Origin of the sequence: Cupriavidus sp. L7L (assembly GCF_004353535.1) — a bacterium.
Taxonomy (GTDB): Bacteria; Pseudomonadota; Gammaproteobacteria; order Burkholderiales; family Burkholderiaceae; genus Cupriavidus; species Cupriavidus oxalaticus_A.
Genome location: NZ_SMNY01000020.1, coordinates 1 through 56,403, shown reverse-complemented (window position 1 = coordinate 56,403; position 56,403 = coordinate 1). Strand labels below are relative to the sequence as shown.

Below are 56,403 nucleotides of genomic sequence, written 5' to 3'. Positions count from 1 at the left end.
GTACAGCCTGTTCTGTTACGCGCACGGCAAACCGCTGCGCGTGGCATCGTGCTGCCGGTGCCTTACTTGTCGTCCACCTGCAGGATGGCCAGGAAGGCCTCCTGCGGGATCTCGACCGTACCCACCTGCTTCATGCGCTTCTTGCCGGCCTTCTGCTTTTCCAGCAGCTTCTTCTTGCGGCTGATATCGCCGCCGTAGCACTTGGCCAGCACGTTCTTGCGCAGCGCCTTTACGTTCTCGCGCGCGATGATATTCGAGCCGATCGCCGCCTGGATCGCCACGTCGTACATCTGGCGCGGAATGATCTCGCGCATCTTGGCTGCTACTTCGCGGCCGCGGTATTGCGAGTTGGAGCGGTGCACGATCACCGACAGCGCATCGACCTTGTCGCTGTTGATCAGGATATCGACCTTGACCACATCCGACGGGCGATATTCCTTGAACTCGTAGTCCATCGACGCATAGCCGCGCGAAACCGACTTCAGGCGGTCGAAAAAGTCCATCACGATTTCCGCCATCGGGATTTCGTAGGTCAGCTGCACCTGCTTGCCGTGGTAGCTCATGTTGATCTGCGTGCCGCGCTTCTGCGTGCACAGCGTGATCACCGAGCCGACATATTCCTGCGGCATGTACAGGTTGACCGTGACGATCGGTTCCAGGATCGCCTCGATCTTGCTCGGGTCCGGCATCTTCGCCGGATTTTCAACCGTGATCATGGTGCCGTCGCGCATCTCGACCTGGTACACCACCGTCGGCGCGGTCGTGATCAGGTCCATGTCGAACTCGCGCTCCAGGCGTTCCTGCACGATTTCCATGTGCAGCAGGCCCAGGAAGCCGCAGCGGAAGCCGAAGCCCAGCGCCTGCGACACTTCCGGCTCGAACATCAGCGAGGCGTCATTCAGCCGGAGCTTTTCCAGGGATTCGCGCAGCGCTTCATACTGGTTGGCTTCAACCGGATACAGGCCGGCAAACACCTGCGGCTTGACTTCCTTGAAACCCGGCAGCGGCGCCTCGGCCTTGCGCTGCACGGTGGTGATGGTGTCGCCCACCTTGGCGGCCTTCAGTTCCTTGATGCCGGCGATGACAAAGCCCACCTGGCCTGCGGTCAGCGAATCGCGCTGGATCGACTTGGGCGTGAACACGCCCACCTGCTCGACCAGGTGCTGCGCGCCGGTGGCCATCAGCAGGACCTTGTCCTTGGTGCGCAGCGTGCCGTTGACCACGCGCACCAGCATTACCACGCCGACATAGTTGTCGAACCAGGAATCGATGATCAGCGCCTGCAGCGGTGCGTCAGCATCGCCCTTGGGCGGCGGCACCTTGGCGATCAGGGCTTCGATCACGTCCTGCACGCCCTGGCCTGTCTTGGCCGAGCACGGCGTGGCATCCTGCGCGTCGATGCCGATGACGTCCTCGATCTCCTGGATCGCGTTCTCGGGGTCGGCCTGCGGCAGGTCGATCTTGTTCAGCACGGGCACCACTTCCACGCCCAGCTCGATCGCGGTGTAGCAGTTGGCCACGGTCTGCGCCTCGACGCCCTGCGAGGCGTCGACCACCAGCAGCGCGCCTTCGCAGGCGGACAGCGAGCGGCTGACTTCATAGCTGAAGTCGACGTGCCCCGGGGTATCAATCAGGTTCAGGTTGTAGACCTTGCCGTCGCGCGCCTTGTAAGACAGCGCGGCGGTCTGCGCCTTGATGGTGATGCCGCGCTCTTTCTCGATATCCATCGAGTCGAGGACCTGCGCTTCCATCTCCCGATCCGACAGCCCTCCACAGAGCTGAATGATCCGGTCGGCCAGGGTGGACTTCCCATGGTCGATGTGGGCAATGATCGAGAAATTACGGATATGGTCCATCTAGTGTTCAGGGGAGCGCCGGCAATAGGGCCCGGGCGGCAACAACGGTTCGTCGCAGTTCGAAAATGGCCCGGCGCCGCGCGCCGGCAGGCGTGCGCGGGCGTGCCGCAAAGGTCAGGGGCGCAATTTTTGCGCCAATCCGCAATTTTACCGGATTTTCAAAGGCTTCCGGGTCGCGAAATGGCCACGCTGTAAGCGTGCCAGGCGCAGTCAGCGGCTGGCGCGGGCGCCGCCGTGTGCCGCAAGCCACACCCGCACCGCGCCATCATCGAGGAAATAGTGACAAAGCTGCGCGGCACCGCTGTCGAGCGCCTCCGGTGGCCCTGGCATCAAGACCGGGACCAGTTCGCCGAAGCGGTCTTCCAGGCCGGCGTCGCTGTCGACATCCACCTCATGCAGCACGAAAGAAAAATCGCGCCGGAGCGACTCCAGCGCGACCTTCATGTCGTCGCACAGATGGCAGTATGCCCGGCCGTAGATCGTCAGAACGGGCATGCCATCGATGGGTAGCCGATCAGCGGTTGGCGGTGGCACCCGGGCGCAGCGTCAGCACCTGGGTGGCGTCGCCGCGCCGCACGAACACCGCAGCGATCCGGCTCTTGTCCAGCCCGCGCACCAGCTCGTTGAACTGACGCGCGTTGGTCACGTCGGTGTCGCCCAGGCGCAGGATGATGTCGCCCGGACGAATGCCGGCGCGCAGCGCAGGACCGTCGGCCAGCTCTACCTCGACGCCCGACTTGAGCTTGAGCTCCTTCAGGCGCGTGTCGGGCAGGTCGGTGACCACCAGCCCCAGCGCGTTCGGCTTGCTGGTCTGTGCGCTGTCTTCCTTGGGCGCCGCGCTGCGGCTGGCGCGCGCCTTGCCGTCCGGCTCCAGCTCGGCGACAGTGATGGTGACCTCCCGGGTCGCGCCCTTGCGCCACAACTGCAGCGGCACGCGCGCGCCCGGCTTGGTATCGCCGACCATGCGCGGCAGGTCCGAAGCGCGCTCGATATCGCGGCCGTTGAACTTCAGGATGATGTCGCCGGCCTCGATGCCGGCCTTCTCGGCGGGGCCGCCCGGCTCGACGCTGCCGACCAGTGCGCCGCGCGCACGGCCCAGTCCCAGCGAATCGGCCACTTCCTTGGTGACGTCGCCGATCGCCACCGCGATCCGGCCGCGGGTCACGCGGCCGGCGGTCTTGAGCTGCTCCGACACGCGCATCGCCTCGTCGATCGGGATCGCGAAGGAAATGCCCATGTAGCCGCCGCTGCGGCTGTAGATTTGCGAGTTGATGCCGATCACTTCGCCGCGCAGGTTAATCAGCGGGCCGCCCGAGTTGCCGGGGTTGACCGCCACGTCGGTCTGGATAAACGGCACATAGTCGCCGGTATCGCGCCCCTTGGCCGAAACAATGCCGGCAGTCACGCTGTTATCCAGCCCGAACGGCGAGCCGATGGCCAGCACCCACTCGCCGGCGCGGACTTTCTCCGAGTCGCCCAGCGGCAGGCGCGGCAGGTTGTTGGCATCGACCTTCAGCAGCGCCACGTCGGTACGCTTGTCCGAGCCGATCAGCTTCGCCTTGAACTCGCGTTTGTCCGGCAGCGTCACGTAAATGGTCTCGGCGTCCGCCACCACATGCGCGTTGGTCATCACATAACCATCGGCGCTGATGATGAAGCCCGAGCCCACGCCGCGGCTCTGCTCTTCCTGCTGCGGCGGCTGCGGCTGCCCGCGGCGAGGCGGCGTGCCCGGGGCCGGCGCGCCCGGCATGGGCACGCCAAAGAAGCGCCGGAAGAACTCGGCCATTTCATCGTCACCGGGGGCGCCGCCGCGTTGGCGCACGCGCTCGGTGGTGCGGATATTGACCACCGCGGGGCTGGCCTTTTCCACCAGGTCGGTGAAATCAGGCAGGTTGTAGCTGTTGGCGGCAGCCTGGGCGTGGCTGACTTCGGCCACGGTCGGGCCGAGCACCAACATGGCAGCCATGACCACGGCACGCGCCAGGGCTGGAGATCTGAAAGTCATCGACAACTCCCGGGATTCAGCGAAAGAAGAAAAACCGATACGATCCCGTGGCTGGGACCCCATGCGCAGGATTCATGGGCCGGCACCCGGAATGGGCATTCCGAGGCGCCGGCTGCACCCGCGTCAGGCTCAGTGTACCGCCTTGGGCTGCCGGTACTCTACGGCCGTCGCAAACTGGCGTACGGTGCTCGCCGGCACTTCGCCGACGACGGTAATCCAGTAATCGGCAATGCGGCGCACCACGACCTGGGTTGCGCCGAGCGCGGCCACGCCTTCGCGGCGCACGCGCTGCTCGGAAACCGGCTCGATGAACACCGACAGGCCGGTCAGCCCGTCACTGTAGACCACCTGCAGGACTTCGAAGACCTGGCCGCGGCTGTTGCCGGGCGCCGAGGCCCGCAGCTCGCCCAGCGGCCGCCGCACCTCGCGGATTTTCTGGAAACCCTTCAGCGGCACGGCGATCGTCCAGCCTTCGTCTGCAATGTTGGTCGGCTGGTAATTCACCTCGTAGTGGTTCCAGTTGCTGGCACTCTTGATGGCAGCAAGGATGCGCTGCTTTTCAGACGGCACCCCGATCTGGACTTGCGAGAACGCCACCTGCTCCAGCACCTTGCCGCCATCGCCAACGGTCTGCGCACGCATCAGCAAGCCGGAATTCTTTTCGGCCCACAGGCGCACCGCATAGCGAGCGGCATCGTGCGGCTCCAGCGCGAACACCTCGCAATCCATGCCGGCCACCCGCTCCGCGGGCATCCTGCGCATGTCGTAGAGCTCGAGCACATCGTTCTTGTTGGTGGCAAGCAGCGCCGGGAAGCGGTCCTTGGCTTCCTGCTTCTCCACCACCACGAGCTTGGCTTCCGGAATCAGGCTGTGCACGACGTCATTCTGGCGCAGCACCTCGCGCGGCTTGCCGTCCAGCGTTTCCAGGCGCTCGTACTCGTTGTTGACCAGGTCGCTGTAATGCTGGATGCGCGAAGCATGCATGACGCTGCCGCGCTGGTAGATCAGCGTGCCGACATAGTTCTCGCGTTGCGCGGCTTTGTGGATCTTGTTGAGCCAGGCGGTGGCGTCGCGTCGGTTCAGCGTACTGTCCGACGGCTGCGCGGTTGCCGCTGCAGCAGTCAGACACAAGGCCAGAAAAAGGGACCTACGCAGGGCCCCAATTCTCTGTGCGCCCGCTACATAGGCGGACGACCGTCCTTTATGCATGTCCGGCATTATTCCTGCGTATTTTCCTGAGAGAAGCTGGCGCCGTTGGCAACCGTGCGCATGGTCGGCACGAATGCATCCGTTGCCACCGACGTGCGATGGGCACGCAGGTATTCGTCGAGTCGCGGGTCGCGAATCATCTGGGTTTCGGCCACGGTGACGATGCCGGCGGCCGGCGCGGCTGCGGACGGTTCCGCGCGCGCCACCACGGCTTGGGGCGTGGCCAGGCCGGTGGGCCCGCGCATCTGCGGCACCACCACCCAACTGACCGCCGCGACGGCGGCCGCGATCGCGGTACCCGGCAAGGCGCGGCGCACCCACGACGGCCTGAACAGCAGGCGGTGGCGGGCGCTGGCTTGCGCCACGGCCGGCACCAGCACATGCGGCTCGGCCTCCAGGCGCGCGGAGAAGCGAGAGAGGAAATCGGCGGTGGAGCCAGCATGCGTCAGGTCTTCCGAGCGTAGCGCATCGCCGATCAACTGGTATGTGCTCCAGTCCACCATGCCGGCATCGCCTTTCGCGAGATCAAGCACGGCATCGACTTCGTGCGGCGCGAGTTCGCCATCCATCAGAACGGAGATCTGCTCCGCTGCTTCCACTACATGAACCGACTGCTTATGAGCCTGACCCATTTCCCACCCCAAGACATTCCATTGAACACCGATAATCCCGTCTACTGCTGTCGCTTATCGATGCAGGAATAGGCTGCAACGCTGGCCGCACGACATCGTTCTTTGCTACCGAACTACTACCACCACCGGAACCACTACCACCGCTTGCCCTCTGCCGTTCCCAGCAGCGGACGCAATCTTTCGGCAATCGCCTCGCGCGCACGGAAGATCCGCGAGCGCACCGTGCCGATCGGACATCCCATCGCCTCCGCGATTTCCTCATAGCTGAGGCCCTCGATCTCGCGCAGCGTGATGGCGGTCCGCAATTCCTCCGGCAGTGCTTCCATCGCGCGGTTCACCGTCTCGGCAACCTGGCGCGTATGGAGCATCGACTCCGGCGTATTGATATCCCTTAGTTGCTCACCGTCCGCAAAAGTTTCAGCCTCTTCCGCATCGATGTCGCTCGACGCTTCCGGGCGGCGGCCCTGGGTAGCCAGGTAGTTCTTGGCCGTATTGACGGCGATCCGGTACAGCCACGTGTAGAAGGCGGACTCCCCGCGAAACTGGGGCAAGGCGCGATATGCCTTGATAAAGGCATCCTGCGCCACATCCTCGACTTCGGCGGGGTCCCTCACCAGGCGCGAGATCAGGCGAATGATCTTCCGATGGTATTTGGTCACCAGAAGTTCAAAGGCCCGCTTGTCGCCCTGCTGGACGCGTTCAACTAGGAGCTGATCGGCTTCGCGTTCGCTCACGTATGGCTCACCTGCAGTGTATCTCTTGGTTTGGTCGTCACGACAAACGTTGTATTTTACCTACGATTCTCCGCCCGCCCCGTCGAGCAACGCGCATCCTGTGACCGTGAATTAACAATTTCGTTCCCTGGTGGCCGCATCGGGTTGCACCTGGAGTGCAACTCTGGCAGCGCGCTGCAACCGCCGCGAGAGTTCCGGCGACGCGGCTTGCCAGGGGAGGAAGACGGCACCCGGCAAGCCAGGCGCGCGGGAGGCCAGGCGCAAGACAGCGACGCCGCCCGCCTGCCAGAATCCGCTCACCACTACTTCGTGGCGGCTGGCGGATGCTTCAATACGGACTCGCAGCGGCCCTCTGCCGTCGGGTGCCGGCAGCAGCGCCGTGCAGCGCCAGCGCAAGGCACACGTCCATCGGCGCCAGCTGCGCACAATCACCACGCCGGTGGCGAAGGGCAGCGGAGCCAGCGCGCCATGCCACCACAGCATGCCGCCCGGGCTGGCGGCAACGGTGTCGGCCAGCGCGGACACGAGCAGCCCCACCGCAGCCGCTTCACCGGCGCAGAACACGAACAGGGCCCACCGCAACGGGTGGACCCTGTCCTGGCGCAGCCCGCGAAGGGCCCGCCTCAACCACGGATCAGACGCGGCGGAAGACAAGCGTGCCGTTGGTACCGCCGAAACCGAAGTTGTTCTTCACCGCAACGTCGATCTTCATCTCGCGCGCCGTGTTGGCCACGTAGTCCAGGTCGCATTCCGGATCCTGGTTGTCGATGTTGATCGTCGGCGGCGACACCTGGTTGTGCACGGCCAGCACGGTGAAGACCGATTCCAGGCCGCCGGCGCCGCCCAGCAGGTGGCCGGTCATCGACTTGGTCGAGTTCACCACCATCTTGTAGGCCTGGTCGCCGAACGCTGCCTTGATGGCATCGGATTCGTTCTTGTCGCCGAGCGGCGTCGAGGTGCCATGCGCGTTCAGGTAATGCACCTGGTCCGCGTTGATGCCTGCGTCCTTCAGCGCGTTGACCATGCAGCGGCGCGGGCCGTCCATGTTCGGCGCGGTCATGTGGAACGCATCGCCGCTCATGCCGAAGCCGATCAGCTCGGCATAGATGCGCGCGCCGCGCGCCTTGGCCGACTCGTACTCTTCCAGCATCATCACACCGGCGCCCTCGCCCAGCACGAAGCCGTCGCGGTCCTTGTCCCACGGGCGCGAGGCTGCGGCCGGATCGTCGTTGCGGGTCGACAGCGCGCGGGCCGCGGCGAAGCCGCCGATACCCAGCGGCGACACCGTCGACTCGGCGCCGCCTGCCAGCATGGCGTCGGCGTCGCCCGCCTGGATCAGGCGCGCGGCCAGGCCGATGCTGTGCAGGCCGGTCGTGCACGCGGTCACGGCAGCCAGGTTCGGGCCCTTGATGCCGTGGATGATCGACAGGTGGCCAGCGATCATGTTGATGATCGAGCCCGGCACGAAGAACGGCGAAATGCGGCGCGGACCGCGCTCGGTCAGCACCGCCTTGGTCTCTTCGATCATCGGCAGGCCGCCGATGCCCGAGCCGACCAGTACGCCGATACGCTCGGCGTTGGCTTCGGTCACTTCCAGGCCGCTGTCCTTCAGGGCCTGCGTACCCGCGGCGATGCCGTAATGGATAAAGGTATCCATATTGCGGGCTTCCTTGGCCGGGATGTAATCCTCGGCATTGAAGCCCTTCACTTCACCGGCGAAATGCACGGAAAGCGCGGAGTGATCGAATTTGGTGATGGTGGCGATGCCGGACTTGCCGGCTACCAGGTTGGCCCAGCCTTCGGCAACCGTGTTTCCGACCGGAGACACAAGGCCAAGCCCAGTGACGACGACGCGACGACGGCTCACTATGTTTTCCTACGGGTGCGTGAAGAGGCAACGGAACGACGGATCAGCCTGCCGCCGGGCCACGGGCGCGGCGTACAGGCGCATTCCATTCTGCGTCTTCGAACAGACGAAAGCCACAGAAAACAGCAAGGCATGGCCGCGACGGCCCGCCCACCTGCCTTCTGTGGCTCGGAATTCAGATACGACGGGCTCAGGCCTTGACGTGCGCGGTGGCGTAGTCGATAGCCTGTTGCACGGTCGTGATCTTTTCGGCTTCCTCATCGGGAATTTCCATGCCGAATTCATCTTCCAACGCCATCACGAGTTCAACCGTGTCCAGCGAGTCCGCACCGAGGTCGTTCACGAACGAGGATTCGTTCTTGATGTCTGCCTCGGCCACGCCAAGCTGTTCTGCCACGATTTTCTTGACGCGTTGTTCGATATTGTCCATGTAACCCTCCAGGGAAGTTCGACAAAAAGTGGGCGCATTTTAGCAGGTTTGGGACGACAGAAATGCCGCCTGCCAAGCTTTGCAAGAATCGCGCCCGTTTGGTTCGGAAAACTACGACTTCACTACGGCTTCAGGCGGCTTCTTCCGGCTTCTCGCCGGAAAAGCGCCACCCAAAAAGCCGATTAATTCATGTACATCCCGCCATTCACATGCAGCGTGGTGCCGGTGATGTAGGCGGCTTGCGGACCGGCCAGGAAGGCCACCGCGTTGGCGATATCCTCGGGCTGCCCCAGGCGGCCCAGCGGAATCTGCTGCTTGAGCGAAGCATGCTGCTCTTCGGACAGCGCCTTGGTCATGTCGGTATCAATGAAACCCGGCGCAACGCAGTTGACGGTCACGTTGCGGCTGCCGATCTCGGCGGCCAGCGAGCGGGTCATGCCGGCCACGCCGGCCTTGGCGGCCGAGTAGTTCATCTGGCCGGGGTTGCCGACCGAGCCGACCACCGAAGTGATATTGATGATACGGCCCTGGCGCGCCTTCATCATCGGGCGCAGCACCGCGCGCGACAGGCGGAATACCGAGGTCAGGTTGGTCTGGATGACCGCGACCCAGTCCTCGTCCTTCATCCGCATCGCCAGCTGGTCCTGCGTGATACCGGCATTGTTGACCAGCACGCCGATGCCGCCGTGGGTCTTCACGATCTCATCGATCAGGGCATCGCAAGCGGCCGCGTCATTGACGTTCAGCACCGCGCCCTTGCCCTTCAGGCCTTCGGCGCCGAGGTATTCGGTGATGCCGGCGGCGCCGGACTCGCTGGTGGCGGTGCCGATCACGGTGGCGCCCTGGCGGGCAAGTTCCAGCGCGATGGCGCGGCCGATGCCGCGCGAGGCGCCGGTGACCAGCGCAACCTGGTTATCGAGAAGTTTGGTCATGCAGAATGTCCTTTCGTGCTCTTTTGTCCTGGACTGACTACCTGGGCTGACTTCGCTGCGCTTACTTCAGCAGGGCCAGCGTGTCCTGCAGCGAGGCCGGATCGAAGATCGCGCCGCCGGTCAGGTTGCCGTCGATGCGCTTGGTCATGCCGGCCAGCACCTTGCCCGGGCCGCATTCGATCACATGGGTGACACCCTCGGCAGCCATCTTCTGCACGCACTCGACCCAGCGCACCGGCGCCGCGGCCTGGCGCACCAGCGCGTCCTTGATCGCTTCCGGATCATTGACGATCGCAACGTCAACGTTGTTCACCAGCGGGATCGACGGCGACGCGAACGCCAGCCCGGCCATCCGCTCGCGCAGGCGGTCCGAAGCGGGCTTGAGCAGCGACGAATGGAACGGCGCCGACACCGGCAGCGGCAGCGCGCGCTTGGCGCCCTTGGCCTTGGCGATCTCGCATGCCTTCTCGACCGCGCCCTTGTGGCCGGCGATCACGACCTGCGACGGGGCGTTGAAGTTGACGGCTTCGACCACGCCGGCGGCAGCCGCTTCGGCGCACGCGGCGCGGACGTCGTCATCGGACAGGCCCAGGATTGCGGCCATGCCGCCCTCGCCCACCGGCACGGCTTCCTGCATGGCCTGCGCGCGGAAACGCACCAGCGGCACCGCGTCGGCAAACGGGATCACGCCCGCGGCCACCAGCGCCGAGTACTCGCCCAGGCTGTGGCCGGCCACCAGGGCCGGAGCCGGGCCGCCTGCGTCCAGCCACGCGCGGTAGACCGCCACGGCTGCGGTCAGCATCACCGGCTGGGTATTGGTGGTCAGGTTCAGTTCTTCAGCGGGGCCATCGGCGATCAAGCGGCCGAGATCCTGGCCCAGCGCGGCCGAGGCTTCTTCCACGGTGGCGCGCACGACGGCGTTATCCGCAAAGGCATTGAGCATGCCGACCGACTGCGAACCCTGGCCGGGAAATACGAAAGCGAATTTCATCGGATTGGAACCCTTTATGGAACGGGAAGCTGGCGCGGCGGCGCGCGGCATTGGCGCGCACCGGGCACCGGCTGCGAATTACATGCGCAGCAGCACCGCGCCCCAGGTGAAGCCGCCGCCGACGCCTTCCATCAGCACGGTCTGGCCCGGGCGGATGCGGCCGTCGCGCACGGCGACGTCGAGCGCCAGCGGGATCGACGCGGCCGAAGTATTGCCGTGCTCGTGCACGGTGGCGACCATGCGCTCGGCGGGCAGGCCCAGCTTCTTGGCCGTGCCCTGCATGATGCGGATATTGGCCTGGTGCGGAATCAGCCAGTCGATTTGCTCAGGCTGCATGGCCGCCAGTTCCATGGCTTCGCGCGCGACCTTGTCGAGCACGTTCACGGCAAGCTTGAACACAGCCTGGCCATCCATCTGCAGGAAGGCGTTGCCGGTGATATTGCCGCCCGAGACATTGCCGGGCACGCACAGGATGTCGACGTGGCTGCCGTCCGCGTGCATGGCGCTCGACAGGATGCCAGGCTCTTCAGAAGCGGTCAGCACCACTGCGCCGGCGCCGTCGCCGAACAGCACGCAGGTGGTACGGTCGTTGAAATCCAGAATGCGCGAGAACACTTCAGTACCGATCACCAGCACGTTGCGGTGCGAGCCGCTGCGGATGAACTTGTCGGCCGTGGCCAGCGCATAGACAAAGCCCGAGCACACCGCCTGCAGGTCGAATGCCGCGCAGTGGTTAGTGATGCCCAGCTTTTCCTGCACCATGCAGGCGGCGCTGGGGAAGACGAAGTCCGGCGTAGACGTGGCGACGATGATCAGGTCGATGCTCTGCCGGTCGATGCCGGCGGCCTCGATGGCCCGCTCGGCGGCCTTGACCGCCAGGTCGCTGCTGGTCACGTCGGGCTCGGCCCAGTGGCGCGCCGAGATGCCGCTGCGCGAGACGATCCACTCGTCGCTGGTCTCGATGCCCTTTTCGGCAAGCTGCGCCGCCAGATCATGGTTGGTCACGCGCCGCGGGGGCAAGTAGCTCCCGGTACCGATGATTTTTGCGTACTTGGTCATGTAGTGTCGGATCGTATGGACCGCAGTTCCCGCCGGCTGGTGCGCAAGGCGCTCAAGCGGGGTGGGTACTGGGATGCGCGCTGGGCGCGTCTGTCTCCGGGGCGGCCAGCGCCACGCCAGCGGCGCTGGACTTATCGGCGAAAGCCCGTGCGATACGGGGAATCACGCCATTCTTGGCGGCATCATACCCGCGTTTGATTGCCCACTCAAAAGAATGGGCATCGGCCGAACCGTGGCTCTTGATCACCAGGCCGCGCAGGCCCAGCAGCGACGCACCATTGTAGCGCGCCGGGTCAAGCCGCTTGGCGAGCCGCGACAGCACCGGCATGGCCACCGCCGCGAGCAGCTTGGTGAACCACGAGCGGGTGAATTCTTCCTTGATCATGCCGCCGATCATCTTGGCGAGGCCCTCGGTGCTCTTGAGCGCCACATTGCCGACAAAGCCGTCGCAGACGACGATATCGGTCGTTCCCTTGAAGATGTCGTTGCCTTCCACGTTGCCGTAGAAATTGAGCTCGGAAGCACGCAGCAGTTCGCCGGCGCGCTTGACCACCTCGTTGCCCTTGATGACTTCCTCGCCGATGTTCAGCAGGCCGACGGTCGGGCGGTCCTTGTGGTCCACCACGGCGACCATGGCCTCGGCCATGCGGGCGAACTGCAGCAGGTGTTCGGGCTCGCAGTCCGCGTTGGCGCCGAGGTCCAGCACGGTGGTGCCCCAGCCTTCCTGGTTCGGGATGGTGGTGGCAATGGCCGGCCGCTCGATGCCCTCGAGCGTTTTCAGCACATAGCGCGACACCGCCATCAGCGCGCCGGTATTGCCGGCGGAGATGCAGGCACCGGCGTGGCCTTCCTTGACCTGGGTGACGGCCACGCGCATCGAAGAATCCTTCTTCTTGCGCAGCGCCACCTCGACCGGGTCATCCATGGTGATGACTTCGGTGGCCTCGACGATGCTCACACGCGGATGATCGAGCGCATGCAGCTTTTTCAGCTGCGCCCGGATGGCGTCCGGCAGGCCCACCAGCACCATTTCGGCATCGTCGTAGCGGGATAGAAAACTGATCGCCGCGGGCACGGTCACGGACACGCCGTGGTCGCCGCCCATGCAGTCGATAGCGATTTTGATCGTCATTGTTCCTGGTACGGATAGCGCGGCAGCGCACACCACGCCCGGCGGTTGTCCCGAGCGCCCAACAAAAAAGCGGCAACGATCTTGCCGCTTTTTTGTGTCTGACCGTCTTGTGTCCGACTTACAGGCATGCGCGAGCGAGACGCAATGTCACGCCACGAAGCTATCAGTCGTTCTTGGTCTTGATGACCTTGCGGCCACGGTAGTAGCCGTTCGGGCTGACGTGGTGACGCAGGTGGGTTTCGCCGGTGGTCGGCTCGACGGCCAGCGGGGCGACCGTCAGGTGGTCGTGCGAACGATGCATGCCGCGCTTGGACGGCGACTTCTTGTTCTGTTGAACAGCCATGATGACTCCTTCGAGAATTTTTCAATATTAACACACGCATCCCGCCCAAGGCGTAGCCGGGGCCCGGCCGGATGCTTCAACTACCACCTGCGGAACACGCCCTCGGCCCGGTTGGCCTCAGTGCTTGTTCTTCAGGCCGGCCAGCGCCGCAAAGGGCGACGGCCGCTTTTCTTCCTCTGGCTCAGCTTCGGGCTGGGCCTCGCCGTCCGTGCCGGTCACGAGGCTTTCGTGCACCGACGGGCAGGCGTCATGCTTGGGGGCCACCGGCAGCGCCAGCAGCACTTCATCTTCAATCAGTTCCAGCAGCGAAAAACGCTTGGAGCCGGCGATCACGTCGACATCGTCGTCGTCCATCGGCGCGGCATCGGCCGCCTCTTCGCTCTCCACCACCTCGAAGCGCGTAGCCGTATCGACCGGCTCGGCATAAGGCGTCAGGCAGCGCTGGCAATCCAGCCACATCCGGCCTTTGACGGTCACATCGAGAAACAGCCGCCGCACCACCGGGGCGCCCGGCTCGGCCGCCTCTTCGCGAACGAAGCCGGTGGCCGTATAGGCAAACGTCTCTTCGGGGGCCGAGGCTGGCGCTTGCGCGGCGGTCTCGGCTAAGATGCGCGGCAAATCCCGCACCGCCACGTCGCCGCTCAGGCTTTCGCTCTTGCGGCAGAACGCGAAGAGATCGAGCGCGCGCAGGTCAATTGGCTGGGTCATGTGCGTGGCTCCCGTCGTATTGCAATGACTGGCTCGCCACATCCCACGCCTGCGCTGACAGCGGCCGCGCACATTGGCGGCACAGCGCCCAAGTGCGGATGCGGCAAAACGCGCGATTATACGACGTAAACCTTGTGGAGGTCAAAGGTCTTGCCACGCAAACCTTGCCTCATTCCTGTTACGCTTCAATCACTTATGCATCAAGACCCCCGCCCCAGGCTGATCCTTGGCTCCGGCTCGCCCTACCGCCGCGAGCTGCTCGAGCGGCTGCGCATCCCCTTTGAAGTGGCCATCCCGGACATCGACGAAACCCCGCTCGGCGGCGAAGCGCCGGAGGCTACCGCCCTGCGCCTGTCGCAGCGCAAGGCCGAGGCCATCGCGGCGCGCCATCCGGGTGCGCTGGTGATCGGCTCGGACCAGGTGCTGACGCTGGACGGGGCGCAGATGGGCAAGCCCGGCGTGCACGATAAGGCCGTCGCGCAGCTGCGCCGCATGCGCGGACGCACCGCCATCTTCCATTCGGCGCTGTGCCTGCTGGACGGGCGCACCGGCACCGCCCAACTGGCCGACGTACAGACGCGCGTGACCATGCGCGACCTGAGCGACGCGGAGATCGAAGCCTACCTGCAACTGGAACGTCCCTACGACGTGGCGGGCAGCGCCAAGTCCGAGGGGCTGGGCATCACGCTGCTCGCGCGCGTCGAGTCCGACGATCCCACGGCGCTGGTCGGCCTGCCGCTGATCGCGCTGACCGGCATGCTGCGCCAGGCGGGCTACCCGCTGCTCGCGGCATGACGCACCGGAGCCAACCATGAGCGGCAATCTTTTCCTGATCCCCAATACCCTCGGCAAGCGCGACGAAGCCGATCCGCTGGTCGAAGTCATTCCCGCCGGCGTGCAGCAGATCGCAGCCGGGCTCGACTACCTGGTCGCCGAAAACGCCAAGACCGCCCGCGCCTTCCTGAAGAAGCTGGGCGAAAGCACCCCGCTGGCACGCCCGATCCAGCAGATCGAGATCCGCGAGCTGAACGTCAACACCCGCGCCGACGCGTTGGCCGAGCTGCTCGCGCCGATCCAGGCCGGCCGCGACGGTGGCCTGCTGTCCGAAGCCGGCGTGCCGGCGGTGGCCGATCCTGGCGCCGAGCTGGTGCGGCTGGCGCATGCGCGCGGCATCCGGGTGCGGCCGCTGGTCGGGCCCAGCTCGATCCTGCTGGCGGTGATGGGCTCGGGCCTGAACGGCCAGAGCTTTGCCTTCAACGGCTACCTGCCGGTCGATGCCGGCGAACGCGCGCAGCGGCTGCGCGAGCTGGAACAGCGTTCGCGCAAGGCCAGCCAGACGCAGGTGTTCATCGAAACGCCGTACCGCAACGCGGCGCTGCTCGAAGCCATGCGCGAGCATTGCGCCGGCACCACGCTGCTGTCGGTGGCGGTTGACCTGACGCTGCCGACCGAAACCATCGTCACGCTGCCGCTGTCGGCGTGGAAGGCAGACCGGCTTGCGTTGCACAAGCGGCCTGCGATCTTCTCGCTGCTGGCGGCCTGAAGACGCCGGAAAATGCAGAAAGGGGCGCAACGGCGCCCCTTTCTTTCATCTGGCGACTCGCGCCGCCTCAGTGCATGCCCTGCGGGCGCGTGCTCCACAGCATGGTCTTCATCGCCGCGGTGCCGACCGCGGCGCCAAAGCGCTTGGCCACGCGCTCGGCGATGTTTTCCTTGACCGTATAGTCGACGATATCCTCGGCCTTGAGCACGTCGCGCGCGACCGAATCGGCGGTCCCCAGCGCGTCGGCCAGGCCTAGTTCGATGCTGCGCTCGCCCGACCAGAACAGGCCGGAGAACAGCTCCGGGTCATCCTTGAGCCGGTCGCCCCGGCCCTCCTTCACCACGTCGATGAACTGCTCGTGGATTTCCTTGAGCATGGTCTCGGCGTAGGCCTTCTGCCTGGGCATCTGCGGCGAGAACGGGTCGAGCATGCCCTTGTTGGCGCCCGCGGTGTACAGCCGGCGCTCTACGCCCAGCTTGTCCATCAGGCCGGTAAAGCCGAAACCATCCATCAGCACGCCGATCGAGCCCACGATGCTGGCCTTGTCGACATAGATCTTGTCGGCCGCCGCAGCCACGTAATAGCCACCCGAGGCACAGATTTCCTCGACCACGACATAGAACGGCTTGGATGGATAGAGTCCGCGCAGCCGGTGGATCTCATCGTTGATGATGCCGGCCTGCACCGGCGAGCCGCCTGGGGAGTTGATCTTGAGGATCACGCCGGCGGCATTGGTGTCGGCGAATGCCGCCTGCAGCGAGGCATTGATCGACTCGGCGCCGGCCGGCGTACCGGCCGCGATCTCGCCCTCCAGCGTGACCATCGCGGTATGGCGGCCGGACGTGTTGATGCCGTCGCCCTTGAAATCGAACAGCGCGATGAAGATCAGCGCCAACAGGCCCAGTCCGACGAAGCGGAAGAAGATGCGCCAGCGGCGTGCGGCGCGCTGCTCGCGCAGCGATGCCGTCAGCACCTTTTCCAGGACATCGCGCTCCCAGCCGGCCGCGCCCACCGGACCGCTCCCGGCCGCTCCGGCATCCCCAGCCATGCGGGCCTTGCGTTGGCGCTGCTCTCGCCGCGCCGCATCGTCGCCGGCGCGCAGTTCGCTTTCCAGCGGATAGTCGGCCTGCTTCGCGGTGACCAGGCGTTCGGACTCGGGCCGGTTCGCATCGTCCTGCCCGGGCTCAGGCGATTCGCCCGATGCTCCCGGTTGACCAATAGGCGGCTTCTGCTCTTCTGTCATGCAACTCGCTCGTGGAAGGCTTGGAAACAGAACGGGCGGCCAGGCCGCCCGTCATTAGGCGCCGTGCGCTTGCGCGGCGGCCCGGTACGGACCCTCGGGAAACCAGTAAACCTGGCCATCGCGCTCTTCGATGCGCAGCTTGGCCAGCGCCGCGCCGCGGCAGGGACCGCCGACGCACTCGCCGCTGTCCGGCGCATAAACCGCGCCATGTGTGGCGCACATCAAGTATAGGCCCGAGCTATCGAAGAACCGCCCCTCCTGCCAGTCGAGCTCCATCGGCACGTGCGCGCACTGGTTCAGGTAGCCATGCGCGGCACCGTCGAAGCGCACCACGAAGGCGCCGATTTCGCGGCTGTCCAGCACCACCGGGAAGCGCACCCCCAGGCCGCCCTCTTCCAGGTCTGCCGCGGCGCACAGCCGCACCGCCCCCTGGCCGGCCGCGCTCTCAGGCATGGGTCAGCAGCCAGTCGGTCAGGTCGGCGATCGACGTGGCGCAATGCACCGGCGCCATCGCCCGCAGCGAGTCGCCCGGATGTGCGCCATAACACACCCCAATGCCCGCAGCGCCGGCATTGACCGCCATCTGCAGGTCATGGGTGGTGTCGCCCACCATGACGGTGCGCTCCATGTCCTGTCCCAGCTCACGCGTCAGCTCTTGCAGCATGGCCGGATGCGGCTTGGAAAAGGTTTCGTCGGCACAGCGGGTGGCGTCGAAAAGCTGCGTCAGGCCGCTGACGGCGAGCGCGCGCTGCAGGCCGACGCGGGTCTTGCCAGTGGCGACGCCGAGGAAATAGTGCTCGGCGCGCAGCGCTTCCAGCATCTCGCGCACGCCGTCGAACAGCACCAGGTCGGCGTCGCGGGTCAGGAAGTGGTAGCGGTAGCGTTCCGCCAGGCGCGGGTAGTCGACCGGGTCCAGCGTCGGCACGGCATACGACAATGCATCCTTCAGCCCCAGCCCGATCACATGGCTGGCCGCGCTGTCGTCCGGCACGGGCAGGCCCAGGTCACGGCTGGCGAGCTGGATGCACTTGGCGATGGTCGGGGTCGAGTCCATCAGCGTCCCGTCCCAGTCGAAAACGATCAGGTCAAATTGTTGCCTGGCCATGGTTGTCCTTGTGGCATTGATTGCGCGGCCCTACTCCGGGGCGCGCAGCTGTCGCAATTGTTGCAGGAATCCGACGCATTCGTCCGGCAGCGGCGCCTCGACGGCCAGCGTCTGCCCCGTTGCCGGGTGGACGAACACCAGCCGGTGGGCGTGCAGGAACATGCGCCTGATGCCGGGATTCGCAGCGGAACGCGCCAGTGACTTGTTCAGGGGGAAATCGCCGTACTTCTCGTCGCCGACGATCGGGAATCCCGAATGGGCCAGGTGGACGCGGATCTGGTGCGTCCGGCCGGTCTTCAGCTCGGCTTCCAGCAAGGTAAAGCCGGGAAACGCCTCGATCCGGTTGAATACCGTGTGCGACGCCAGCCCGTCGGCCTGTACCCGCACGCGTCGCTCGCCGTCGGGCGTGGTGTACTTATATAGAGGCAGCTTCACGTGCTGGCGGTTGTTCGGGAATTCCCCGGCCACGCAGGCGAAATACCGCTTGTCCATGCTGTTGCCGCGGATCTGCTCATGCAGGTGGACCAGCGCCGAGCGCTTCTTGGCCAGCACCAGGATGCCGGAGGTCTCCCGGTCGAGCCGGTGCACCAGCTCGAGGAACTTGGCCTGCGGCCGGGCCTGGCGCAGCTGCTCGATCACGCCGAAGGCAACGCCCGAGCCGCCATGGACCGCCACGCCGGCGGGCTTGTTCACCACGAGCAGCTGCGCGTCCTCGAACAGCACGGGAAACTCGCTGGCCGGCACCGGCTGCGCCCCGGATTGCGACGGAGTCGCCACACGCATCGGCGGGATCCGCACCACGTCCCCCGACTGCAGACGATAAGTGGCATCGATACGGCCCTTGTTGACGCGCACTTCGCCCGACCGCAATACCCGGTAGATATGGCTCTTGGGTACGCCCTTGGCCACCTTCAACAGGAAGTTGTCGATGCGCTGGCCTTCGGAGCCTTCGTCAATCGTGACATACGCCACCTGCGGGCTTGCCGGCGCTACATCGGCAGGCTTTTCAATTTGATGGCGTAACTCATTCATTTTCAATATAATTTCCTCGCTGTTCCGGCCGGGGGCCGGCAGCGCAAGACCTGTGTAAGCGATCAATCCCGTGATTAATCTTGGATTGACCGCATTCTACACTTGGGGTCGCCGCCAGCCCGGCACGTCTTCCGCCCTGCGCCGCTTCATTGCGTGATCCGCGCGGGCGCCAGACGGCCAAATGGCGGTAATAGCAGCACGCACGATATCGCCGGCACGCAGGAAGTCGCCCATAGGAGGCTTCGGCGCAGCAAACGATGACGTGGGAACAGAGTGTTCAGGTAAAACAGAATTTAAGAGTGGATGCCCCTGCCGGCATCCGCTTCGGTGAGAGAAGTCCCGCCTGCACCGGGAAACGGTGCCGGCCGGCAGGCCAGCCTGCCGCCTGACTGGAAATACCGGCGCCCGGTCGCAGAACTCCAAGAAGTAGTAGGTGCGCCCGCCAGGAGATGTCAGGCAGCATCGGCAGCCTTGCCGTGTCCGAAAAATTTGCTCTTTGACGCGTCTAGGCCTTCCGCGGCCCGGCCGCGATGCCGCCGGCGCCGCGCCGGAGCCGGTCATGCCGGCGAAATGCATCGCCTCCGGAACGGGAACGCGCCAGTGTCTGCCAGAGCAGCCGCCGGCGCCCTCTCCCGCCCCACGGACGTTACCCCGACGTCATCGCCTCTCTTTCACCCGCGCCCAGCCGCTCGCCTTTGCGCGAAACGGCGCTTTCCGGCAATTCTCGCGCCTTCGCTCGCTCCCTCGCGTGCTCCATGAATCGCCGCGGACACCGCCCAGACGGTGCAACCGCGGCACCGGAGTGAGGTATTGCGATGAAACGCATGCTGTTCAACGCGACGCAACAGGAGGAACTGCGCGTCGCCATCGTCGACGGTCAGAAACTGATCGACATCGACATCGAGACTGCCGGGCGCGAACAGCGCAAGGGCAATATCTACAAGGGTGTCATCACCCGCATCGAACCCTCGCTGGAAGCCTGCTTCGTCAACTACGGCGAAGAGCGCCACGGCTTCCTGCCGTTCAAGGAAGTTGCCCGCGCCTTCTTCAAGGAAGGCATCGACGTGCGCAACGCGCGCATCCAGGATGCCCTGCATGAAGGCCAGGAACTGATCGTCCAGGTCGAGAAGGAAGAGCGCGGCAACAAGGGCGCGGCCCTGACCACCTTTATCTCGCTGGCCGGCCGCTACCTGGTGCTGATGCCGAACAACCCGCGCGGCGGCGGTGTGTCGCGCCGCATCGAGGGCGAAGACCGCCAGGAGCTGCGCGAGACCATGGCGCAGCTGACCGTGCCGGAAGGCATGAGCATCATCGCCCGGACCGCGGGCATCGGCCGCTCGGCCGAGGAACTGCAGTGGGACCTGAACTACCTTCTGCAGCTGTGGAAGGCCATCGATGGCGCCGCCGGCGACAACAAGGCCCCGCTGCTGATTTACCTGGAATCGAGCCTGGTCATCCGCGCCATCCGCGATTACTTCCAGCCGGATATCGGCGAGATCCTGATCGATACCGACGAGATCTACGAACAGGCCCGCGCCTTCATGAGCGTGGTGATGCCTGACAACATGAACCGCGTGAAGAAGTACCGGGACGACGTGCCCCTCTTCTCCCGTTTCCAGATCGAGCACCAGATCGAGTCGGCCTACTCGCGCATGGTCATGCTGCCGTCCGGCGGCGCCATCGTGATCGACCACACCGAGGCACTGGTGTCCGTGGACGTGAACTCGGCCCGCGCCACCAAGGGCGCCGACATCGAGGAAACCGCGCTGCGCACCAACCTCGAGGCCGCTGACGAAATTGCCCGCCAGCTGCGCCTGCGCGACCTGGGCGGCCTGATCGTGATCGACTTCATCGACATGGAATCGGGCAAGGCCCAGAAGGACGTGGAAACGCGCCTGAAGGACGCGCTGCGCCACGACCGCGCGCGCGTGCAGATGGGCAAGATCAGCCGCTTCGGCCTGATGGAGCTGTCGCGCCAGCGCCTGCGCCCGTCGCTGTCGGAGGGCTCGCACATCACTTGCCCGCGCTGCAATGGCACGGGCCACATCCGCGATACCGAATCGTCCGCCTTGCAGGTCCTGCGCATCATCCAGGAAGAGGCGATGAAGGAAAACACCGCCGCCATCCACTGCCAGGTGCCGGTGGAGGTTGCCGCCTTCCTGCTGAACGAGAAGCGCCAGGAAATCAACCTGATCGAGCTGCGCTTCAAGGTCAACGTGCTGCTGATCCCGAACAAGCACCTGGAAACGCCGCACTACAAGCTGGAGCGCCTGCGCCACGACGACCCGCGCCTGGAAGACAGCACCGCCAGCTACAAGATGGCCGAGGCTGCGGCCAAGGAGCTGGAAGCCGACACCAGCTACAGCAGCCGCCGCAAGGAAGAAGCCAAGCCGCGCCAGGAAGCGGCGGTCAAGGGGATCACGCCGGAACAGCCGGCTCCGGTTTCCGTGCCGCGTCCGGAGCGCGCCCCGCGTCCGGAAGCCGCCCCGGCAGCTCCGCCCGTCCCTGCCACCAAGCCGGTGGAAGCCGGCGGCTTCATCGCCTGGCTGAAGGGCCTGTTCGGCGCGCGCCCGGCGCCTGCGCCGGTGGTTGAGCCGGCCAAGCCGGTGGCGGCCGCCGAAAGCCGCGGTGGCGAAGGCCGCCGCGAGCGCGGCCAGCGCGGCGAAGGCCGTGGCCAGCGCGGCGAGCGGGCCGAACGTGGCGAGCGCGGTGAACGTACCGAACGTGCCGAGCGCGGCGAACGTGGCGAGCGCCAGGAACGCGGTGACCGCCAGCCTCGCGGTCAGCGTGCAGAGCGCGGTGAGCGTGCCGAGCGTGGCGAGCGCCAGCAAGGCGAGCGCGGCGAACAACGCGAAGGCCGTGGCGAGCGCCAGGGCCGCCAGCCGCGCCAGCAGGAAGGCCAGGCCACTCCGGCCGTCGCCCGCCAGGCTGAAGGCGCCCAGGGCGAACGTGCCCAGGGCGAGCGCGCCGAAGCCCGCCAGGAAGGCCGCCGCGAACGTGGCCAGGAACGCGGCCAGGAACGCCGCGAGCGTCAGCGCGATCGCCAGCGCGAGCGCAGCGACCTGCGTGAAGCCGAAGCCGGCGAAGCGCCGCAGCCGGAAGCCGTAGCCGCCGCCCAGGCGCTGGGCGTGCTGCCGCAAGCCGCCGCGGACGAAGCGCCAGCCGTGCGCGCCGAACTGCCGGAAGGTGCCGAAGGATTCGCCGAAACCGCCGAGGGCGAAGAGCGCCGCCGCCGTAACCGTCGTGGCCGCAACCGCTATCGCCGCGAGCGCGACGAAGCCGGCCAGGGCACGCAAGGTGAAGGCGAAGTCGCTCAGGAAGGCGCTGCCGAGACCGCCGAAGGCATCGCTCCGGTGACCGCCGAGGCCGCCGAGGCGGCTCCGCAAGCCGCTTCCCAGGCCGCACCGCAAGCCGAGCCGGCACCGCAGGCAGCTGTTGCTGTTGCCGCGGCGGAAAGCGTCGAAGCGATCCGCATCGCCGTGCCGGAAGGCGTGACCCCTGCCCCCGCCACTGAACCGGCAGCGGCACCGGCCCCGGTAGCCGCACCCGTGGCCGAACCCGCCCCGGCCGCCGTGGCCGCGCAAGCGGAAGCCGCCGCAGCCGTGACCGAGGCGATCGCCGCCGAAGCCGTGGCCGAGCCGGTCGTGGCCGCAGCCGTGGAACCCGCCCCTGCCGTGGCCGCGCCCGCCGCGGAACCGGCCGCCGCGCCGGTCGCGATGGAAAGCCTCGAGCCGATGCTCGCCGGCGCCGGCCTGCAGTGGGTCCACACCGATGCCGACAAGCTGCGCTCCGCCCAGGAAGCGGCTGCACGCATCGTGCCGGCGCCGCGCGTGCCGCGCGAGCGCAAGCCGCTGCCGCCACTGCCTCAGGGTCCGATGATCCTGGTCGAAACCAGCCGTCGCGAAGTGGACATGGCGTCGCAGCAGTAAGCCTGCCCGGGTGCCGCCGCTGGCACCCGCGTTCGCTGCAGAGGGGACAGCCTTGGCTGTCCCTTTTTCATGCGCGCCAAATCCCCGAGATTCGCGGGAATGCGGCTCCCCGGGCGCCCACTCGGCTAGAATGGCAGCAAATGCATCCGGGCTTCCGAAGTCCCCCGGCCCGGCCTTGGCAGGCCACTCGCCGGAGCAGCAGCGCCCACCCACAGGCCATGACCGAATCCGTCATTCCGATCTTCGACCTGCGCGACCATCGCTACCACTCGATGACGCCGCGCATCCCCGGCAAGCTGGAACCGCCCACCGGCCTGGTGGCCGATACCCGCGGCCGGCCGCTGCATGACCTGCGCATCTCGGTGACAGACCGCTGCAACTTCCGCTGCGTCTACTGCATGCCGAAGGAAGTGTTCGATAAGGACTACACCTTCCTGCCGCACTCAGAACTGCTCAGCTTTGAAGAGATCGAGCGCACCGCGCGCCTGTTCGTCGCGCACGGCGTCGAGAAGATCCGCCTGACCGGCGGCGAGCCACTGCTGCGCAAGAATATCGAGCACCTGGTCGAGATGCTGGCAAAGATCGAGACCGTCTCCGGCAAGCCGCTCGACCTGACGCTGACTACCAATGCCTCGCTGCTGGCGCGCAAGGCGCGCTCGCTGCGCGACGCCGGCCTGACGCGCGTCAGCGTCAGCCTCGATGCGATCGACGACGCCACCTTCCGCCGCATGAACGACGTCGACTTCGCCGTCGCCGACGTGCTGCACGGCATCGAGACCGCGCAGGCCGTTGGACTGGCGCCGATCAAGGTCAACATGGTGGTCAAGCGCGGCACCAACGACCAGGAAATCGTGCCGATGGCGCGCCATTTCCGCCACAGCGGCATCATCGTCCGCTATATCGAATTCATGGATGTCGGCGCCAGCAACCACTGGCAGATGGACGAGGTGCTGCCCTCGGCCGAGGTCGTGCGCCGCATCGATGCCGAGTTCCCGCTGGAACCCGTGCAGGCCAACTACAGCGGCGAGACCGCCGAACGCTGGCGCTATCGCGACGGCAGCGGTGAAATCGGCGTGATCTCCAGCGTTACCCATGCGTTCTGCGGCGATTGCAGCCGCATCCGGCTGTCCACCGAGGGCCGGCTCTACCTGTGCCTGTTCGCCACCGAGGGCTATGACCTGCGCGCGCTGCTGCGCGGCGGCTACAGCGACCTGGAGATCTCGAACGCGATCGCGCAGGTATGGCAGGGGCGCACCGACAACTATTCCGAGCAGCGCGGCGACCCGGCGGTGCGCCAGGCACGCGCCGAGCGCAAGATCGAGATGTCCTACATCGGCGGCTGAACCCGCCGCCGCACCTTCATGATTGCACGCGACGACATCACCGGCCTGATTCTCGCAGGCGGCAGGGGCAGCCGCATGGGCGGCACCGACAAGGGGCTGCAGCCGCTGCACGGAACGCCCATGGCGATGCATACGATGATGCGCCTTGGCCCGCAGGTCGGCGGCCTGATCATCAACGCCAACCGCAACCTGGCTGCCTATGAATCGTTCGGCGTTCCGGTCTACACCGACACCGTGCCCGATTTCGCCGGGCCGCTGGCCGGCATGCTTGCGGGACTGGAACAGTGCGGCACATCCTGGATGGTGACGGCGCCATGCGACTCGCCTTTTCTCCCCACCGACCTCGTGGCGCGGCTGGCGCAGGCCATCGAGTCCGAGGGCGCGGAACTGGCGATCCCGGTGACGCTGGATGAAACCGGCAAGCGCCAGACCCAACCCGTGTTCTGCCTGATGCCGGTCAGCGCGCTGGACAGCCTGGTCGCGTATCTTTCCGGCGGCGGCCGCAAGATCGAGACCTGGGCCGCCTCGCACCGGCTGGCCGAGGTGATGTTCGACGACGCCGCGGCCTTCGCCAATATCAACACGCTGGACGAACTGCGCACGCACGAAAGCCGCTAGTCGCCGCAATCACCCGCCGCCGAGCCACCATGCCTTCCCTGCAATCCGTCATTTCCTGCCTGTCCGACTACGATCCCACCGCGCTGCCGGTGGACCAGGCCAACCGCATCATCGGCGAGGTGGTGGAGCCGGTGCGCGGCATCGAACAGCTGCCGATCCGCAGCGCGCTCGACCGCGTGCTGGCCGAGGACATCGTCTCGACCATCGACGTGCCGGCCCATGACAATTCGGCCATGGATGGCTACGCCTTCTGCAGCGAAGCGCTCGCCGCCGCGCAGACTGACATGGTCGAGCTTGAAGTGATCGGCAGCGCCTTCGCCGGCGGCGCCGGTGCGCTCGCGCCCACGGCCGTGCAGGCGGTACGTATCATGACCGGCGCGGTAATGCCGGCCGGCTGCGACACGGTGGTGCCGCAGGAATTCGTCGAAATGGTGGCCGACGGCGCCCGCATCCGCTTTGCCGCCGACTGCGTGCGCGCCGGCGACAACCGCCGCCTGCGCGGCGAAGACCTGGCCCGCGGCCAGGCCGCGCTGCCGGCCGGCCGCATCGTCCAGCCCGCCGACCTGGGCCTGCTGGCCTCGCTGGGCATCGCCGAAGTGCGCGTGCGCCGGAGGCTGCGCGTGGCCTTCTTCTCCACCGGCGATGAACTGCGCTCGATCGGCGAACCGCTGGACGCTGGCTGCGTCTACGACTCGAACCGCTATACGCTGCACGGCATGCTGCGCCGGATGAACGTCGAACTGCTCGACATGGGCGTGGTGCGCGACGACCCCGAGGCGCTGGAAACGGCTTTCCGCACTGCCTGCGAAAGCGCCGATGCGGTCATCACCTCGGGCGGCGTCTCGGTCGGCGAGGCCGACTACACCAAGCAGATCATGGCACGCCTGGGGGATGTCACCTTCTGGAAGATCGCCATGCGCCCGGGCCGGCCAATGGCGTTCGGGCGTATTGGCAGCAGCGAGGGCCGCGATTCGGCGCTGCTGTTCGGCCTTCCGGGCAACCCCGTCGCGGTGATGGTCACCTTCTACCACTTCGTGCGGTCGGCGCTGCACCGATTGATGGGTGCCAGCGTGCCGCCGCTGCCGCTGCTGCAAGTGCGCAGCGCGCAGGCGATCCGCAAGAAGCCCGGCCGCACCGAATACCAGCGCGGTATCCTGGGCCGCGCGGCTGACGGGCAGTGGGAAGTGCGCATCACCGGCCAGCAGGGCTCAGGCGTGCTGCGCTCGATGAGCGAAGCCAACTGCTTTATCGTGCTCGGCCACGAGCATGACTCGGTCAAGGCCGGCGATCCGGTCGAGGTCATGCTGTTCGACGGGCTGATCTGAGGGTTGCTCTGAGGTTGATCTGAGCACGGCAAGAAGGCCGGCCGCATCGCTGCGGCGGCAATGTGTCGTATTTGTGCTGCACATTTGCCGCCGTGACGCGTCCGGCGCTTGGCTTTCAGCCTTGCCGTGGGCAGCGGACTATGCTTGGGGTCGGGCAGTCGCTACACTTGGCGCACGATTCAGCAACAATCAAGTTATCCCCAGTCATGAATCAGGAGATCGCCTACCTCCACCCCGTGAAGACCGCCCGCGCGCTGGTGCTGGTCTACCTGTGCTTCTCCCTGCCGATCGTCTCGCTGGGGCTGTTCGTTACCTTTATCCGCTACGGCGACCTGCCTGCGATCACGGTCTTCAGCGCGATCATCCTGAATGCGCTGATCGGCTTCGGCCTGCTGTGGCTGGCGTGCAAGGCTTACAACTGGGTGGCTGCCCGCTTTGGCGGCATCGAAGTCCACGTGCGCGAGCTGGCGCCCGAAGACGACCGCTGAACCTTCGCTGATGCACGGGCCGGCGGGCTGCCGGCCGCCTCGCCCGCGTTGCGGGCGTTCCCTGCACCGGCAGGCGCTCAACCGCCGCTGTCATCCGGCGTCTGCGCCGCCTCCACCGTCTCCACCCCGTTCAGTCCCAGCAACTGCTGCGCGGCATCGCCCGGCAGCGCTTCCACCGTCCGCAGCTTGCGCGCCATCTGGCGCGTGCGCACCTCGGCCTGCTCGATATTGCGCGCCGCGCGCTCGAGCGTGTCGCGGGTCTTGGCCAGCACGTCGCCGAACTTGCCGAACTCGGTCTTGACTGCGCCCAGCACCTCCCACACTTCGCTCGAGCGCTTCTCTAGCGCCAGCGTGCGGAAGCCCATCTGCAGGCTGTTCAGCAGCGCGGTCAGCGTGGTCGGGCCCGCCACGGTAACGCGATAGTCGCGCTGCAGCAGGTCGGTCAGGCCTGGTCGCCGCAACACTTCGGCATACAGCCCTTCGGTCGGCAGGAACAGGATGGCGAAATCGGTAGTCTGTGGCGGCGCCAGGTATTTTTCGGCAATGGTCTGCGCCTCTCGGCGCAAGGCAACTTCCAGTTCGCGGCCGAAGGCGATGACGCCGTCCGGGTCACCGCGCTCCTGCGCATCGACCAGCCGCTCGTACTGTTCCTTGGGAAACTTGGCATCGACCGGTAGCCACACCGGCGTGCCGCCGTCGCCACCGCCGCCCGCGGCCTTGCCGGGCAGACGAATGGCAAATTCCACCCGCGCGCCAGAGTTGCGCACCGTTTCGACGTTCTTGCCGTACTGGTCCGGCGTCAGCATCTGCTCCAGCAGCATCTCAAGCTGGACTTCGCCCCAGGTGCCGCGCGACTTCACGTTGGTCAGCACCTTCTTCAGGTCGCCCACGCCCTGCGCCAGCGCCTGCATTTCGCCCAGCCCGCGATGCACCTGCTCGAGGCGATCCGAGACCAGCCGGAACGACTCGCCCAGGCGCTGCTCCAGCGTCGCATGCAGCTTCTCGTCAACGGTGCGGCGCATCTCCTCCAGCTTGGCCGCGTTGTTGGCCTCGATGTCGCGCAGCTTCTGCTCCAGCGTGGCGCGCACTTCCGCCAACCGGCGCTCGTTGGCTTCGGACATCTGCGCCAGCTGCTGCTGCAGGCCGTCGCCGAAGCGGCGCAGCGCTCCCGCCTGTTCGTCGCGCGCCTGCTGGCCTTGCAGCATCAGGTGCTGGCGTACGTGCTCGAGCTGCTGCGTGTTGGACCCGGTCAGCTTGGCGAGCTGCTGCGCGAAGGTGTCGATCTGGTTGTTCTGCAGCGTGGCAATGCCGGTCAGCTGCGACGACAGCGCCTGCTGGAAGCGCAGCATCTGCTGGGCCGACTCGTCGCGGTTGCCGCGCGCGGCCTCGGCTACATCGGTACGGACCTCACGCTCCACGCGCTCCATGCCGCGCGCCCCTTCGACGCGTAATTCGGCAAGCTGGCGGGCCAGTTCGGCGCCGGGCGAGGCGGCCTGCTGGCGCAACAGCACGATCACCAGCAGGACGACCGCGAGCAGCGCCACGGCCAGCGTCAGGTACGGAATCAAGGACATGCAGCAACAGGTTGAGCGACGGACAAGCGGGCGCGCCTCAGCGGCGGCCCGGCATGACTTCAGGGTTGATCACGGTGGGCGGATGGCCGGCCTGCGGGCCCTGGTCGAGCGCGGCGATCAGGTTGTCGGCGGCCAGCGTCGCCATGGCGCGGCGGGTCTTTTCCGAGGCGCTGGCGATATGCGGCGTCAGCACGACGTTGGGCACCGTCAGCAGGTCAGGATGGACACTGGGCTCGCCCTCGAACACATCCAGCCCGGCGCCGAAGATGCGCTTGTCGCGCAGCGCCTGCGCCAGCGCTGCGTCGTCGACGATGCCGCCGCGCGCGAGGTTGACCAGCGTCGCCGTCGGCTTCATCAGCGCCAGCTCGGCGGCGCCGATGGCATGGTGGCTCTGCGGGCCATAAGGCAGCACCAGCAGCAGGTGGTCGGATTGGCGCAGCAGTTCCTCCTTGCTGACATAGCGGGCGTTGAGCGTGCGCTCGGTGTCCGCCGGCAGCTGGCTGCGGTTGTGGTACAGCACGCTCATGCCAAACCCGCTGGCACGGCGCGCCAGCGCCTGGCCGATGCGGCCCATGCCAAGGATGCCGAGCGTGCTGCCGTATAAATCCATGCCGACGAGCATGTCGTAGCTCCAGCGCTGCCACTTGCCGGCGCGCAGGTAGTGCTCGGACTCGGTGACGCGGCGCGCGGTGGCCATCAGCAGCGCCCAGCCGAAGTCGGCGGTGGTCTCGGTCAGCACGTCGGGCGTGTTGGTGGCGACGATGCCCGCGGCGGTCAGTGCCGGCACGTCGAGGTTGTTGTAGCCGACGGCCATGTTGCACACCGCGCGCAGCGACGGCAGCGCGGCAACCAGGTCCGCGTCGATGCGGTCGGCGGCGTTGGCCAGCACGCCGGCCTTGCCGGCCAGCCGGGCCTTCAGCGCGGCGGCATCAAGCACCGCGTCCTGCTGGTTGTCGTCGACATCGAAATACTGCGCCAGGCGGTCGATCACTTCGGGATAGATGGCGCGGGTGACAAGGACGGACGGCTTCATGGCATCACACATGGAAGAAGAGGAAGGTCATGATGACGAACAGCGGCATCAGGAAAATGCCCGAGTACAGCATGTAGCCGAAGAAGCTCGGCATGCGCACGCCGCGGTTCTCGGCAATGGCCTTGACCATCAGGTTGGGCGCGTTGCCGATATAGGTATTGGCGCCCATGAACACCGCGCCGGCGGAAATCGCGGCCAGGGTCGAGGCGTCGCGCGTCATCAGCGTGGCGGCATCGCCGCCGGCGGTGTTGAAGAACACCAGGTAGGTCGGCGCATTGTCCAGGAACGACGACAGAAGCCCGGTCGCCCAGAAATACATGCTGTCGACCGGCTGCCCGTTGCCGTCGCTGACCGCGCGAATTACGCCGGCAAAGGCGCCATCTGTGCCGGACTTGAGCATGGCGATCACCGGGATGATGGTCAGGAAGATCCCTGCGAACAGCTTGCCGACCTCCAGGATCGGCTCCCAGTTGAACTCGTTGCCCGCGCGCGCGGTGTGCGGCGTGACCAGCAGCGACACCACCGCCACCACGATCAGCAGCGCATCGCGCACCGCCGCCTGCAGCGGCACGTCGGTGCCGAAGACGTTGAACGAGATGGCCGGCTGCCACAGCCCGCTCATCAGCACCAGGCCGATCAGGGCCAGCAGCAGCACGAAGTTGATCTTGCCGTCGATCGTGATGCCGTGGGAGTCCGGCGTGGGATCGTTCCGCTGCGGCAGTTCTTCTTCCTTGTTGCGGTAGTAATGGCGGTCGACCAGGTAGAACACCACCAGCAGCACCGCGCAGATAAACAGCGTCTCCAGGTAGATGTTGCGCATGGTCCAGAAGAAGTCCACGCCCTTCAGGAAGCCAAGGAACAACGGCGGATCGCCCAGCGGCGTCAGCGAGCCGCCGGCATTTGCCACCAGGAAGATAAAGAACACGACCACGTGCGCCACATGCCGGCGGTTGTCATTGGCGCGCAGCAACGGACGGATCAGCAGCATGGCCGCGCCGGTAGTCCCCATGAAGCTTGCCAGCAGGGTACCCAGCGCCAGGATGCCCGTATTGAGCCGCGGTGTCCCGTGCAGGTTGCCGCGCACGCAGATGCCGCCCGCGACGATATAGAGCGAAGCGATCAGCGAGATGAAGGGGATGTACTCGGCGAGCAGCGCATGCACCGCGCTGGCGGCGGCCGCATGCGTGCCGAACACCGCGGCGAACGGCAGCAGGAACAGCAGCCCCCAGCCCGCGGAGATCTTGCCATAGTGGTGGTGCCAGAACTTGGGCGCGAGCAGAGGCCACAGCGCGACTGACAGCAGGATGCCGGCAAACGGCAGGCCCCATAGCGGCGACAGTGCGGCCCCCTCTATGTCCGCGGCATGCGCGGCCACAGGGAAGACAGCAAAGACAGCTGCCAGCATGGTCAGCATCGGCAACGGTACGAAAGCACGTCGCATCAGGCAGGATCTCCTCGGGAATGCAGCGTTCATGGTGCATCGAGCCCCCGCAACGAACGGCGTGCGGGCTCGCACGGCAAGCCTGCAAGTGTAATCCAGACTCCTCGCGCGATCGTGCTGCGTCGCGCGTTTGCTGCGCGTTTACAGGCGATTCTTATGTCCGTTCTGCCCCATGGATCAAGCCTGCTCGACCACGATCACATGCACGCGATACGGACCATGCGCGCCCAGCACGATGGTCTGTTCGATATCACCGGTGCGCGACGGGCCGCTGATGATATTGGTCGCGCGCGGCAACTCGCCGCGTTCGCTGCGCACCAGCGCAAAGGCGTCTTCCAGACCGGCGACCACGCGCGAGCGCGGCACCACCGCGATATGCGTTTCCGGCAGCAGCGCCGCGGAGGCGAAAGTCGCCGGCCCCGATAGCAGCATCAGCGAGCCGGTCTCGGCGATCGCACAGAAGCAGCCGGTGATGCCGACCAGGTCGCCATGGTCGCGGTCGGCCTCGACCTCGCGCAGCGGCGGCCGGCATTCGACCGCGATGCCGGCCGCCTGCCATGGCAGCGTGCCCAGCGCATCCCATGCCACGGCGCGCTGCACCAGGTTCAGGCTGTCCAGATAACGTCGCGCTGCCGCCGGCACTTCGTCCATGGTGGCGACACGGTCGACCGTAGACGCCATGCGCTGGGCCTGCTGCACGAAGGCTTCGACGAGATCGGCGGCCGGCATCGGGCGCGGGCCTTGCGGATGGCGCGCGAGGTAATCGGCCACCGCGGCGCGTTCGCCCTGCGTGGGCTGGCGCGGCCTGCCTTGTGCGGCACGGATGCGGGCAAAGATGCGGTCGCGGGCGTCGTTGGTTTCCATAGGGCCTGGCAGTGCGGTTGGCAAGGATGCGCCGATTATAGTTGCCGCGGCATGGCACGGCGCACCGGCATCCCGCAATGCCTACTGCGCCGAGAACACCTGCCGCAGGTAGGACAGGTAGCCGACATCGTCGCACATGGTCTTTTCCGGCGTGTCCGACAGCTTGGCCACGGGCTGGCCATTGCAGCGCACCATCTTGATCACGATCTGCAGCGGCGTGTAGCCGAGATCGTTGGTCAGGTTGGTGCCGACGCCGAAGGCCAGCCGGCAGCGGCCGTGGAAGCGCTGGAACAGCTCGATCACGCGCGGCACGTCCAGGCTGTCGCTGAAGATCAGCGTCTTGGTGCGCGGGTCGACGCGGTTGGCGGCGTAATGCGCCACCATGCGCTCGCCCCAAACGATCGGGTCGCCCGAATCATGGCGCACGCCGTCGAACAGCTTGCAGAAGTACAGGTCGAAGTCGCGCAGGAAGGCATCGAAGCCATAGGTATCTGACAGCGCGATGCCAAGGTCGCCACGGTACTCGCGCGCCCAGCGTTCGAGCGCGTACACCTGCGAATCGCGCAGGCGCGGCCCCAGCGCCTGGCAGGCCTGCAGGTATTCGTGCGCCATCGTGCCGAGCGGCACCATGTTGTGCAGGCGGGCGAAATGGACGTTGCTGGTGCCGGCCAGCTGCGAACCGAGCTCGCGCCGCATGGTCAGCAGCACCTCTTCCTGCCAGTCGCGCGAGAAGCGCCGGCGCGTGCCATAGTCGGCGATGACGCAATCGGCGAATTCCGGCGGCTGCAGCAGCGCCAGCTTGTTCTCCAGCCGGCTGCGCCCGACGGCCAGGTCAGGCCGCGGCTGGGTGCGACGGAAGTAGACCTCGTTGACGATCGCCAGCACCGGCACTTCGAACAGGATGGTATGAAGCCAGGGGCCGATGATCGAGATCTCGATCTCGCCGTTGCCCTGCGGCGCCTCGCGCACCGACACGTACTTCTCGTTCAGGTGGAACAGGCCGAGGAAGTCGATGAAATCGCTCTTGATGAAGCGCAGGCCGCGCAGGTAGGCGAGTTCGTCATCGGTAAAGCGCAACTGGCACAGGTGCGCGATCTCGGCACGGATCTCATCGATATACGGCGTCAGGTCGACGCCGGCGTTGCGGCACTTGAAGCGATATTCGACCTGCGCCTGCGGAAACTGGTGCAGGACCACCTGCATCATCGTGAACTTGTACAGGTCGGTGTCGAGCAGAGACTGGATAATCATGGCTAGCCAGAAGGCGATGTGCCGGGTCAGGCTGACATGCTAACCGAGACGGCGCGCGTCCGGGGCGCTGACAGGCGTTCAAGCGCCGTCGAGGAACGGCTGCGGCGCGCGCAGGACCGGCTTGCCGGCCGTCCTGCCCTGCAGGCACCACAGCGCGCGGCCGTCGCTCCCGGGGCACGACACCAGCGTGGCGGCACTGCGCGGCACGCGTTGCGGCAGCGGCTCGGCGAAGGCGCCGTCCTCGGCAAGGATGCGCTCGGTGTAGACCGCCGCGCCCGCGCGCTCGAAGCGCAGCACCTGCATCCGGTCCCCCGGTTTCGGGTTCAACTCGGGTCCGCAAGGCATCAGGCCGGCACGGCCGCAATGGGCGATGGCATCGCCCGCGGGGGAATCGGTCACGGTGAAGTAGTCCCAGTCGAAGCCGGTCAATGCGGGCAAGGCAACCGGCGCCTCCGATCGCGCGCGCCATGCCACCAGCCGGGACACCACGCTGTCCGCCATGCCCGGCTGGACCAGGGCTTGCGCAGCGGCGGTCGGTATCATCGCCGGAAATGCCGCCAGCATCACAAGCAGGGATAGCAAGGCGGCGCGGCGGCAATCACGAAGCTGGCGTGGCATACGAATCTCCCGGCGTGGAGGCATGTGGCACTCAGGCGGCCTCATCATGCCTGCGGTTGCGCAAGCACGCCAGCGGGCCGCCATGTCTTGGATCAAAAGTACATAAAGAAATAAGAAAACTATCTGATCCAGCTATATAGACCCGCTATCCTTGCCAGAAGGCTCGGCTACAATACCGGTTCCCGAAAGGCCACGGCCGGCGCTCGTCCCGCCATACCTGCCCGCCAAGGCAGATGGAGGCGTCCGCCGGCAAGAAGCGGCCCAACAGTTTCCCATTAAAAGCCGACCCGTTTTCCTGGAACCGAAATGACTCACGTTGTCACCGAATCCTGCATCCGTTGCCGCTATACAGACTGCGTTGACGTATGTCCGGTGGATTGTTTCCGCGAAGGCCCGAACTTCCTGGCCATCGACCCGGATGAGTGCATCGACTGCGCCGTGTGCGTGGCCGAGTGCCCGGTGAACGCCATTTACGCCGAGGAAGACGTGCCGGGCGACCAGCAGCAGTTCATTGAACTGAACGCCGAACTGGCGCGCGCCTGGCCTTCCATCACCAAGACCAAGGCCCCGCTGGCCGAGGCCGAGGACTGGAAGGACACCACCGACAAGCTGCAGTACCTGGAGCGCTGAGCGCGCCAGGCTGCAAAGAAGGCCGTCCCCACGCGCTTTCCGCAATGCCGGGCACCCGCGTGCCCAACCAACGTATCAGGACGAATATGGACTTGAGCATTCCAAATCCCGTAGCCGACACGACCAAGCAGGTCGAGGGCGGCAGCCCCGCAGGCGGCCAGCCGCTCGAAATCGACGCGCTGATCGTCGGTGCCGGTCCGGTGGGCCTGTTCCAGGTGTTTGAACTGGGCCTGCTCGAAATCAAGGCCCACGTGATCGATTCCCTGAAAGTCGTTGGCGGCCAGTGCGTGGAGCTGTATCCCGACAAGCCCATCTACGACATCCCGGCCGTGCCCAGCTGCACCGGCCAGGAACTGACCGACAACCTGCTCAAGCAGATCGAGCCGTTCGAGCCCACCTTCCACCTGGGCCAGGAAGTCTCCGTGGTGGAGCGCCGTGAAGACGGCCGCTTCTTCGTCGAGACCTCGCTCGGAACCCGCTTTATCACCAAGACCATCTTCATCGCCGCCGGCGTGGGCTCGTTCCAGCCGCGTACGCTGAAGGTCGAGGGCCTCGACAAGTTCGACGGCAAGCAGCTGTTCTACCGCGTCAAGGATCCGAGCCGCTTCCACGGCCGCAACCTGGTCATCGTCGGCGGCGGCGACTCGGCGCTGGACTGGACGCTGGACCTGGTCGGCAAGGCCGAGTCGGTGGTGATGATCCACCGCCGCGACGGCTTCCGTGCCGCGCCGGCCTCGGTGGCCAAGATGAAGGAACTGTGCGAACAGATGGAGATGCAGTTCCTGGTCGGCCAGATCGGCGGCTATGAAGAGAAGGACGGCGTGCTCACCGAGATCAAGGTGACCGGTGCCGACGGCGTGACCCGCCGCCTGCCGCTGGACGACCTGCTGGTGTTCTTCGGCCTGTCGCCCAAGCTCGGCCCGATCGCCGAGTGGGGCCTGGACCTGGAGCGCAAGCAGATCAAGGTGGATACCGAGAAGTTCCAGACCAATATCCCGGGCATCTTCGCCGTGGGCGACATCAACACCTACCCCGGCAAGAAGAAGCTGATCCTGTCGGGCTTCCACGAGGCCGCGCTGGCTGCGTTCGGGGCTGCGCCGTATATCTTCCCCGAGAAGAAGATCCACATGCAGTACACCACGACTTCGCCGAAGCTGCACAAGGTCCTGGGCGTGGAATCGCCGGTGTTCGACTGATCCGGCGCTGCACGGTGCCGCAGAAAAAAGCCGCCGCAAGGCGGTTTTTTTCTGGCACAAACGAAAAACCGTCGCTATAATGCGGCCTCGCTGTTGACCACCAACGTGGGACGCAGCCAGCCAGCCGCTCCGAAGCACCTGAAGACAAACAAAATGTTGGCAAGGTGTTGACGGCAAAAAGAGAAACTGGCTATAATTTCTTTCTCAGCTGTTCCCCGATAGCTCAGTCGGTAGAGCGACGGACTGTTAATCCGCAGGTCCCTGGTTCGAGCCCAGGTCGGGGAGCCAACCGATACGGAAGCCCGGTGCAAACGCACCGGGCTTTTTCGTTTGTAGCTCGTTGAGGCTTGCGCCCGGGGCTGCCGCAGCGCCCCTGCCCTTCGCCGCCCCTGCCCTCTTCCCTCCGTTTATCCCTGCAGCGTGTTGCCCGCGGCCTTCAGCGCCACGACGATAGCCTCCGCATTGGCTTCGACCCGATGCAGCGGCCCCGCCACCGACATCCCGTAGACGACGCCGCCGAGCGACACCGGAATCGCGATGGCCCCCAGGTCCGGGAACGACTCGCCGAAGTTCGGATACCACCCCTGCGCCTGCCATTGCTGCATCGCTGCCTCGAATACCCGCAGCGAGTCCACCGTGCGCCCGGTGCGCGACGCAAAGGAAACGCCGGCCAGCAGTTCCGCGCGGCTCTCCGCGGCCATGGTGCCAAGGATTGCGCGGCCGATGGAATTGACATGCGCGTCGCGCAGTTCGCCCGGCGCGGCGATATAGCGCACCGGGTTGGCGGACTCGCGCACCTCCAGGTAGAGCACGCGGCCGTCGTCCTGCAGCTTGCCAAAGATCACGGTTTCGCCGGTGTCATCGCGCAGCGACTCCAGCACCGGCTGCACCCGTTCGAGCAGCGGGTCGTTGCGCGCGATGCGCTGGGCGATATCGAGTAACCGCCGCGTGGGGTAATAACCCTGGCGGCGGCCGGTTTCGTACAGGTAGCCCAGCGACGCCAGCGTGCGGATCAGCCCCAGGCAGCTCGACATCGGCGCGCCGAGCAGCTTCGCCAGTTCGGTCAGCGTCAGCGAGCGCCCTTCGCGCGCATAGATCTCCATGATCTCGATCACGCGCAGCGCCGTCTTGACGCTGCCGTAGCCCGATTTTTCCGCCGCTTCGTTTTCTGCCATCGTTGGCTTCCTCGACTTCCGTGTGCTTTGGCCGGAATTGTACGCGGCGTGGGAACGGCACCCGCGGATCCCGGTGCGGCCGGATCAGGTACCGGTGCCGTCCTGCGCCTGTGGCAGACCTTCCGGCCAGCTACGGATATTGCCCGGCGTGCGCGAGAACCGCGTGGGGATGCCGACACCCCGCAGTCGCCCTTCGCTCGGATGGTCGTATTCGAACATCATGCCGGTGGCGCGCAGGTGCGGGTCATCCACCAGGCTGTCGAAATGCGGCAGCTCGCTGTGCGGGATATCGGCATCGCGCAGCAACGCCAGCCACTCCGCGGTGGTGCGCTGCGCGACGATCTCGGCCAGCGTGGCGTAGAGCGCGTCGATATTGGCGCTGCGCGCGGCTGGGGTCGCATAGCGCGGGTCGCGCGCCAGTCCGGCATGGCCTGACAGATCGAAAAAGCGCAGCCATTGCGCGCTGGTATAGGGCAGCAGCGCGAGATGGCCGTCGCTGGTGCGGTAGGGCTTGCGGTGGGCCGACATCACGCGCGGATAGCCGGCAGGGCCGAGCGGCGGCACGAAGGTCTGCCCGGCCAGCTGCTCGGTGGCGAGGAAGGACACCAGCGTTTCGAACATCGGCACCTCGATGGCCTGCCCCTGCCCCGACCGCTCGCGCTCATACAGTGCCATCGGGATCGCATAGGCGACGGTGAGGCCGGCGACCTTGTCCGCCAGGATGGTGTTCACGTACTGCGGCCCCTCGTTCGAGTTGGCGCCCTGGAACTGCGCCATCCCGCTGCGCGCCTGGATGATGTCGTCGAAGGCCGGCGCGCCGGCATACGGGCCCTCCTCCGAATAGCCATAGGCGCCGCAATAGATCAGCCGCGGATGATCCGCACGCAGCGAGGCATAGTCCAGGCCGAGCTTGCGCAACGACTGCGGCCTCACGTTGGAGACGAAGACATCGGCCGTGGCGATCAGCGACTTCAGCTCGGCCAGGTCCTCCGGCTGCTTGACGTCGAGCACGACAAACTGCTTGTTGCGGTTCAGGTTGAGGAAGCTGGCGCCCATCGCGGCGTGGCGCGCCGGCTCGGCATGGCGGAACACATCGCCGGCGGGCGCTTCGACCTTGATCACCTCGGCGCCCATGTCGCCGAGGATCTGCGTGGCGTACGGCCCCATCGCGACCGAGGTCATGTCGATCACCCGCACGCCCGCCAGTGGCCCGGTCGCGGGAGGCGCTTTGTCTTGCATCGTCACCTCCCGTTCAGTACGACTTGGGCAAACCCAGCACACGCTCGGCGATAAAGCACATGATCAGCTGCGGGCTGACCGGCGCGATGCGCGGGATATACGATTCGCGCAGCAGGCGCTCGACGCGGTATTCGCGCGAATAGCCCATGCCGCCCAGCGTCAGGATCGCGGTCTGGCAGGCGTTGTGGCCAGCCTCGGCGGCGAGGTACTTGGCGGCGTTGGCCTCGGCCCCGCAGGACTGCCCCGCGTCGTAGCGCGCGGCGGCCTTCAGCATCATCAGGTTGGCCGATTCCAGCTGCATCCACGCCTGCGCCAGCGGGTGCTGGACGCCCTGGTTCATGCCGATCGGGCGGCCGAAGACCACGCGCTCCTTGGCGTACTGCGTGGCGATTGCCAGCGCGGCGCGGCCCAGTCCGATGGCTTCGGCGGCGATCAGGATGCGCTCCGGGTTCAGGCCATGCAGGATGTATTCGAAGCCCTTGCCCTCTTCGCCGATCCGGTCTTCTTCCGGGATGTACAGGTCGTCGATGAACAGCATGTTGGTATCGACGGCGGCGCGGCCCATCTTGTCGATCTCGCGGATCTCGATGCGGCTGCGGTCCACCTTCGTGTAGAACAGCGACAGGCCTTCGGTCGATTTCTTCACCTGCTCCAGCGGCGTCGTGCGCGCCAGCAGCAGCATGCGGTCGGCCACCTGTGCGGTCGAGATCCAGATCTTGCGCCCGCTCACCGAATAGCCGCCCGGCACCTTGCGCGCGAAAGTCTTGAGCTTGGTGGTGTCCAGGCCCGCATCGGGCTCGGTCACGCCAAAGCAGGCCTTTTCCTCGCCGGCGATCAGCGGCGGCAGGAAGCGGCCCTTCTGCTCTTCGGTGCCGAACACCACCACCGGGTTCAGGCCGAACACGTTCATATGCACCGCCGACGCGCCGGTCATGCCCGCGCCCGACTGCGAGATGGTCTGCATCACCAGCGCCGCTTCCAGGATGCCGAGACCGGCGCCGCCGAATGCCTCGGGCATCGCCACGCCCAGCCAGCCGCCCTCGCACAGGGTCTTGTAGAACTCGTGCGGATAGGTGCCGGACTTGTCGAGGCGGTCCCAGTACTCCATGTCGAACTGCGTGCAGACCTGCTGCACGGCTTCGACGATCGATGCCTGTTCTTCGGAGAGATCGAAATGCATGAGATTGCCTGTCAGGTTGTTTATTCCGGCTGGATGCCCGCGTCCTTCACCAGCCGCGACCACTTCTGCAGTTCGGCCACGACAAACTGGTTCAGCTCGGCGGGCGTGCTGCCGAAGGGCTCGAAGCCCAGCGCGTGGAACTGTGCGGCATGCTGCTTGCTGGTGGCGATGGCAACCAGCTCGCGGTTGAGGCGCTCCACCACGGGCGCCGGCACGCCGGCGGGTGCGAATACGCCATTCCAGGACGTGATGTCGAAACCCTTAAGCTCGGGCGCGCTGCCGACCGGCGGCAGGTCCGGCAGCAGCGCACTGCGTTGCGCGGTGGTCACCGCCAGCGCGCGCAGCTTGCCGGCGCGCACATTGGCGATGCCCGCGGCAAAGTCGACGAACATCGCCTGCACCTGGCCGCCCATCACGTCGGTCATCGCCGGCGGCGTGCTCTTGTACGGCACGTGCAGCATCTTCAGGCCCGCCATCTTCGACAGCGTCGCGCCGGCGACGATGCCGGTGCTGTTGCCGCTCGCGTAGCTCATGCCAGGATGCGCCCTGGCGTAGTCGATGAATTCGCGCAGCGTCTTCACCGGCAATTGCGGGTTGACCACCAGCATGAACGGCAGGTTGCCCATGCGCGAGACCGGCGTGAAGTCCTTGACCGGGTCGTAGCGCAGCTGTTTCATCAGCGACGGGTTGGCCGAATGCGTGGTGTTGGTGGTCATGAACAGCGTATAGCCGTCGGCCGGCGCCTTGGCGACGAACTCGGCGGCGATAGTGCCGTTGGCGCCCGGCTTGTTGTCGACCACCACCGGCTGCTGCAGCGCTTCGCCCAGGTACTTGGCGGTCAGCCGGGCCACCGCATCGGTGCCGCTGCCGGCTGCGAACGGGACCACCAGGCGCAGCGGCCTGGACGGAAATTCATCGGCGGCCGGCGCCGGTGTTGCAAGCAGCGCGGCGGCACATCCCACCACCAGGCTGGCGAAAGCGGTCTTGAAGCACTTCACGGTCTGTCTCCTGTCGTTATATGAATTCTTGCCGTGGCGGGCCGCGTCTCAGGCGGGCCGTGTCACACGCTCGGGCGATTCCTCGTACGGTGGGGAATAGATCACCAGGATCCTGGCCGGCTCTTCGCTTACCACCGTGAACACATGCATCTCGTCCGGCGGGAAGAAGCAGCAATCGCCCGGTCCCAGTTCCTTGCGCTGGCCGCCGACTTCTGCGACGGCCCGGCCTTCCAGCACGTAGCACACCTGCTCGATGCCGGGGTGCGCGTGAGGCAGCGCGCCCTTGCCTTTCTCGATGGTGCCGTGAATCACTTCCAGGTGGCGCGAACCCACGGTCTCGGGGCCGATCAGCCGGCGGTTCAGCGTGCCGACGTGGTTGGCGGGGTGGTAGCCCTCGACCTCTTCGGCCGAGATGAAATAAACCGGGGGTTGCGGCACGCTGCTCTCCTTTGTGGATCTCGCCGTGCTGGGCGATTAATTCATATCTATGAATCTTAGTTTATACATATGAATTTAATCGTCAAACAATTTCAGGCATCTTGCGGGTTTACCGGTAGGCAGCGCTTGGGCCATCACCCGCGATTCCGGGTGGGCTGGTGGACAAGCGAAAAAATGCGGATAATTCGCGGCTTGCCGGCCTTTCCTACGGCGCCGATCGAACGCCATTCTTGACAGGTGCGTCGTATACGTGCCATAGTTACGGGCGTATAGCATTCATGGAAACCGGTACTGTCAGGCTCCAAGTTATATCCGGGCCTGGCGCTATCACCCCTGACACTGGTTGCACGGACTGAAACGTCCACATCTTTCAGGTTCGCGGGGGCGCACCGGGCACAAGCCCAGCGTGCAATACCAGTCGCTCCGGCGACAGCAGTTTCCCCCCGTGTGAACCAGCCGCTACCGCGGCAATCCCCTAAAGGACTGAATTGACTAAGATCGTCTTGAAACCCGGTGAGCCCGTTGAAGTTGCAATGCGGCGTTTCCGTCGTGCCATTCTGCAGACTGGCCTGATCGTTGAACTCAAGAGCCGTACCGCTTACGAGAAGCCGACGACCGAGCGCAAGCGCAAGAAGAAGGCCGCCGAAGCACGCCTGCGCAAGCGCCTGCGCATGCAAATGCTGCCGAAGAAGATGTACTGATTCGGGCAAGCTTCGTAAAAAAACCGCCAGTTCGCTGGCGGTTTTTTTACGCCTGCACGAAACGTGCGTCCGGGTCGCGCCCCAGGCTGGCGGCCTTTGCTGCACTGCGCCACCTGAGCGTTGCGCCGATGCCCGGCATAATGGCGGATATTGCGCCCCCTTTTGGGCGCCCACCGGACCCTGCCTTGACTGCCATCCTCGAGTTGCGCAAGGTGCGCAAGCAATACGGCGATACGGTCGTCGTCGATGACCTCGATCTCCAGGTGTTTCGCGGCCAGTGCTTTGGCCTGCTCGGCCCCAACGGCGCCGGCAAGACCACCACGCTGCGCCTGCTGCTGGGCCTGACCACGCCGATGGCCGGCACGCTGATGCTATGCGGCGAGCCCATCCCCGAGCGCGCGCCGCAGGCGCGCATGCGCGTGGGCGTGGTGCCGCAGTTCGACAACCTCGACCCGGATTTCTCGGTGATCGAGAACCTGCGCATCTTCGGGCGCTACTTCGGGCTGTCATCGACCGAGATCGAGCGCCGGGTGCCGAAGCTGCTGGAATTCGCCCGGCTGGAAAACCGTGCCGACGCGCAGGTGCGCGACCTCTCCGGCGGCATGCGCCGGCGCCTGACGGTGGCGCGCGCGCTGATCAACGATCCCGACCTGCTGGTGATGGACGAGCCCACCACCGGACTGGACCCGCAGGCGCGCCACCTGATCTGGGAGCGCCTGAAGTCACTGATGGCGAGTGGCAAGACCATCCTGCTGACCACGCACTTCATGGAAGAAGCCGAACGGCTGTGCAACTACCTGTGCGTGATCGACGGCGGGCGCAAGATCGCGGAAGGCAAGCCGCACGAGCTGATCGACAGCCAGATCGGCTGCGATGTGGTCGAGGTCTACGGCGATGAACTGGGCACGCTGCGCGGCACGCTGACACCGCTGGCGCAGCGCACCGAAATGAGCGGCGAGACGCTGTTCTGCTACGTGCGCGAGCCCGCCCCGCTGCTGGCGGCGCTGCACGGCAAGAACGGCGTGCGCTACCTGCACCGCCCGGCCAACCTGGAGGACGTGTTCCTCAAGCTGACCGGCCGCGAGATGCGGGACTGAACCAGGGACTGACATGAGCGAACAGGACCCCCGCACCGACACCTCCGACACCTCCGACACCTCCGACACGCCCGCCATCGCCACCCGGAGCGCTGGCCCGGCCGCGCGCCAGACCTATCCACAGCCGCTGCTGCCACGCAACATGCGCAACTGGATGATGGTCTGGTACCGCAACTACCTGGTGTGGAGGAAGCTGGCCATCCCGTCGATGATCGGCAACCTGGCCGATCCGATGATCTACCTGTTCGGCCTCGGCCTCGGGCTGGGGCTGATGGTGGGCCAGGTCAACGGCGTGTCGTACATCGCCTTCCTCGCCGCCGGCACCACCGCATCGAGCGTGATGATGTCGGCCAGCTTCGAGTCGATGTACTCCGCCTTCTCGCGCATGCACGTGCAGCGCACCTGGGAAGCGATCATGCACGCGCCGCTGACATTGGGCGACGTGGTGCTGGGCGAGATCTTCTGGGCGGCCAGCAAGGCGGTGCTGTCGGGCCTGGCGATCATGCTGGTGGCGGCCGCGCTGGGCTATGCGCAAATGCCGGGCGCGCTGCTGGCGCTGCCGGTGATCGTGCTGGCCGGCATTGCCTTCGCCGCGCTGGCGATGATCGTCACCGCGCTGGCGCCCAGCTACGACTTCTTTATGTTCTACCAGACGCTGGCGATGACGCCGATGCTGCTGCTGTCGGGCGTGTTCTTTCCGGTGGAGCAATTGCCCGAAGGCGTGCAGGCGGCCACCAGGCTGCTGCCGCTGGCGCACGCGGTCGATCTGATCCGGCCGCTGATGCTGGGCCGGCCCGTGGAAGGCGCCAGCCTGCATCTTGCCGTGCTCGCAGCCTATGCGGTGGCCGCGCTGGTGGTTTCGCTGGTGCTGCTGCGCCGGCGGATGTTGCGCTGAGGTTGCACGCGCGGGCTCAGGCGCTGCCCACCAGCTTGAGCCCGATTGCCCACACCACTTCGAACAGCCCTGCCAGGGCCAGCAGTGTCCATGCCATACCGAAATTTCCCGTTGCAGCGTACCGTGCGCAACGATAGCGGAGAACCCGCCACCTTGCAGCGCGTTGCCTTGGCGTTGGGAGCCGCGTTGGCTACCTTTTCGCTGGGCGGCTGCATGGTGATGGCCGTGGGTAGTGCCGCGGTTTCGACCGTGGCAACCGTCGGTTCCGCCGCGGTCAGCGTGGCCTCGACCGCAGTAGGTACTACCTACGACATCACCGCTGCCGGCGTGAAAGCGGTGGCCGGCAGCGACGATCCGCCGCCGGCGCAGGAAGCACCGTAAGCGCGGGCAGCCTCGCAGGCTGTCTTACTCGCCCAGGCCGCGCAGCAGGTCGGCCTTCAGGTCCTCGACCGATTCCAGCCCCACCGCCAGCCGGATCAGCCCTTCGCCCACGCCTGCGGCCGCCTTGGCCTCCGGGCTCACGCGTGCATGCGTGGTGGTGTACGGGTGCGTGATGGTGGTGCGGGTATCGCCCAGATTTCCGGTGATCGAGCACAGACGCGTGTTGTCGATCACGCGCCAGGCGTTGGCGCGCTGCTGCTCGGGCGTGGCGCCCTTCAGCTCGAACGAAACGATCGCGCCGCCACCGCTCTGCTGACGCATGGCAATCTCGTGCTGCGGGTGCGACTGCAGCGCCGGGTGGAACACGCGCGCCACGGCCGGATGCGACTCCAGGAACTGCGCCAGCGCCAGCGCGCTGGACGAATGGCGCTCCATGCGGATCGCCAGCGTCTCCATGCCCTTGAGCAGTACCCACGCGTTGAACGCCGACAGCGTCGGGCCGGCGGTGCGCACAAACGGGAACACCTTGCCCATGATGAAATCGTGCGAGCCCAGCACCGCGCCGCCCAGCACGCGGCCCTGGCCATCGATATGCTTGGTGGCGGAATGCACCACGATGTCGGCGCCGAACTTCATCGGCTGCTGCAGCGCGGGCGAGCAGAAGCAGTTGTCGACCACCAGCAGCGCATTGGCGTTGTGGGCAATGTCCGCCACGGCCGCGATGTCGGCCACTTCGGTCAGCGGATTCGACGGCGTCTCCAGGAAGAACAGCTTCGTGTTCGGCCGCACCGCCGCGCGCCACGCCTCGAGGTCGGTCGGATCGACAAAGGTCGTCTCCACGCCGAACTTGCCGAAGATATTGTTGAACAGCGTCATGGTCGAACCGAAGATCGCGCGCGAGCTGACCAGGTGATCGCCCGCCTGCATCGACGACAGCACCACCGACAGGATCGCGCTCATGCCCGACGCCGTGGCCATGCAGGCCTGCGCCCCTTCCAGCGCGGCCAGCCGCGACTGGAACATCGACACGGTCGGGTTGGTGAAGCGTGAATAGGTGAAGCCCTCTTCCGAGTTGGCAAAGCGTTCGGCGGCCTCGGCGGCGCTGTTGAAGCAGAAGCTCGAGGTCAGGTAAATGGCCTCGGAATGCTCCATGAACTCGCTGCGCAGCGTGCCGGCGCGCACGCCAAGGGTATCGATGCCGAGCGATTCAGGATTGAGCGGTTCGTTCATGCTGGTGGCGCGGTCGTACCCGCGCGAATGCAATGGTTGCGGCCCGCCGCGGCAAGGCGGCCGGCCATGAAAAAAGCCCGTGCGATCGGATGGTCGGATCGACGGGCTTGCTGTTCTGCGGCGGCCTTCGGCAGGCTGTGGCGATGGGTGGACGCGTTGCGCAGCACTGTGCGCATTGGCGAATCTTGCCGGCCACCATCTCTTTAGCTGTTTCGGGCTGGACCCGCGTCCGCAAGCTGACTATCAAATCGACGCCCGGCCATGTTACGGCCGGGCGTCGCATCCGTCAACGAACGGACATGCCGCGGGACAGGCTTGCGGCTTACTCGTTGTTGCCCGAGCGCTGCAGGTGCAGCGCCGAGCGCTCGGTGTCGGCCGCGGTGCCGTCGCGGTCGGCCTGGCTGCGCGCGGTTTCCAGGCGGTCCAGGTAGGCCTCGTCGATATCGCCGGTGACGTAGCGGCCATCGAAGCACGAAGCATCGAAGTCCTTCAGCGCCGGATTGATGTCGCGCACCGCCTGCTTCATCGCTTCCACCTCCTGGTACACGAGCTTGTCCGCGCCGATGATCTTTGCGATCTCTTCGTGCGTGCGGCCGTGCGCCACCAGTTCACTGCGGGTCGGCATGTCGATGCCGTACACGTTGGGGAACTTCACCGGCGGCGCGGCCGAGGCGAAGATCACCTTGTTGGCGCCGGCGTCGCGCGCCATCTGCACGATCTCGAACGAGGTGGTGCCGCGCACGATCGAGTCATCGACGATCAGCACGTTCTTGCCCTTGAACTCGACGCCCATGGCATTGAGCTTCTGGCGCACCGACTTCTTGCGCACTGCCTGACCGGGCATGATGAAGGTACGGCCGACGTAGCGGTTCTTGAAGAAACCTTCGCGGTAGTTCACGCCCAGGCGGTTGGCCACCTGCATCGCGGCCGGGCGGCTGGAGTCGGGGATCGGCATCACCACGTCGATGTCGCCGGCCGACACTTCCTGGCGGATCTTCTCGGCCAGGTAGTCGCCCATGCGCAGGCGCGCGTCGTAGACCGGTACGCCATCGATGCACGAATCCGGGCGGGCCAGGTAGACGTACTCGAAAATGCAGGACGTCAGCGCCGGGTTGTCGGCGCACTGCTTGCTGTAGAGCTTGCCGTCCAGGTCGATGAAGATGGCCTCGCCCGCAGCCACGTCGCGCTCGAACTTGTAGCCGATGCCTTCCAGCGCCACCGATTCGGAGGCAACCATCCACTCCTTGCCCGACGGCGTCTCGACGCTGCCCAGGCACAGCGGGCGGATGCCGAACGGATCGCGCACCGCCAGCATGCCGTAGCCGGCGATCTGCGCCGCGATGGCGTACGAGCCGCGCACGCGGCGGTGCATGCCCGCAACGGCCTTGAAGATGGTTTCCGGGTCCAGCGCCATGCCGTTGCTGGCGCGCTGCAGCTCGTCGGCCAGCACGTTCAGCAGCACTTCGGTGTCGGAGTGGGTGTTGATATGGCGACGATCGCGGCGGAACATTTCCTCGCGCAGCTGTTGCCAGTTGGTCAGGTTGCCGTTATGCGCCAGGATGATGCCGTACGGGGCGTTGACGTAGAACGGCTGCGCCTCTTCCTCGCTCGAGGCCGAGCCGGCGGTCGGGTAGCGCACCTGGCCGATGCCCGCGGTGCCCGGCAGGCCGCGCATGTTGCGGGTACGGAAGACGTCGCGCACCAGGCCGTTGGCCTTGTACATGTGGAAAGTACTGCCGTTGGCGGTGGCGATGCCGGCAGCATCCTGTCCGCGGTGTTGCAACAACAGCAGGCTGTCGTAAATCAGTTGGTTGACAGGCGTGGCTGAAACCACACCGACGATACCGCACATGCCAAGCTCCCAGGAAAGGCTTTGAATCAGGGGGCGCAGCCTGGTCCGGCTAACCTTCCGGACCGCAAGGCCTGCGTACTACTGGCCGGGCACCATGCCCGGCTTCATGTCATGTCTTGACGTACTTCGCCAGCTCCGGCGGCAGCCATGGCTTTACCGATTCCATGGCCTGCATCACATAGGGGCGGCTCACCGCATCGCGCCAGAACGGTTCTTCCGGCAATTTCGTCAGGCTGGCGAGCGTCACCATCACCATCACCAGCAGCGCGCCGCGCAGCAATCCGAACACCAGCCCGAGCCCGCGGTCCGCCGGCTTGAGGCCCGTGCTCTCCAGCAACTGCCCGACCACCATGCCGGCCAGCGACGCCCCGAGCACGGTGCCGATCAGCAGCACCACGAAACCCAGCGCGTGGCGTGCCAGCTCGCCGCCGGGCAGCGACTCGGGCATCCAGCCCGCGGCCACCGCGCCGTAGCGGAACGCGACCCAGAACGCCACCACCCAGCCGATCAGCGACAGCACCTCGCGCACCAGGCCGCGCAGCACGCCCAGCGCGCCCGAGGCCAGCAGGATGAAGACCACGGCGTAGTCGAAGAAAGTCGGCTGCATCGTTGCTCGCTGCCGCGCCCATGCGCCAGGCAGCGCTAGCCCTTACTGTTCGATTACCTTCGAGGTCAGGCCCGCCGCGCGCACGCGCTTGTCGGCGGCATCGGCGGCGTCGCGGTCGCTGAAGGGACCGGCGCGCAGCAGGATGCGCTCGCCGTCGGCCAGCACTTTCTTTTCCACATAGGCCGGCACCTTGCTCGCCTTGAGCTTGGCCAGCCAGGTCTTCGCCTTCTCTTCCGACGAGAACGCGCCGATCAGGATCAGGTACTTGCCGCTGCCCTGGGGCTTGGCCTCAGGCTTGGCTTCGGGCTTAGCGTCGGGCTTGGCCTCGGCGCGCTGAATGGGCTTGTCGGCGGGCTTGTCCGCCGTATTGACGATTTCCTCGCCGGCATCGAGCGCCGCCGCGTCGCTGCGGGCCGCCGGCGCCGGCGGCAGCGGGTCGGCCTTGCGCGGCTCGACGCGGGGCTTGCTGCTGCCCTGCCCGCCGCTCACCTTGACCGCGACATCGTCGGCCACCGGGCGCGGCTTGGTCTCGAACACGATCGGCAACACGATCACCGCGGCCACCACCAGCACCACGGCGCCGATCAGGCGGCGGCGCGCGCGCTGCTTCTGCGGGAATTCAGGGTCCAGCGTGTCGTCGGCATATTCGTCGGCGAGACGGCGCGACGAGGCGATGCCTGCACCGGGGTCGTTGCGCTGGCGGCGCGCACGCTCCGGTGCCGGGTCGTTGCCCTTGCGGGAAGAAAACAGCGAAAGCAGGCCCATAGATTGGTTCGGTGCGACAGCCCCTTCAGGCAGGGGCCGGTCGTTGCGTTTGCCGCTCAGTGCCAGGTCAGTTGGCTTGGGTGGCCCGGTAGGCCATCACGCCGGCGACGGTATAGAACGATCCGAAGACCAGAATTCTATCATTCTCGGTCGCTCTCTCCATGGCGTCGCGGAATGCCGCCTCCGGACTGGAAAAGCAGGCGGCGGTGGCGTCGGGGCCGGCGCGGAAACCGCCCCCCTCAAGTGTCGCCAGCACGTCGGCGGCGCTGGCGGCGCGCTCGGTCGGCAGGTCGCACAGGCACCAGTGGTCGACCTTGTCGGCCACATGCTGCAGCACGCCGGCAATATCCTTGTCCTGCATCGCGCCGAACACCGCATAGGTGTAGCGGAAGAAGCCCATGTTCTCCAGGTTCTGCCCCAGCGTGGCGGCCGCATGCGGATTATGCGCCACATCGAGGATCACCGCGGGCCGTCCCGGCAGCACCTGGAAGCGTCCCGGCAGCTCGACGAACGCCAGCCCGTTGCGCACTTCCTGCGCGCTCACCGGCAATTGCGGGCGCATGGCCTGCAGCGCGGCCAGCACGGCGGCGGCGTTCAGCAGCTGGTTGGCGCCGCGCAGCGCGGGGTAGCCCAGGCCATTGAGCTTGCGCCCGCCACCGCTCCAGTCCCATTGCTGGCGTTCCTGGCCCTTGGCCGCGTGGAAGTGGAAATCGCGGCCCACCAGCCACAGCTCGGCGCCGATGGCCTCAGCATGCGCCACCAGCGACTTGGGCGGCACCGGGTCGCCGCAGACCGCCGGCACGCCCGGGCGGAAGATGCCGGCCTTTTCAAAGCCGATTTCCTCGCGCGTGTTGCCCAGGTACTGGGTGTGGTCGATATCGACGCTGGTGACGATGGCGCAGTCGGTATCGATCACATTGGTCGCATCCAGGCGGCCGCCCAGCCCGACTTCGAGGATGATCGCGTCCAGGCCGGAAGCCGCGAAGAAATGGATGATCGCCAGCGTGGTGAACTCGAAGTAGGTCAGGCTGACCGGGTCGGCAAAGCTGTTGCGCGCGCGCTCGACCGCCTCGAAGTGCGGCAGCAGCTGCGCGTCGGTCGCCATCTCGCCATTGAGGCGCGCCCGCTCGTTGAACGAGATCAGGTGCGGCGAGGTATGGCAGCCCACCTTGTAGCCCGCCTCCAGCAGGATGCGCTCAAGCATGGCGCAGGTCGAACCCTTGCCGTTGGTGCCACCCACGGTGAAGACCGTGGCGTCGATGCGCAGCCCGAGGGCTTCCTTGACGCGCGTGATGCGCGTCAGGCCCATGTCGATGCCCACGGGGTGGGCGGTTTCGAGATGGGTAAGCCATTCGGGCAGCGTATGGAAGACAGGCATTTCAGGTGTGCGAGGAAAGCGTTTGCTACCAGATTCGGGCAGGCGGGCGCAAAGTCAAGTGCCGGCGCCGCTGGCGTCCAGAAAAGGCGAAAGGCGCGTCAACCACCCGCGCCTTCGGTACAGCGATATTTGCGGCGTTATGCCACCGCGTCGGCCGGCTGCTTCTGCAGCAGCGCCAGCAGCTGCGCCAGTTCGGCGCGCATCTTGCGGCGATCGACGATCATGTCGACGGCGCCCTTCTGCAGCAGAAATTCCGAGCGCTGGAAGCCTTCCGGCAGCTTCTCGCGCACGGTCTGCTCGATCACGCGCGGGCCGGCAAAGCCGATCAGCGCCTTGGGCTCGGCGATCACCACGTCGCCCAGGAAGGCGAACGAGGCCGACACGCCACCCATGGTCGGGTCGGTCAGCACGCTGATGAACGGCAGCTTGCTCGCGCTCAGCTGGTTCAGCATGGCCGTGGTCTTGGCCATCTGCAGCAGCGACAGCAGGCTTTCCTGCATGCGCGCGCCGCCGGTGGCGGTAAAGCAGATGAACGGCACCTTCTGCTCGAGCGCGGCCTGCGCGCCGCGCACGAAGCGCTCGCCCACCACCGAGCCCATCGAGCCGCCCATGAACTCGAACTCGAAGCAGCTCGCCACCACCGGGATGGTGTGGATGGCACCGCCCATCACCACCATGGCGTCGGTCTCGCCGGTCTCGTCCATGGCCGCCTTGATGCGGTCCGGATACTTCTTCGAGTCCTTGAACTTGAGCGCGTCGACCGGCACGATCTCCTGGCCGATCTCATAGCGGCCTTCGGCGTCCAGCAGCGCGTCCAGGCGCGCACGCGCGTTGATGCGCATGTGGTGGTCGCACTTGGGGCAGACGTGCAGGTTGGCCTCGACGTCGGTCCGGTACAGGGTGGACTCGCACGACGGGCACTTGACCCACAACCCCTCCGGGATACCCTTGCGGGTGCGGGGGTCGGTCTGTTGAATCTTGGGGGGCAGGAGTTTATCCAACCAGCTCATGAAAGCTCCTTTCGGATAGCTGCGCGCCGCCGGCAAACCCTGTGTCAGGGCGAACTTCGGCAGGTGGCAGGGAATCAACCCGCGAATTTACCACGGCGGGCCCGTGACCTCGAAGCGCGGCGCGCGTATTGGGCACGCCACGTCACTTCTTGATTCCTGCCAGGCAGTGATTAGGTTACTTTGCGTCCAGCGCCTGGCGGATCTCCGCGATAAACGCCTGCAGCGTTGCCACCGCCTGCTCGCGCGGCGTGTCTTCCAGCAACTGCACCAGGCGGCTGCCGATCACAACCGCGTCGGACACGCTGCCGATCGCGCGCGCGGTCTGCGCGTCGCGGATGCCGAAGCCCACGCCCACCGGCAGGTTGGCGTGCTGCTTGATCAGCGGCAGGCGCGACGCCACGCTGTCCAGGTCGATCGATGCGGAGCCGGTCACGCCCTTGAGCGAGACATAGTAAAGATAGCCGCTGGCGACCTTGGCCACCGCCTCGATGCGCGCATCGGTGGAGGTCGGCGCCAGCAGGAAGATCGGGTCCATGCCATGGTCGCGCATCAGCGCGGCGAACGACTCGCACTCCTCGGGCGGATAGTCGACCACCAGCACGCCATCCACGCCGGCCGCGCTCGCGGCCTTGGCAAAGGCCTCTTCGCCCATGCGCTCGATCGGGTTGGCGTAGCCCATCAGCACCACCGGGGTCTCGGCATTGGCCTGGCGGAACTCGCGCACCCACTGCAGCACCTGGGTCAGCGACACGCCCTGCGCCAGCGCGCGCTCGGAGGCGCGCTGGATCACCGGGCCGTCGGCCATCGGGTCGGAGAACGGCACGCCCAGCTCGATCACGTCGGCGCCGCCCGCCACCAGCGCGTGCATCAGCGCCACGGTCAGGCCGGGCTCGGGATCGCCGGCGGTGATGAACGGAATCAGGCCCTTTTTCTGCTGCGCGGCCAGTGCCGCGAACGTCTTCTGGATACGGGACATATCAGGGAATCAGGTGAGGCCGCGGCGCCGGCGAGGCGTCGTCGTTGGCGGCGGCCGGGGTTGGGGTGACGTCAGGCTCGATCGCGGGCATGGCTTGCGCGGCCGCGGCCACGCGCCCGCACGCCACCTGCACGTACTCCGGGTTGATCTCGTAGCCGACAAAGCGGCGGCCGTGGCGCAGGCACGCCACCGCGGTGGTGCCGCTGCCCGCGAACGGGTCCAGCACCAGGCCGCCCGGCGGGCAGCTCGACAGCACCATGCGCTCGACGATTTCCAGCGGCTTCTGCGTCGGGTGGTTGGCGCGTTCGGGGTCCTGCCGGTGGATGCGCGAGATGCTCCACAGGTCCTTGGGGTTGTAGCCCACCTCCAGCCACTTCTTGCCCTCGAAGCGCGGACGGCTGCGCGCCTTCTTGGTCTCGGGGTCGTACGGGATGCGGACCGGGTCGAGATCGAAGTAGTAGTCGCGCGCCTTGGCAAAGAAGCCGATGTTGTCGTGCACCGACGAGAACTTGCGCGTGGTGCCGCCCATGCTGGGCACGCGGCGGTCCCAGATGATCTCGTTGATCATCGTCAGGCGCCGCTTGAGCATCACGAACAGCTCCGGCGAGTACTGCCAGGTGCAGAACAGGTAGAGCGTGCCCTTGGGCGCGAGCTTGGGCACGACCGCGTCCATCCAGCGCTCGGACCAGTCCAGGTAGGCCTGGCCCGACAGCAGGTCGGAATCGTTGCCGTAGTCCTTGCCCAGGCCGTACGGCGGATCGGCGACGATCAGGTCGACCGAGCCGTCCGGCAGGCGGGCAATGCCCTCGAACATGTCTTCCTGGAACAAGTGCAGCGGCGGCGCGTCAATCGCGCCAGGCAAGCAGTCGGGCCCGCCGACGGCAAGGCCCTGGGGGTGGGGCAGCGCGCGCATCAGAGCTTGAGCCCCGCGCGCTCGGCCACGGTATGCATGTCCTTGTCGCCGCGTCCGGACAGGTTCACCAGCAGCAGCTTGTCCTTGGGCAGCGTGGGCGCCAGTTTGCACGCGTAGGCGATCGCATGGCTCGATTCCAGCGCCGGGATGATGCCCTCGATGCGGCAGCAGTCGTGGAAGGCCTTGAGCGCTTCCTCGTCGGTGATCGGCACGTACTGCGCGCGGCCACTGTCCTTGAGCCAGGCATGCTCGGGGCCGACGCCGGGGTAGTCCAGGCCGGCCGAGACCGAATGCGTCTCGATGATCTGGCCGTTGTCGTCCTGCAGCAGGTAGGTGCGGTTGCCGTGCAGCACGCCAGGCGTGCCGCCGGTCAGCGAAGCCGCGTGGCGGCCAGTGTCCAGGCCATCGCCGGCGGCTTCCACGCCGATCAGCTGCACGTCCTGGTGCTCGATGTACGGGTAGAAGATGCCCATGGCATTGGAGCCGCCGCCCACGCACGCGATCACGGCATCCGGCTGGCGGCCGGCCAGCTCGGGCATCTGCACCTTGGCCTCCTCGCCGATCACGCACTGGAAGTCGCGCACCATCATCGGGTACGGGTGCGGGCCGGCCACGGTGCCGATGATGTAGAAGGTGTTCTCGACGTTGGTGACCCAGTCGCGCATGGCTTCATTGAGCGCGTCCTTGAGGGTGCGCGAGCCGCTTTCCACCGGCACCACGGTCGCGCCCAGCAGTTTCATGCGGTAGACGTTGGCGGCCTGGCGCTTGACGTCCTCGGCGCCCATGTAGACCACGCATTCCATGCCGAAGCGGGCGGCGATGGTGGCCGTGGCCACGCCGTGCTGCCCTGCCCCGGTCTCGGCGATCACGCGCGGCTTGCCCATGCGCTTGGCCAGCAGCGCCTGGCCGATGACGTTGTTGATCTTGTGCGCGCCGGTGTGGTTCAGGTCTTCGCGCTTGAAGTAGATCTGCGCGCCGCCGAGGGTCTCGCTCCAGCGCTGCGCGTGGTAGATCGGCGACGGGCGGCCGACGAAGTGCTTCAGCTCGCGGCGGAATTCGGCATCGAACTCCGGATCCTTTTGGTAGTGCGCATAGGCTTCGCGCAGTTCGTCCAGCGCGTGGACCAGCGTCTCGGAAACGAAGGTGCCGCCATAGGGGCCGAAATGGCCACGGGAATCGGGCAGGTCGTACATGTCTGGGCTCTTTGAATCAGCGGCCTTGCCTTGGCTCGGCAAGGCTCGCCTGGTTGACTGGGTGTGCGATGCCCGCCCTGGAACTGCGGGGCGCGGTCTGCGGAAGGGATCGGGCTTCGGCCCGGTTCATCCTGCGCAGGCGCAGCGGACAGCGCGCACGAACTCGGCAATGCGGGCGTGGTCTTTCACGCCCTTGGCGGCCTCTACCCCGCTGCTGACGTCCACAGCGTAGGGCCGCACGCGTTCAATCGCGCCAGCGACGTTTTGCGCGTTCAACCCACCACTCAAAACGATGCGAGGAGCGCCGCTTGCGTTCGGGTTGCCGGTTGCCGGAACCGGAGGATTGGGCGGAAGCCATGCCGGAGGAATCAGGGTCCAGTCGAAGACGTGGCCGCCACCGCCGTAGCCTTCGACGAAGGCATCGAGCAGCAAGGCAGCGGCATCACGGTATTGGTCGGCAAATTCTACCAAATCGAGCCCCGGACGGACACGGGCGGCGCGCAGGAACGGCAGCCGGCAGCGCTGGGCGGCCTGGGTGCAGAACTGCGGGGTTTCGTCGCCGTGCAGCTGCAGCAGCGTCAGCGGCACGCGCTCGGCCACGTGGGCGATGTCTTCCAGTTCGGCGTTGACGAACAGTCCCGTCACCGCGACGAACGGCCCGGCGGCCTCGGCCAGCGCCGCGGCTTGCGCCACGTCGACGTAGCGGGGGCTCTTCGGGTAGAACACCAGCCCGATCGCGTCCGCGCCGGCGTCGACGGCGGCGCGCACGTCGTCTTCGCGGGTCAGGCCGCAGATCTTGATGCGGGTGCGCTGCGGCAGGTGCGCCGCACTGCCCTCAGGCTGCGTCATCGAACACTCCATGGAACAGGCTCGCGGACGGGTCGGCCGCGGGGATCGGGTAAGCATCAGGATACTTGACCCCGACCAGGTAGAGGCCATCCGGCATGAACGTGGGCGCCGCCAGCTTGCGGTCGCGCCCGGCGAGCACCTGCGCGAGCCACTGCGGCGGGTAGCGGCGCCGGCCCACCGCCACCAGGCAGCCCATCAGGTTGCGCACCATATGGTGCAGGAAGGCGCTGGCGCGAAAGCGCAGGAACACCCAGTTGCCGTCGTCGCGGATGGTGACGTCGTACATGGTCTTGACCGGCGACTTGGCCTGGCATTCGGCGGCGCGGAACGCGGAAAAGTCGTGCTCGCCGATCAGGTGCGCCGCGGCTTCGCGCATGGCGTCCACGTCGAGGCGTTGTCCGGGCGGCAGCATCTGGTAGCCGGCGCGGCCATGAACCATTGGCACCCGGTGCGGACCGGTGTAGAGCGCGTAGTAGTACATGCGCTCATAGGCCAGGAAGCGGGCATGGAAGCCTTCGTCGACCGGCAGCGCCCACTGCAGCGCGATCGACCGCGGCAGGAAGGCATTGACGCCACGCACCCAGGAGAAGGGCTCGCGTTCCAGCCCGGTATCCAGGTGGATCACCTGCCCCAGCGCGTGCACGCCGGCATCGGTGCGCCCCGCCACGGTGGTCAGCAGGCGCACGCCGGCAAAGCGCTCGATGGCGTCTTCGAGGTGATCCTGCACGGTATTGCGGTGCGGCTGCGACTGCCACCCGGAAAAGGCGGCGCCGTCGTAGTGCAGGCCAAGTGCGATGCGGTTCATGTCAGGGGAAAAAGCATGGCGGCGAGCAGGCGATGCGCGCCGGAAAAGCAAATGCGCCGGAAGGGACGCTTCCGGCGCATCGCTTCAGGCCGCGGCAGCGCGTGCCGCGGCGGACCGTCAATGATAGCTCAGGCCACTTCCAGCAGCAGCGAACGGGCCTCGGCCTGCAGCGGGTCCTGCGACTGCTCGACCACTTCCTGCAGCAGCTCGCGGGCCCCTTCCTTGTCGCCGATCTCGATATAGGCGCGTGCCAGGTCGAGCTTGATCTGCATGTCGCGCCCGCCGTCGAAGCCATCGGTCGACAGCGTGCTGGGCGAAACGCCGCGGGCCGTGTCGGGATTGGTTTCGTCCGGTACACGCGACAGGTCGATCGGCGCAGCCAGCTTGCCGTCGCGCAGCAGGGTGGTCGCTGGCAGCGGCGCGAAAGCCTCGTCCGCCGCGGCCGGCGCGTCACTGTTGGCCGACGGCCCACTGCCCAGGTCCAGCGAAAGGGCCGACATGTCGAACTCCAGCGGCCGCGAGCGCGTCGGCGTGTCCAGGCGCGGCACGTCGTGCACGTGCTCGTCCGCCAGCGGGTCGCTGGCACGGGCCGGGAAGTCCAGGTCCAGTCCGCCGTCCAGGCGCACCGCCGGCTCGGTCGGGTCCGAATCCGCACCGAACATCATTGCCGCCGACGCCGGCGCCACGATCGGGTCGCCCGCCGCGGGCGCCGGGAAGGCGTCCAGCGGCAACGCCAGGTCGCCCAGCGAGGGCTCCAGGCGCGGGATCGAAGCCGGATCCTGCGACGGGTCCTGTGTGCGCCACTGGTCCGTCGCCGGCGAGGCCGTATCCGGACCCGCGGCCTCCGGCGTCACCGCCAGGTACATCGCGTTGCCCGGCTCGAGCGCGCGCCCCATTTCCGCTGCCTTCAGCCATTCCGCACCGTGCCCGCCGGTCTGGGCGAACATTTCTTCTGCTATCACGCGGAAACCTTCCACATCCTGTCTGTTGCTGTAAATCTCCAGGAGCTTGAGCCGCACCGACTGCTGCTCCGGGCTCTTCTCCAGGGCTTCGCGCAGGATTTCCTCCGCCTGCACATCGCGCCCGTAGGCGATATAGACCTCGGCCTCGGCGATCGGGTCGACCTCGTTGGCTTCCGGCGTGTTGTTGCCGATGCGGAAGTCGGCACCGAACACGCTGTGCTGCGAGGTATCGACACTCTGGCCGCCGGCGGCACCGAACAGCGAATTGGTGCCGGCCATCACCGTGCTTTCCTGCGACAGGATGCTGTCGCCGAAGCCGGTCGCCTCGCCTTCCTTCTGCTGGCGGCGGCGGCGATAGATCGCGTAGACGCCGAGCAGCGCCACCACCAGGCCGCCGCCGGGCAGCAGCAGCGGGTTGGCCAGCAGGCCGTCAAGGAACGACGGCTCCTGCACCGGTGCGGGCGGGGCCACCACGGGCGGCGCCGGCTTGGCTGCCGGGGCCGATGCCGGCGCGGCAGCCGCTGCTGCGGCCTGCGGCGCCGAAGCCCCGGCGGCTGCCACCGCCGGCGCTGCGGCAGCAGCGGCACTGGCGGCGGCATCCGGCACGGCGGCGGCAGTGGCTGCTGCC

Annotated in this window: 55 protein-coding genes and 1 tRNA gene; 14 read left to right on the top strand and 42 right to left on the bottom strand. The window is 66.5% G+C overall.

The features are described from left to right. Positions 1–62: 62 nt before the first annotated feature. From lepA to E1J61_RS18660, 15 genes are all read right to left on the bottom strand, one after another. The gene (lepA, locus tag E1J61_RS18730; RefSeq protein WP_133095536.1) at positions 63–1,856 is read right to left on the bottom strand and encodes a translation elongation factor 4; all 1,794 of its coding nucleotides are present in this window, start codon (positions 1,854–1,856) and stop codon (positions 63–65) included. Positions 1,857–2,066: 210 nt separating this feature from the next. Further along, entirely contained in the window at positions 2,067–2,351 is a 285-nt protein-coding gene (locus E1J61_RS18725) for a glutaredoxin family protein (RefSeq protein ID WP_133095535.1), read from the bottom strand. 19 nt (positions 2,352–2,370) lie between these two features. After that, on the bottom strand, positions 2,371–3,861 hold the full coding sequence (locus tag E1J61_RS18720) for a DegQ family serine endoprotease (protein WP_133095534.1): 1,491 nt from the start codon (positions 3,859–3,861) through the stop codon (positions 2,371–2,373). Between the two features lie 129 nt (positions 3,862–3,990). Beyond that, a complete protein-coding gene (locus E1J61_RS18715) occupies positions 3,991–5,070 on the bottom strand; it encodes a MucB/RseB C-terminal domain-containing protein (RefSeq protein ID WP_133095533.1) in 1,080 nt (359 codons plus the stop codon). An 8-nt stretch (positions 5,071–5,078) separates the two neighbouring features. Next, on the bottom strand, positions 5,079–5,702 hold the full coding sequence (locus E1J61_RS18710) for a sigma-E factor negative regulatory protein (protein WP_133095532.1): 624 nt from the start codon (positions 5,700–5,702) through the stop codon (positions 5,079–5,081). A 134-nt stretch (positions 5,703–5,836) separates the two neighbouring features. Then, complete coding sequence (rpoE, locus tag E1J61_RS18705; protein WP_012353313.1) at positions 5,837–6,436, bottom strand: RNA polymerase sigma factor RpoE; 600 nt, start codon at positions 6,434–6,436, stop codon at positions 5,837–5,839. 111 nt (positions 6,437–6,547) lie between these two features. Further along, positions 6,548–7,018: a hypothetical protein gene (locus E1J61_RS18700; protein WP_243736922.1), complete on the bottom strand. Its 471-nt coding sequence runs from the start codon at positions 7,016–7,018 to the stop codon at positions 6,548–6,550. 52 nt (positions 7,019–7,070) lie between these two features. Continuing rightward, positions 7,071–8,303: a beta-ketoacyl-ACP synthase II gene (gene fabF, locus E1J61_RS18695; protein ID WP_063238294.1), complete on the bottom strand. Its 1,233-nt coding sequence runs from the start codon at positions 8,301–8,303 to the stop codon at positions 7,071–7,073. A 190-nt stretch (positions 8,304–8,493) separates the two neighbouring features. Beyond that, a complete protein-coding gene (acpP, locus tag E1J61_RS18690; protein ID WP_008644813.1) occupies positions 8,494–8,733 on the bottom strand; it encodes an acyl carrier protein in 240 nt (79 codons plus the stop codon). Between the two features lie 182 nt (positions 8,734–8,915). After that, positions 8,916–9,665, bottom strand: a complete 750-nt coding sequence (gene fabG / locus E1J61_RS18685) for a 3-oxoacyl-ACP reductase FabG (protein ID WP_133095531.1) — start codon at positions 9,663–9,665, stop codon at positions 8,916–8,918. Positions 9,666–9,726: 61 nt separating this feature from the next. Further along, positions 9,727–10,656 (bottom strand): ACP S-malonyltransferase, encoded by a 930-nt coding sequence (gene fabD, locus E1J61_RS18680; protein WP_133095530.1) that lies wholly within the window; start codon positions 10,654–10,656, stop codon positions 9,727–9,729. 78 nt (positions 10,657–10,734) lie between these two features. Beyond that, on the bottom strand, positions 10,735–11,715 hold the full coding sequence (locus tag E1J61_RS18675) for a beta-ketoacyl-ACP synthase III (protein ID WP_133095529.1): 981 nt from the start codon (positions 11,713–11,715) through the stop codon (positions 10,735–10,737). 52 nt (positions 11,716–11,767) lie between these two features. Further along, positions 11,768–12,847, bottom strand: coding sequence for a phosphate acyltransferase PlsX (gene plsX, locus E1J61_RS18670; RefSeq protein WP_133095528.1), 1,080 nt, complete (start codon positions 12,845–12,847; stop codon positions 11,768–11,770). Between the two features lie 163 nt (positions 12,848–13,010). Beyond that, on the bottom strand, positions 13,011–13,190 hold the full coding sequence (gene rpmF, locus E1J61_RS18665; RefSeq protein WP_029046300.1) for a 50S ribosomal protein L32: 180 nt from the start codon (positions 13,188–13,190) through the stop codon (positions 13,011–13,013). A gap of 117 nt (positions 13,191–13,307) precedes the next feature. Continuing rightward, positions 13,308–13,898, bottom strand: coding sequence for a DUF177 domain-containing protein (locus E1J61_RS18660; RefSeq protein WP_133095527.1), 591 nt, complete (start codon positions 13,896–13,898; stop codon positions 13,308–13,310). Between the two features lie 195 nt (positions 13,899–14,093). On the opposite strand from E1J61_RS18660, the gene E1J61_RS18655 reads away from it, so the two are divergent. Then, complete coding sequence (locus tag E1J61_RS18655) at positions 14,094–14,693, top strand: Maf-like protein (protein WP_133095526.1); 600 nt, start codon at positions 14,094–14,096, stop codon at positions 14,691–14,693. Between the two features lie 16 nt (positions 14,694–14,709). Beyond that, a complete protein-coding gene (locus E1J61_RS18650) occupies positions 14,710–15,441 on the top strand; it encodes an SAM-dependent methyltransferase (RefSeq protein WP_133095525.1) in 732 nt (243 codons plus the stop codon). Between the two features lie 67 nt (positions 15,442–15,508). Here E1J61_RS18650 and E1J61_RS18645 read toward each other — a convergent pair whose 3' ends face one another. From E1J61_RS18645 to E1J61_RS18630, 4 genes are read right to left on the bottom strand one after another with little or no spacing between them, the layout of a single operon-like run. Then, on the bottom strand, positions 15,509–16,684 hold the full coding sequence (locus tag E1J61_RS18645) for a S49 family peptidase (protein WP_133095524.1): 1,176 nt from the start codon (positions 16,682–16,684) through the stop codon (positions 15,509–15,511). Positions 16,685–16,738: 54 nt separating this feature from the next. Then, positions 16,739–17,137 carry a Rieske (2Fe-2S) protein gene (locus tag E1J61_RS18640; protein WP_133095523.1) on the bottom strand — a complete coding sequence of 133 codons (399 nt, stop codon included), beginning with the start codon at positions 17,135–17,137 and terminating at the stop codon, positions 16,739–16,741. Continuing rightward, positions 17,130–17,789 (bottom strand): HAD-IA family hydrolase, encoded by a 660-nt coding sequence (locus E1J61_RS18635; protein WP_133095522.1) that lies wholly within the window; start codon positions 17,787–17,789, stop codon positions 17,130–17,132. Before E1J61_RS18635 ends, E1J61_RS18640 begins: the two co-directional genes overlap by 8 nt. Before the next feature lie 30 nt (positions 17,790–17,819). After that, positions 17,820–18,821 carry an RluA family pseudouridine synthase gene (locus tag E1J61_RS18630; protein WP_133095521.1) on the bottom strand — a complete coding sequence of 334 codons (1,002 nt, stop codon included), beginning with the start codon at positions 18,819–18,821 and terminating at the stop codon, positions 17,820–17,822. Positions 18,822–19,636: 815 nt separating this feature from the next. Here E1J61_RS18630 and E1J61_RS18625 point away from each other — a divergent pair. The 5 genes from E1J61_RS18625 (at position 19,637) to E1J61_RS18605 (ending at position 26,524) form a co-directional block, all read left to right on the top strand. Continuing rightward, positions 19,637–22,750: an Rne/Rng family ribonuclease gene (locus E1J61_RS18625; protein ID WP_133095520.1), complete on the top strand. Its 3,114-nt coding sequence runs from the start codon at positions 19,637–19,639 to the stop codon at positions 22,748–22,750. 218 nt (positions 22,751–22,968) lie between these two features. Further along, positions 22,969–24,093: a GTP 3',8-cyclase MoaA gene (moaA, locus tag E1J61_RS18620; protein ID WP_133095519.1), complete on the top strand. Its 1,125-nt coding sequence runs from the start codon at positions 22,969–22,971 to the stop codon at positions 24,091–24,093. Positions 24,094–24,111: 18 nt separating this feature from the next. Then, on the top strand, positions 24,112–24,711 hold the full coding sequence (mobA, locus tag E1J61_RS18615) for a molybdenum cofactor guanylyltransferase MobA (RefSeq protein WP_133095518.1): 600 nt from the start codon (positions 24,112–24,114) through the stop codon (positions 24,709–24,711). Positions 24,712–24,740: 29 nt separating this feature from the next. Beyond that, a complete protein-coding gene (glp, locus tag E1J61_RS18610; protein WP_133095517.1) occupies positions 24,741–26,036 on the top strand; it encodes a gephyrin-like molybdotransferase Glp in 1,296 nt (431 codons plus the stop codon). Between the two features lie 206 nt (positions 26,037–26,242). Next, the gene (locus tag E1J61_RS18605) at positions 26,243–26,524 is read left to right on the top strand and encodes a hypothetical protein (protein WP_029046288.1); all 282 of its coding nucleotides are present in this window, start codon (positions 26,243–26,245) and stop codon (positions 26,522–26,524) included. A gap of 77 nt (positions 26,525–26,601) precedes the next feature. Here E1J61_RS18605 and rmuC read toward each other — a convergent pair whose 3' ends face one another. The 6 genes from rmuC to E1J61_RS18575 form a co-directional block, all read right to left on the bottom strand. Beyond that, complete coding sequence (gene rmuC, locus E1J61_RS18600) at positions 26,602–28,098, bottom strand: DNA recombination protein RmuC (protein WP_133095516.1); 1,497 nt, start codon at positions 28,096–28,098, stop codon at positions 26,602–26,604. 37 nt (positions 28,099–28,135) lie between these two features. Continuing rightward, on the bottom strand, positions 28,136–29,131 hold the full coding sequence (locus E1J61_RS18595; protein WP_133095515.1) for a D-glycerate dehydrogenase: 996 nt from the start codon (positions 29,129–29,131) through the stop codon (positions 28,136–28,138). A gap of 4 nt (positions 29,132–29,135) precedes the next feature. Beyond that, the gene (locus E1J61_RS18590) at positions 29,136–30,572 is read right to left on the bottom strand and encodes a sodium:proton antiporter (RefSeq protein WP_133095514.1); all 1,437 of its coding nucleotides are present in this window, start codon (positions 30,570–30,572) and stop codon (positions 29,136–29,138) included. A 177-nt stretch (positions 30,573–30,749) separates the two neighbouring features. Further along, positions 30,750–31,436 carry a lactate utilization protein C gene (locus tag E1J61_RS18585; RefSeq protein ID WP_133095513.1) on the bottom strand — a complete coding sequence of 229 codons (687 nt, stop codon included), beginning with the start codon at positions 31,434–31,436 and terminating at the stop codon, positions 30,750–30,752. 81 nt (positions 31,437–31,517) lie between these two features. Further along, the gene (gene pncB, locus E1J61_RS18580; protein ID WP_133095512.1) at positions 31,518–32,687 is read right to left on the bottom strand and encodes a nicotinate phosphoribosyltransferase; all 1,170 of its coding nucleotides are present in this window, start codon (positions 32,685–32,687) and stop codon (positions 31,518–31,520) included. Positions 32,688–32,765: 78 nt separating this feature from the next. Then, complete coding sequence (locus E1J61_RS18575; protein WP_133095511.1) at positions 32,766–33,305, bottom strand: hypothetical protein; 540 nt, start codon at positions 33,303–33,305, stop codon at positions 32,766–32,768. Between the two features lie 306 nt (positions 33,306–33,611). Here E1J61_RS18575 and fdxA point away from each other — a divergent pair, with 306 nt between their 5' ends. The 3 genes from fdxA (at position 33,612) to E1J61_RS18560 (ending at position 35,419) form a co-directional block, all read left to right on the top strand. Next, the gene (fdxA, locus tag E1J61_RS18570) at positions 33,612–33,935 is read left to right on the top strand and encodes a ferredoxin FdxA (protein ID WP_133095510.1); all 324 of its coding nucleotides are present in this window, start codon (positions 33,612–33,614) and stop codon (positions 33,933–33,935) included. Between the two features lie 86 nt (positions 33,936–34,021). Then, entirely contained in the window at positions 34,022–35,131 is a 1,110-nt protein-coding gene (locus tag E1J61_RS18565; RefSeq protein ID WP_133095509.1) for an NAD(P)/FAD-dependent oxidoreductase, read from the top strand. A 212-nt stretch (positions 35,132–35,343) separates the two neighbouring features. Continuing rightward, positions 35,344–35,419, top strand: a tRNA-Asn gene (locus E1J61_RS18560). Between the two features lie 119 nt (positions 35,420–35,538). Here E1J61_RS18560 and E1J61_RS18555 read toward each other — a convergent pair. From E1J61_RS18555 to E1J61_RS18535, 5 genes are all read right to left on the bottom strand, one after another. Then, the gene (locus tag E1J61_RS18555; RefSeq protein WP_133095508.1) at positions 35,539–36,306 is read right to left on the bottom strand and encodes an IclR family transcriptional regulator; all 768 of its coding nucleotides are present in this window, start codon (positions 36,304–36,306) and stop codon (positions 35,539–35,541) included. An 84-nt stretch (positions 36,307–36,390) separates the two neighbouring features. Continuing rightward, positions 36,391–37,545, bottom strand: a complete 1,155-nt coding sequence (locus tag E1J61_RS18550; RefSeq protein ID WP_133095507.1) for a CaiB/BaiF CoA-transferase family protein — start codon at positions 37,543–37,545, stop codon at positions 36,391–36,393. A 13-nt stretch (positions 37,546–37,558) separates the two neighbouring features. After that, a complete protein-coding gene (locus tag E1J61_RS18545; RefSeq protein ID WP_133095506.1) occupies positions 37,559–38,725 on the bottom strand; it encodes an acyl-CoA dehydrogenase family protein in 1,167 nt (388 codons plus the stop codon). A gap of 20 nt (positions 38,726–38,745) precedes the next feature. Next, entirely contained in the window at positions 38,746–39,723 is a 978-nt protein-coding gene (locus E1J61_RS18540) for a tripartite tricarboxylate transporter substrate binding protein (RefSeq protein WP_133095505.1), read from the bottom strand. A gap of 48 nt (positions 39,724–39,771) precedes the next feature. Beyond that, a complete protein-coding gene (locus E1J61_RS18535; RefSeq protein ID WP_133095504.1) occupies positions 39,772–40,161 on the bottom strand; it encodes a cupin domain-containing protein in 390 nt (129 codons plus the stop codon). A gap of 488 nt (positions 40,162–40,649) precedes the next feature. Here E1J61_RS18535 and rpsU point away from each other — a divergent pair, with 488 nt between their 5' ends. The 4 genes from rpsU to E1J61_RS18510 all read left to right on the top strand — a co-directional run bounded on the left by rpsU (position 40,650) and on the right by E1J61_RS18510 (position 43,235). Beyond that, a complete protein-coding gene (gene rpsU, locus E1J61_RS18530; RefSeq protein ID WP_010814647.1) occupies positions 40,650–40,862 on the top strand; it encodes a 30S ribosomal protein S21 in 213 nt (70 codons plus the stop codon). Positions 40,863–41,002: 140 nt separating this feature from the next. After that, a complete protein-coding gene (gene nodI, locus E1J61_RS18525; RefSeq protein ID WP_205751667.1) occupies positions 41,003–41,959 on the top strand; it encodes a nodulation factor ABC transporter ATP-binding protein NodI in 957 nt (318 codons plus the stop codon). A gap of 13 nt (positions 41,960–41,972) precedes the next feature. Beyond that, positions 41,973–42,854 carry an ABC transporter permease gene (locus E1J61_RS18520; RefSeq protein ID WP_133095502.1) on the top strand — a complete coding sequence of 294 codons (882 nt, stop codon included), beginning with the start codon at positions 41,973–41,975 and terminating at the stop codon, positions 42,852–42,854. A 90-nt stretch (positions 42,855–42,944) separates the two neighbouring features. Continuing rightward, on the top strand, positions 42,945–43,235 hold the full coding sequence (locus tag E1J61_RS18510; protein WP_240745887.1) for a hypothetical protein: 291 nt from the start codon (positions 42,945–42,947) through the stop codon (positions 43,233–43,235). A gap of 24 nt (positions 43,236–43,259) precedes the next feature. Here the strand turns inward: E1J61_RS18510 and E1J61_RS18505 are convergent, their stop codons facing one another. The 12 genes from E1J61_RS18505 to E1J61_RS18450 form a co-directional block, all read right to left on the bottom strand. Then, positions 43,260–44,465, bottom strand: coding sequence for an O-succinylhomoserine sulfhydrylase (locus E1J61_RS18505; RefSeq protein WP_133095501.1), 1,206 nt, complete (start codon positions 44,463–44,465; stop codon positions 43,260–43,262). Positions 44,466–44,787: 322 nt separating this feature from the next. Beyond that, entirely contained in the window at positions 44,788–46,317 is a 1,530-nt protein-coding gene (gene purF / locus E1J61_RS18500; protein WP_133095500.1) for an amidophosphoribosyltransferase, read from the bottom strand. A 109-nt stretch (positions 46,318–46,426) separates the two neighbouring features. Beyond that, entirely contained in the window at positions 46,427–46,924 is a 498-nt protein-coding gene (locus E1J61_RS18495; RefSeq protein WP_029046270.1) for a CvpA family protein, read from the bottom strand. Between the two features lie 42 nt (positions 46,925–46,966). Beyond that, positions 46,967–47,689 (bottom strand): SPOR domain-containing protein, encoded by a 723-nt coding sequence (locus tag E1J61_RS18490; protein WP_133095499.1) that lies wholly within the window; start codon positions 47,687–47,689, stop codon positions 46,967–46,969. A 67-nt stretch (positions 47,690–47,756) separates the two neighbouring features. After that, on the bottom strand, positions 47,757–49,067 hold the full coding sequence (folC, locus tag E1J61_RS18485) for a bifunctional tetrahydrofolate synthase/dihydrofolate synthase (RefSeq protein WP_133095498.1): 1,311 nt from the start codon (positions 49,065–49,067) through the stop codon (positions 47,757–47,759). Between the two features lie 137 nt (positions 49,068–49,204). After that, positions 49,205–50,077: an acetyl-CoA carboxylase, carboxyltransferase subunit beta gene (gene accD / locus E1J61_RS18480; protein WP_133095497.1), complete on the bottom strand. Its 873-nt coding sequence runs from the start codon at positions 50,075–50,077 to the stop codon at positions 49,205–49,207. A 175-nt stretch (positions 50,078–50,252) separates the two neighbouring features. Further along, a complete protein-coding gene (trpA, locus tag E1J61_RS18475; RefSeq protein ID WP_133095496.1) occupies positions 50,253–51,053 on the bottom strand; it encodes a tryptophan synthase subunit alpha in 801 nt (266 codons plus the stop codon). A 1-nt stretch (position 51,054) separates the two neighbouring features. Then, positions 51,055–51,966, bottom strand: a complete 912-nt coding sequence (locus tag E1J61_RS18470) for a site-specific DNA-methyltransferase (RefSeq protein ID WP_133095495.1) — start codon at positions 51,964–51,966, stop codon at positions 51,055–51,057. Continuing rightward, entirely contained in the window at positions 51,966–53,159 is a 1,194-nt protein-coding gene (gene trpB / locus E1J61_RS18465; RefSeq protein ID WP_116346157.1) for a tryptophan synthase subunit beta, read from the bottom strand. Before trpB ends, E1J61_RS18470 begins: the two co-directional genes overlap by 1 nt. Positions 53,160–53,285: 126 nt before the next feature. Further along, a complete protein-coding gene (locus tag E1J61_RS18460) occupies positions 53,286–54,008 on the bottom strand; it encodes a phosphoribosylanthranilate isomerase (RefSeq protein ID WP_133095494.1) in 723 nt (240 codons plus the stop codon). Continuing rightward, positions 53,995–54,813, bottom strand: a complete 819-nt coding sequence (truA, locus tag E1J61_RS18455) for a tRNA pseudouridine(38-40) synthase TruA (protein WP_133095493.1) — start codon at positions 54,811–54,813, stop codon at positions 53,995–53,997. The genes E1J61_RS18460 and truA overlap by 14 nt, the downstream gene beginning before the upstream one ends. A 128-nt stretch (positions 54,814–54,941) precedes the next feature. After that, positions 54,942–56,403: FimV/HubP family polar landmark protein (locus E1J61_RS18450; protein WP_305791059.1), on the bottom strand; the 1,462-nt coding region annotated here is incomplete at its 5' end.

Coding starts and splice junctions, on each gene's coding strand:
- E1J61_RS18595 (WP_133095515.1), bottom strand. CDS start 29,131: ATGAAGCCGTCCGTCCTTGTCACCCGCGCCATCTATCCCGAAGTGATC.
- acpP (WP_008644813.1), bottom strand. CDS start 8,733: ATGGACAATATCGAACAACGCGTCAAGAAAATCGTGGCAGAACAGCTT.
- purF (WP_133095500.1), bottom strand. CDS start 46,317: ATGTGCGGTATCGTCGGTGTGGTTTCAGCCACGCCTGTCAACCAACTG.
- E1J61_RS18520 (WP_133095502.1), top strand. CDS start 41,973: ATGAGCGAACAGGACCCCCGCACCGACACCTCCGACACCTCCGACACC.
- E1J61_RS18460 (WP_133095494.1), bottom strand. CDS start 54,008: ATGACGCAGCCTGAGGGCAGTGCGGCGCACCTGCCGCAGCGCACCCGC.
- E1J61_RS18585 (WP_133095513.1), bottom strand. CDS start 31,436: ATGGAAACCAACGACGCCCGCGACCGCATCTTTGCCCGCATCCGTGCC.
- trpB (WP_116346157.1), bottom strand. CDS start 53,159: ATGTACGACCTGCCCGATTCCCGTGGCCATTTCGGCCCCTATGGCGGC.
- E1J61_RS18590 (WP_133095514.1), bottom strand. CDS start 30,572: ATGCGACGTGCTTTCGTACCGTTGCCGATGCTGACCATGCTGGCAGCT.
- fabG (WP_133095531.1), bottom strand. CDS start 9,665: ATGACCAAACTTCTCGATAACCAGGTTGCGCTGGTCACCGGCGCCTCG.
- E1J61_RS18510 (WP_240745887.1), top strand. CDS start 42,945: ATGCCATACCGAAATTTCCCGTTGCAGCGTACCGTGCGCAACGATAGC.
- glp (WP_133095517.1), top strand. CDS start 24,741: ATGCCTTCCCTGCAATCCGTCATTTCCTGCCTGTCCGACTACGATCCC.
- E1J61_RS18505 (WP_133095501.1), bottom strand. CDS start 44,465: ATGAACGAACCGCTCAATCCTGAATCGCTCGGCATCGATACCCTTGGC.
- E1J61_RS18675 (WP_133095529.1), bottom strand. CDS start 11,715: ATGACCAAGTACGCAAAAATCATCGGTACCGGGAGCTACTTGCCCCCG.
- fdxA (WP_133095510.1), top strand. CDS start 33,612: ATGACTCACGTTGTCACCGAATCCTGCATCCGTTGCCGCTATACAGAC.
- nodI (WP_205751667.1), top strand. CDS start 41,003: ATGGCGGATATTGCGCCCCCTTTTGGGCGCCCACCGGACCCTGCCTTG.
- truA (WP_133095493.1), bottom strand. CDS start 54,813: ATGAACCGCATCGCACTTGGCCTGCACTACGACGGCGCCGCCTTTTCC.
- accD (WP_133095497.1), bottom strand. CDS start 50,077: ATGAGCTGGTTGGATAAACTCCTGCCCCCCAAGATTCAACAGACCGAC.
- E1J61_RS18575 (WP_133095511.1), bottom strand. CDS start 33,305: ATGCCACGCCAGCTTCGTGATTGCCGCCGCGCCGCCTTGCTATCCCTG.
- pncB (WP_133095512.1), bottom strand. CDS start 32,687: ATGATTATCCAGTCTCTGCTCGACACCGACCTGTACAAGTTCACGATG.
- folC (WP_133095498.1), bottom strand. CDS start 49,067: ATGCCTGTCTTCCATACGCTGCCCGAATGGCTTACCCATCTCGAAACC.
- E1J61_RS18605 (WP_029046288.1), top strand. CDS start 26,243: ATGAATCAGGAGATCGCCTACCTCCACCCCGTGAAGACCGCCCGCGCG.
- E1J61_RS18495 (WP_029046270.1), bottom strand. CDS start 46,924: ATGCAGCCGACTTTCTTCGACTACGCCGTGGTCTTCATCCTGCTGGCC.
- lepA (WP_133095536.1), bottom strand. CDS start 1,856: ATGGACCATATCCGTAATTTCTCGATCATTGCCCACATCGACCATGGG.
- E1J61_RS18545 (WP_133095506.1), bottom strand. CDS start 38,725: ATGCATTTCGATCTCTCCGAAGAACAGGCATCGATCGTCGAAGCCGTG.
- moaA (WP_133095519.1), top strand. CDS start 22,969: ATGACCGAATCCGTCATTCCGATCTTCGACCTGCGCGACCATCGCTAC.
- E1J61_RS18565 (WP_133095509.1), top strand. CDS start 34,022: ATGGACTTGAGCATTCCAAATCCCGTAGCCGACACGACCAAGCAGGTC.
- E1J61_RS18635 (WP_133095522.1), bottom strand. CDS start 17,789: ATGGCCAGGCAACAATTTGACCTGATCGTTTTCGACTGGGACGGGACG.
- E1J61_RS18720 (WP_133095534.1), bottom strand. CDS start 3,861: ATGACTTTCAGATCTCCAGCCCTGGCGCGTGCCGTGGTCATGGCTGCC.
- mobA (WP_133095518.1), top strand. CDS start 24,112: ATGATTGCACGCGACGACATCACCGGCCTGATTCTCGCAGGCGGCAGG.
- E1J61_RS18645 (WP_133095524.1), bottom strand. CDS start 16,684: ATGACAGAAGAGCAGAAGCCGCCTATTGGTCAACCGGGAGCATCGGGC.
- rpmF (WP_029046300.1), bottom strand. CDS start 13,190: ATGGCTGTTCAACAGAACAAGAAGTCGCCGTCCAAGCGCGGCATGCAT.
- E1J61_RS18660 (WP_133095527.1), bottom strand. CDS start 13,898: ATGACCCAGCCAATTGACCTGCGCGCGCTCGATCTCTTCGCGTTCTGC.
- plsX (WP_133095528.1), bottom strand. CDS start 12,847: ATGACGATCAAAATCGCTATCGACTGCATGGGCGGCGACCACGGCGTG.
- rmuC (WP_133095516.1), bottom strand. CDS start 28,098: ATGTCCTTGATTCCGTACCTGACGCTGGCCGTGGCGCTGCTCGCGGTC.
- E1J61_RS18630 (WP_133095521.1), bottom strand. CDS start 18,821: ATGAATGAGTTACGCCATCAAATTGAAAAGCCTGCCGATGTAGCGCCG.
- E1J61_RS18470 (WP_133095495.1), bottom strand. CDS start 51,966: ATGCGCGCGCTGCCCCACCCCCAGGGCCTTGCCGTCGGCGGGCCCGAC.
- E1J61_RS18715 (WP_133095533.1), bottom strand. CDS start 5,070: ATGCATAAAGGACGGTCGTCCGCCTATGTAGCGGGCGCACAGAGAATT.
- fabD (WP_133095530.1), bottom strand. CDS start 10,656: ATGAAATTCGCTTTCGTATTTCCCGGCCAGGGTTCGCAGTCGGTCGGC.
- E1J61_RS18490 (WP_133095499.1), bottom strand. CDS start 47,689: ATGGGCCTGCTTTCGCTGTTTTCTTCCCGCAAGGGCAACGACCCGGCA.
- E1J61_RS18640 (WP_133095523.1), bottom strand. CDS start 17,137: ATGCCTGAGAGCGCGGCCGGCCAGGGGGCGGTGCGGCTGTGCGCCGCG.
- E1J61_RS18555 (WP_133095508.1), bottom strand. CDS start 36,306: ATGGCAGAAAACGAAGCGGCGGAAAAATCGGGCTACGGCAGCGTCAAG.
- E1J61_RS18625 (WP_133095520.1), top strand. CDS start 19,637: ATGAAACGCATGCTGTTCAACGCGACGCAACAGGAGGAACTGCGCGTC.
- E1J61_RS18655 (WP_133095526.1), top strand. CDS start 14,094: ATGCATCAAGACCCCCGCCCCAGGCTGATCCTTGGCTCCGGCTCGCCC.
- E1J61_RS18710 (WP_133095532.1), bottom strand. CDS start 5,702: ATGGGTCAGGCTCATAAGCAGTCGGTTCATGTAGTGGAAGCAGCGGAG.
- trpA (WP_133095496.1), bottom strand. CDS start 51,053: ATGTCCCGTATCCAGAAGACGTTCGCGGCACTGGCCGCGCAGCAGAAA.
- E1J61_RS18650 (WP_133095525.1), top strand. CDS start 14,710: ATGAGCGGCAATCTTTTCCTGATCCCCAATACCCTCGGCAAGCGCGAC.
- E1J61_RS18550 (WP_133095507.1), bottom strand. CDS start 37,545: ATGCAAGACAAAGCGCCTCCCGCGACCGGGCCACTGGCGGGCGTGCGG.
- E1J61_RS18725 (WP_133095535.1), bottom strand. CDS start 2,351: ATGCCCGTTCTGACGATCTACGGCCGGGCATACTGCCATCTGTGCGAC.